A 55,936-nucleotide genomic window follows, 5' to 3' on the forward strand; every position below is an offset into this window, starting at 1 on the left:
CGCCTTACCCGGACACTGCTGCACCTTGGACTTTCCCTGGGGTCCACCCATCTGGGCCTCAACCTCCCAGGTCGTGCCGTCGGTGCGGACGTAAACATCCCGGCGCGATAGCCGGACGTCACCATTCCACCAGTGCTGCTCAACTCTCACACGTCGACTTTATGACAGATATCGAAGCTTCTGCGGGAGGCCGATCTGTGAAAGTTTTTCGACGGCAGGTCTAACCGGGATGTCCGATCCGGTGGTTTTCGGCCCCATGACTTGCGTCACGCCGACATTTTAGGGCGGCTAACTATTCGACACTCTGCGTAATTGCCGCAGGTGGGAGCCGCATTTTCAGGACGACGAAACGGTGCCGACACGCAGCCGTCATCTGGTCAGCCTATTTGATCATGGCAGGGTCGTGGTCGGCGGCGGGGGTCCGGGCCATACCAGGAGCACTGTGCACGGAGCGTGATCGACGACAAAGCGTGTGCGGTGTCCCAGGCTCTTCGGACCGAGTCGTCGTCGATCTCCGTCACGCGCCAGGACCAGCACATCCGCGTCCGCGCAGGCGGCAACGACGACCCGTTCGGGGCGGCCACGCAACGTGAGCTTCCGCGCCGATCGACCCAATCGCGCCTCCGCCTTCGCCAGCAAAAGATTTTCCGCCCCAGTGAGCAACCCCACTGGATCCGCGCCCGCGACACGCCCAAGAAGACCCGCCGAACCGCTCAGCGCGGCCTCGGTATCAACATCAAGAACGTGCAGCAGGGTCACTTCGCCGTCTTGTTCACGCGCCGCATCGACACACGCCTCCCACGTGCCCTCCGCGAGCCACACCAGAACGCTCACAGGCCTGACACTCTCAGACTTACCCATAGCGACGCTACCCCTACAATCAGACACGCCGGTACGGTGAGCGCGCCGAGTCGCAGAAACTCCCCGGTCACCGGCGGTTGCCCGCGACCGTGCAGGATCCGCCGCCACAGCAAAGTCGCGAGCGAACCCACGTACGTCAGATTCGGACCGATGTTGGCACCCAGCAGCACGGCCAGCACCAGCCCCGGCGAATGTGCGGCCAGCGGCAGCAACATCAGCGTCGCCGGCAGATTGTTCAGCACGTTCGCGAGCACGGCGGCCAGCCCGGCCATCGCCAGCAACCCGAGCAGATCCGCATGGTGCGGCGCCACCCGGTCCACGAGCGTGCCGAACCCGCTCCGGCTCACCGCCAGCACCACCACCCCGAGTGCCAGGACAAAAAGACAGAACCCGAGATTCGCTTTGCGTACGAGCGTTGTCACCGGCTTTTTCATCCGTACGCCCAGAGCGATCGCACCCGCCAGGGCGACCCACGCCGGATGCACCCCCACCGGCCCCGCAACCGCGAACCCCGCCAGCGTCAGCCCGAGAACAACCAGCGCGAACTTCGGCGCACGCTCCTGCTCGACCTGCGCCGAGTGCTCCGGCGTGCCCAGATCCTGGGCGAAGAACCGCCGCAGAATCAGATACTCGACGCCGATCACCGCCAGCCACGGCAACGCCATCAACCCGGCGAAGCTCACGAACGAGAGCCCCGCCGCGGACAGCGCCAACAGGTTCGTCAGATTCGAGACCGGCAACAACAGCGACGCGGAATTGGCCAGGTGGTTGCATGCATAGACATGCGGCTTCGGGCGTACGCCCAGAGTGGAAGCGGTCGCGAACACCACCGGCGTCAGCAGCACCACCGTGGCATCGAGACTCAACGCCGCCGTCACCACCGAGGCGATGACGAACACGATCCCCAGCAGCCGCTGCGGTGACCCCCGGCTCCAACGCGCCGCGACCGCCCCGGCGTACTTGAAGACCCCGGCCTCATCCGCGAGGTACGACAGCAGCAGAACCGCCGCGAGGAACCCCACGGTCGGCCCCAGCTCGACCAGCTCGTCCACGGCATCCCGCCACGAGACGAGCCCGAACACCACCACGATCACCGCCGCCGGCACCGCGGCCACAGCCTCCGGCAGACCCCGCGGCCGCGCGACGGCAAAGCCGAGCACACCCACGAGCAGCAGGAGAGAAACAACGGTGATCATCAGTCGCGAAGCATGCCCCTACCCCGTACGGTCGAAACCATGGCGCGCCGATGGCTCCTCACGATAATTCTGCTGGCAATCGGCATCGTAGCGGCAGTCACCGGGCGCACCCTCGTACTGGTGATCATGCTGCTTTTCGCGCTGGCCGCCTCACCCCTGATCTTCCCTGCGTCCATCTCGGCGGCCGAGGCCCAGGCCCGCAGCGCCGCCGACGGAAAGCCCATCGTCTACTGGCGCCCGGGCTGCCCCTTCTGCCTGCGCCTGCGAGCCACCCTGGCCTTCCAGAGCCGCCGCCTCCACTGGGTCGACATCTGGAAGGACCCCGCCGCAGCCGCCGCCGTCCGGGCAGTCGCCAACGGCAACGAAACGGTCCCCACAGTCATCCTGCGCGGCGAACCCCACGTAAACCCGAACCCCACCTGGCTACGCGCCGCCATCCGAGCGCGATAACCACCACCGGCACGACACCCACCGGATACCAGGCCATATCCGCCCAGTCGAAGGACGACCCCAGCACCAGCCTCGCGAGGACGCTTCGCGCGCTCAGCTCCGCGGGCAGCGAGGTCAGCTGCAGAAGCTCGATCGCCCAGCAAAAAGCAACCGCCAAAGCACCGGCAACGCCCGGATGAACCCGCGGCCACACAACGTAGACACCGGCAAACACCATGGTCGCGTAAAGCACCGTCCCAGCATTCGCCGCGAACGCCCCACCACCCACAGCCCGGACCACAAGCCCCACGGCGATGACCGTCCCCACCCCACCCAGAGCCACCAGCCGCCGCATGCCCCACATCGAGCTGCAGCTCTTGACGTCAAGCATCTCGGAGCATGGTGAGGGCTTGCCTGACCTCCGTGACGACCCGCGTATACGGCCAGCGGGCCAGCTCTGCAAGCGGGTGGTATCGGTGCAGTTCGCGAACCACGTTCAAACCGACGTAGTACCCGCAACGGCGAGGCAGGTCTCCTCGCTCAGGTGAGTCACGCATCTGGAAGTACGCGGCGTACGTGTCGGGGTTGTCGCCGTCCAGGGCAGCCAGCAAGCGGTCGAGAACGGTGCGCTGGTGGGTTCGGCAGGCTTGGTGCCAGTCTTCGAAGCCTTCCGCGAACCACAGGCACTGCGCGTCCGATAGTCCCGGCTCCGCCAACGATGAGACCAGGGTTGCGAGACCTTCGCTCATCAGGGCTGCCGCTATTCCGTGTTCGGGCCAGGATGCGTGGTCGCCGGCTCGGTCATGGACGACGTGGGATGCTTCGTGGATGAGGAGAAGCCGTCCATAGCGCTCGTCGTTCGGGTACCGCTCGACGGCTACAAAGAGCTCTGCGCGGCCGTTCAGCGGAGCTACCCAACCGTTGGCAGTGAACAGGCCTACCAGCACGACTACCTGGACGTCGACGTTCATTACTCCCATGAGGCCTGCTGCTGACGATAAGGCAGTCGATGCTGTGCGGCGGATCACGTCGGCACGGGCAGTCAGGCGACCCGAGTCGGTGAAGAGTTCCGCGAGGCGGCGCTCGTCGAGGCCAGGGTCATGATATTTACTGATTCGTTCGCGGTAGCGCTGCCAACTCGCGGGGCGCTCCGCCCCGGTGGCCGGGGTTTGGGCCAGGAACTCGGGCACCAGGTCTCGCACCACGATAGGCATGCGCTCGATCCTGACAGGGCCCCGTTCAATCGCGGTAGCGGCGGGATTCGGCGTGCGGTCCTCACCAGGATCGCTGCGTGATCAAGCAGGGACAGCACGTGTCGTGCAGGCGACTTGGGGCTTGTGACGGGCTCGGTGGGCAAAGAGAGTGACCCAGCACGCACCTGGTCTTTGTCTCCTTCGGGGCGTGGCGCTGCGTTTGGGCCGATGCAGCCGCTACCGTCACTCGCTGAGAACAGATGTTCGTGGGGGGATTCGTGTCGACTTTCGCTGCCGGCGTCGCTCGGGGCAAGAACGGCTGGACGGCATCCGAGGTGGAGCTCACCGGGGTGGCCGATATCGACGAGGTTGTCGACCGGCTGCGCGATGCCGAGCCCGATGCCGAGTTGTCGTTGCTGTTCGTCGAGGCCGACGATCAGTATTTGGTGATCATGCGCTTGGATGAGGGCGATGACCTGCGGGTCTTCGGGTCTGATTCGGCCTTCGCGGACGAGTCGCGCCTCGGTGCGCTGCTGCTCGCGGATGTGGAGGCGCCGGCCCTGGAGATCGATGAGCTGGCCGCGCCACAGGGTGATGACGACGAGGACGAGCGGCCCGCCGCCGACCCCGACGCCGACCCCGTGGGCGATGTCGAGCTGCTCGCGGATCTGGGGATCAGTTCGCACCGGCTGCTCACCCTCTGTGGTCTCGAGGGGATGCTGCCGGCGGACGTGACCGCTGAGATCTGCCAGAAGCTGGGCGCCGGGGACGAGCTCGAGGAGCTGCGCGACGCATGATGGCCCGTCCTCTGCACGAGACATGGATGCGTCGGGCGCTCTCCGTCGCCACCACGTCGGCGGAGGACGTGCCGGTCGGTGCGGTGATCTACGACGCGGCCGGGAACGAGCTGGCCACAGCCGGGAACGAGCGTGAGGCGGCCGGGGATCCGACCGCCCACGCCGAGGTGCTCGCGCTGCGTCGCGCCGCTGCGGTCACCGGCAGTTGGCGCCTGGACGGCTGCACGCTCGTGGTGACGCTGGAGCCGTGCACGATGTGTGCCGGCGCGCTGGTGCTGGCCCGGATCGGCACGCTCGTCTTCGGCGCCTGGGAGCCGAAGACGGGCGCGGTCGGGTCCCTCTGGGACGTGGTCCGGGATCGGCGCCTGAACCACCGCCCAGAGGTCTACACAGGCATCCTGGAAGCCGAATGCGCGGCCCTGATGCGCGGATTCTTCAGGCGATAGCCGTGTCGAGGCCGATCTGCACCATGTCGGAGAAGCCCTGCTCGCGCTGCGCGGCATCCATCTTGTCGCCACGCTTGATGTGGTCGCTGACGGTCAGAATCGTCAGCGCCTTCACGCCGAACTTGGCCGCGATCGTGTAGATGGCAGCCGACTCCATCTCGACCGCGAGCACGCCGTAGTCGGCGAGCCGGTCGTAAAGGTCGGGCCGGTCCGTGTAGAACTCGTCAGCGGCCAGAATCGGACCCACCCGCAACGGAACGTTCCGCCGCTCAGCGACCTCGGCCGCGGTCCGCAGCAGCCCGAAATCAGCCACGGGCGCGTAATCCACCAGCCCGTCGAACCGCAACCGGTTCATGTTCGAGTCGGTGGCCGACCCGATCGCCGCGATGACATCCCCGAGCTGCAGATCCATCGCCAACGCGCCGCACGACCCAATCCGGATGATGGACTTCGCGCCGTACTCGTTGATGAGCTCATGCGTGTAGATCGAGGCCGACGGCATCCCCATGCCCGACCCCTGCACCGAAACAGGCACACCCTGCCACGTGCCGGTGAACCCCAGCATCCCCCGGACCTGCGTGTAACAGACCGGGTCCTTCAGAAACGTCTCAGCGATCCACTTCGCCCGCATCGGATCCCCGGGAAGCAGAACCCGCTCAGCGATATCGCCCGGCTTCGCGCCGATGTGAACACTCATGAAAGCTGATCCTGCCAGGCGCCCGCCGCCCGGACGCCAGGACCTGGCACTTCGAGCCCTGATCCGGTTTGGGGTCACCCGCCTACAGACGCCCCAGCCGGTCAGTTATTCTACTTCACGGTGGTGTGTCCGAGCGGCCTAAGGAGCACGCCTCGAAAGCGTGTGAGGGTGCAAGCCCTCCAAGGGTTCAAATCCCTTCACCACCGCCAGCAAGCAGGTCAAACGCCCGGCACCTCGGAGACGAGGAGCCGGGCGTTTCTCTGTCTGGTCTCAGTTTTGGTCTCACCGGAGAGGTCCGGACGCCCAGACAGGCCCGACCCTGGACACCGAACACTCCGGGCGGCACACACTCGCCGATGGTTCCGTCAGATCTCGTACGACGCGACGAGGACTCGAGAGCGCACAGCCCGCCGTCACCCGCCAGGGTGAACATCGCCGGGGCTGCACCTCTCAGCCCGCCCACGCTTACGCGTGGCAATGCGCCACTTCCCGTCGACCATTCACCGAGGTAATCGTGGGTCTATGCCATCGGGATGCCCTCTCACCACGGCCGGCGGCATTGTCACAATGTCACTCTTGCGTGGGACTGAACGGACAATCCTCACCATCTACGGGGATGACCGTCCGACCTACACTGGCGTGACCACGGCCGAGTAGATCAATTGGACCCGTACGGTATGCAGCGCGCCAATTCCGCCGATAGCAGCAGGGCGTGGATGATTCGGGGTGGTACGGATGAAGACAGTGTTTGTGCTGATGCCGTTCGATGAGAACTTTGACGATGTCTTCCACATCATCAAAGACTCCGGCCGACAGTCCAACGAGGAAACCGGCTTGGAGATCAAGGTCTACCGGGCCGACGAAATCGCCGAACCGGGACGGATCTCGTTCCAGGTTTTGGAGGCGATTCGAGAGGCAGACCTTATTATCGCTGATCTCACCGGGAGCAATCCGAATGTGATGTACGAGCTCGGCTATGCTCACGCGGCCGAGAAAGACGTGGTGATCCTGAACCAGGAAGTTAACGACTCGCCGTTCGACGTCAAGGACTTTCGTCAGATCACGTACGACCGGACCAAGATGCTCCGCGATTGCCGCCCTCGGTTGGTCACAGCCATCAACTCGGTCATCGGCAAGGCGGGCGACGCCAAAACCTTCATCGCGGACAACGACGGGCAGGTCGAACGATTCACTGAATTCTCGGTGGTGCGTCGCCCCGGCTCGGTTCTCGTCGCGGACATTCAGGCGATACACGTCAAGCTGCAGGTTTCCAGAAAGATCTCACACGATAAGGCGGAGATCCGCAGCCTGGGTATCACCCTGCGAAAACTGATCGACACCGTAACCATCGTCGGTCGGGTCGATGAGGGCGACTCCCGGAACACCGCAGGGTCGATCGGCAATTGCGCCGTGGAACTCGAGCAGGCGGGCGAGGAGGAACTTGCTCACGAAATTTTCACCCGGGCGATCAATCTGTTCCCTGACTTCGAGGGCCTGCGGATCCAGTACAGCGACTTCCTGAGCGACCAGGGAAAGGATGAAGAGGCGTGGAAGGAACTGGAGCGGGCAAAATCGATCAATCCTGCGGATAGGCGTATCTCGAGACTTGCTATGAAGATACGAAGTCGCTCAGCGGGCAATCGAGAGCAGGACGCTGAGATTCTCCATGATTTACGAGACGGGTTTGAGGCAGACCCTTCCGATCAGGCCACACTGGTAGCCTATCTTGTCGCCCTCGATGCCGCCGGCATCGTCCAGTCCGAGGAGTTCGAGCGGGTCTGCAAGATATGGAGTGAGAGGCCCGGACAGGATGGCTACATGGCAGATCGGGCCCTTGCCGACTTCCTTGCCAAGCACGATCCGCTTCGCGCTCAGAAAATCTACGAAGGCCTCCTGGCCCGGACTCCGGCTTTGCCGGACAGTGATCGCCACGCTGTATTGCACAATCTCGCGACGATCCTTTCCGACACCGACCAGGATCAGGCAATCCGTTACTGGACGCTGGCGTACAAGATGAACCGGACCGACGCCGTCGTCACCGCGAGTTTCTCCCAGCGGCTCGCTCAATGGGGAAAGCTTGATCTGGCCAGCCGTGTGGTGAACGGTGAGCAGATCTAGTTCATCGTGATCGGAGACCCGTCTATACCCTGGGGCATAGCCGGGTCTCCGGCTGCAGCCAGATCCGCACGAAGCCTGTGGCTGCCACGCTGTTGGGTATGAAGAGTTCGAGCACCGAGTCCCCCGCCCGCATCTGGCTTCGCCGCCTGGTCATCGCCGTGTCCTGCGCGCCGCTCGCTGCGCTCAGTGTTCTGCACACGATGGGACGCTCGGAGGACTTCGGCGTGCTGGGGCGCTGGTATGTGATGGTTCCGCTGGCTGTCGGGTGCTACTTCGCGTGGAACCTCATCGAGAAGGCGATCTCGTGGACCACGCCGGTCGAAACGCGCGAGGAAGCTTAGGCATCCAGCTCGCCAAAGAACGCCAGGACCGACGCGATCACCAGGTCGGGATCGGTCACCGGGGTGAGGTGGCCGGCGCCGGGGAGTTCCAGTTAGCGGCTGTGCGTGATCGCCGCCGCCACCTCGCGCGCACGGGCCGCGAAGGTGTCAGTTGGGCCGAAGGTTTCGTAGCGTCCGGCGTCCGCCGGATTCAGGGTTTCCAGGGCTTCATCCAGGGGGATTCGGGCCAGCCTTCGGCTGCTGCCATCAATGGGTACGCCGTGGCGCCGTCGACTGATTCGCGGATGATGTCGGCGTGGCCTGCGTGGCGGGCGGTTTCTTGGATCAGGTGGAGCAGGACCCAGCGTACGGACCAGTTGTCGATGTCTTTCGGGTTCCAGGGGACCGTGTGGTCGACCGGGACGGGGTGGTCGAGGTCGTCGATTTCCGCGATCGTTTTCTCGGTTCGCGCGGCGATGCGGTCGTAGTTGGCGAACACGTCGTCGATCGTTTCACCGTCGGCCAGCCGGAAATTGTTCTCGTAGGCGGCGTAGTCGACCGGGCGGGACTCACGGCGTACGGTGTCGATCCAGTTTTCCTCGGTTGAGGCGCAATGCTTGATCAGACCGCCCACCGTGAGCGGGCTGGCCGATGCGGCGGTTCTGAGCTGGTCCTCGGTGAGGCCGAAGGCCGTCAGGCGCACGACGTAACGCATCTGGGTGAGGTAGGCGAGCAGTCCCTCACGTTCGTTGCTGATGGCGCCGACCTGACCGGGCATGAGCTTTCTCCTGTCCTTTTAGCGAGGCTTCCCGCTCAGGTTAGGAGGATTTCAGGTCAGTTTCCGGCCGCATTCCGATCGCCGTGTCACCCACCCGGGTCACCCATCCGCCGGAGCGCCCGAGCGCGAGCAGAGAATCCCGATCAAGGCCGATTTCCACGGGTACGCCCGGAGCGGCCGGCCACCCCCGCCGAAGCTCACCGGGCCGGCGCAGAAGCCCCGTCAACTCGTCGACGGAGTCGAGCGATTCCGCGAAAATCGACAGGTCGGAAAGAACGAGTTCCATTGCTTCGCGTACGGCGTCCGCGTTGCCGCCGCACATTGCCGCAATGAGTTCGGGGCGGGTGGCGGCTACTCGCGTACCGTCGCGGAAAGAGCCGGCGGCGAGCGTACCCGCCAAGGGGTTGTCCTCGATCAGGTTGCTGAGCGCCGCGGCCAGCAGGTGTGGAACGTGGCTGATCCGGGCTACGGCCCGGTCGTGTTCGTCGGCGGTCGCGGGCACGACCCGGGCACCGATGGACGTGTAGAGGCCGGCCAGTGTGAGCCAGTCGTCCAGGCCGGTGCTGCCGGGCTCCAGGCAGAGCACCCACGCACACTCGTCGAACAGGTGCGGGTCGGACGCGAGGAAACTCGACGACTCCTTGCCGGCCATGGGATGCCCGCCGACGTAGCGCAGGCCGCCCATCAGGTCACGGACCGGGCCTTTCACCGAGGTGACGTCGGTGATCAGGCCGAGGAAGCCGCTCAGCTCGGCGAGTACGGCGGGCACCGCGGGCAATGGGACGGCGAGCACCACCACCTCGGCGTCCGCAACCGCGTCGGCGACGCTGTCGGTGACGTGCCAGGCGCCCTTGATCTCGACCGGGCGGATCGAGGGGTCGGCGAAGTGGTGAGCACCCGCGGCCTTGGCCATCGCGGTCGCCTCCACCCGGGTCGAGGGCGCCAGGTCATAACCGGTGACGTTATGCCCGTGGGCGGCTAAGGCGCGCAGCAGCGAGCCGCCGATGAGTCCGAGACCGATGACCGCGACATTCACGGGCCGACTCTCGCACACCCGGCCGTCAGGCCTTGCAGTTGTTGGCCTTCGCCCAGGAGTTCACCTTCGCGACGGGGCTCTTGTTGCCGCCCTTGCGCCACGAGTCCAGGAACGTCGCCGGCCAGATCACACCGCGCCGCACCTTCCAGTCGCCCGTCTTCGCGCACGCCGGCGAGATGCCGTAGTGCAGGTGGCAGACGCCGTTCGCGTTACCGGTGTGCCCGACCTTGCCGACCTGCTGGCCCGCCGTGACCCGGACGCCGGCCTTGATCCCCGACAGCACCTTGCTCAGGTGCGAGCCGTAGTAACGCACCCCGTCATCGCCCAGGATCGACACGGAGAGGCCGCCGTTGAGCGGACCGTCCGGCTGACCCTTCACGTACTCGTCCTTGAGGCTCACCTCCAGCACGACACCGCTGGTCGTGGCGACCGCCGGCTCACCGCAGTCAGCGAAGATGTCCGTCGCCGGATACTTGCTGTGCGTCGGGTGATAGTCGACGTTCGAGGCCTTCACCGGGAATGCGTACTTCACGGTCGTCGCGGTCTTGCTCGGGCTTTTGCTCGGAGTCGGGCTCGGGCTCGTGGACGGCGGCGCGCTGGCTTTACCAGCGGCTGACGGCGGGTCCGCGGACTCCGTCGCCGCCGTCGAGGGCGGATCCACGAACTGCGGTGTCGCCGAGCCCGACGAGTCGTCACTCGGCGAGCCGCAAGCGGCGAGCGAGAACACGGCAACGGTCAGGACCGAGAACGTACGCAGAGAAACCACGGCGCCATCCTGGCAGAAGTCATCCATCCCCGCTGACCTGCCGACCGTGGATAAGGTGAGTGACATGACGGAACAGCACGGCGGCTGGGGCTCCTCGACACCGCCGCCCGGCTGGCTGCCCACGTCCGGGCAGCCGACGATGGTCTCCTCGGCGCCCCCTGCCCACCCGCAGGCCCTTCAGCCGAGCCGGCCTCCCGCAATGCCGCCTTACGCGACTGCGCCATACGCAAACGCGCCCCACCCGACTGCGCCATATGCGAATGCGCCCTACTCGATGCCGCCCGGCATGGCACCGATGGGCCGCCCGCCCGCGTTCCCGCCGAGCCTGCCGCCCCGCCCTGTCTACCGCGAACCTCACACCATCTCAGCGGGCCCGCTCCTGGCCGGCATCGGCGCGACGGCACTCTGGTTCGCCCTCTTCGGAGCCCTCGGCCGCGACCTCATGTCGTACGCCTGGTGGACGCTCGCCGCCGCCGTCTCCGCCTGGCTGGCAGCCGCCCTCCTCACCCTCATCGGCAACCGCGGCGTCGCCGTGGGAGTCGCGGTCAGCAGCGCCCTCGGCCTGTCCATCGCAGCCGGCTTCGTAGCCGCCCGATGGATCACCACCAACGACTGGCCCCTGTGGTGATTGCCCCACTCTGCCCATCCCTGTGAGCCACAATGGGTACGCTCCCAGTCGCACAACGCACTCACCCTTGACGAACGCCGACAGCCCAGGAAGTCTCGGCTCATGGCCCACGTACCGCAGCGACTCGACCCCGAGCGTCGCCGTCGCCGGCTCGAGCTCCTGGCAGCCCTCGCCGACGCCAAATCAGCCCGGGACCACGCCCAGCCGTCCCGCCTCCGCGGCGCCCGCCTCCGCGAACTGATCGCCAACCGCCGCCGCCTCGCCAACTGACCCGGCCGGCATTGCGCGCTGTCTGGCCAGACCCGAGAGGCGCGCTTACCCGCACGTAGGTGTCGGCGTCCGCGACGCGGTTCGTCAGCCTTCGCTATGAGCCCGAGGACCCCGCCGCCGCCGGACTCGACGACGTATCTGACCTCGCTCGCCGCCGTTGGTGCGCTGATGTCGTGTGAAGACCTGCTCACGAAGGTCCCCCACAGTTCCAACTGACGCCCGGATCCCGCCGAGGCCAAGACGGTCGAGCCATGAATGGCGAGCTTCGTGAATGTGATCCGCATGACTCAAGCGGCGCTCGCGCCGACAGGCTGTGCCGGCGACACCGCAGGTCGGCAGCGAACGACCTGAGTCCGCCTTCACCGTGGATCGGTCCGCCGTAGCGGGTCATCACGGCAACTGAAGCTACAACAAGAAATGCACGGTGCCTTCACACGCTTTCGGGACGCGAGATCTCGTGGTCCTTGGACCGGATGGCTGCGTGATCAGGCCGGGACGGCAGCGCGCTGGGCGGTGGACTCAGGGCTGGGGGGTTGGGCGTACTTGGAGGGGGAGAGCCCTACAGGCGCGCCAAGGCCTTGCGAAGCGGGTCGAGGCCCAGGGAGCCGAGGTTAAGGGCGTCGCGGTGGAAGTCTTTGAGGTTGAAGGTGGGGCCTTTTCGGGCTTTGGCGTCGTCTCGGGCTTGGAGCCAGATGCGTTCGCCGACCTTGTAGGAGGGGGCTTGGCCGGGCCAGCCGAGGTAGCGCTTCCATTCGAAGCGGAGGACGTCTTCCTGCATGCGGCAGTGCTGGCGGAGGAAGTCCCAGCCGAGTTGGGGGGTCCAGCGGGCGCCGGGGTGGAAGGCGAAGGGGTTGTCGCGGGGGATTTCCAGCTCAAGGTGCATGCCGATGTCGACGATGACGCGGGTGGCTCGGAGGGCTTGGGCGTCGAGCATGCCGAGGCGGTCGCCGGGGTCGGCGAGGTAGCCGAGGTCGTCCATGAGGCGTTCGGCGTAGAGGGCCCAGCCTTCGCCGTGGCCGGAGGACCAGCAAAGAAGACGTTGCCAGCGGTTGAGGGTGTCGGCTTCGTGGATGGTCTGGCCGATCTGGAGGTGATGGCCGGGGACGCCCTCGTGGTAGACCGTGGAGGTTTCGCGCCAGGTGGAGAATTCGGTCTGGCCTTCGGGGACGGCCCACCACATGCGGCCGGGGCGGCTGAAGTCCTCGCTGGGTGCGGTGTAGTAGATGCCGCCGTCGCTGGTGGGGGCGAGGCAGGCTTCGACCGTGCGGACGGCCGGCGGGATGTCGAAGTGGGTGCCGTTGAGCTCGGAGATGGCCTTGTCGGCGGTGGCCTGCATCCAGTCGCGGAAGGCTTCCTTGCTGGGGATGCGGCGGGCCGGGTCGGCGTCGAGGAGGGCGACGGCTTCGTCCACTGTGGCGCCGGGGCCGGCGATCTGGGCGGCCGTCGCGCGCATCTCGCGCTCGAGGCGGGCCAGCTCCTCGAAGCCCCAGGCGTAGGTTTCGTGCTGGTCGATGCGGGCGCCGAGGAAGTATTGCGAGGCGCGGTCATAGCGCTCCGGGCCGGCGGCTTCCTTGTCGCGGCCGTAGGGGGACAGCTCGGTGAGCAGGAACTGGCCGAACTCCGCGACGGCGGCCGTGGCCGCGGCGGCGTTGCGGGTGAGCTCGGTCTGCAGCAAGCCGGTCGCCTCGAGGCCGTCGGCGAGGCCGTGGAAGAAGTTGTCGCGGGCCGGGTCGGTCCAGGTGGCGCATTGTTCGGCGACCTCGATCATCTGGATCCGCGCGCTGGCGTTGCCCTTGGCGGCCTCGTCGAGCAGCGTGCGCCGGTATTGCCGCAGGGCGTGCGGGAAGCCGCCGAGGCGGGCCGAGATGTTGGCGACCGCCTCCTCGCCCTGGACCGGCATGAGGTCGAAGGTCATCCGCATGCCGTGGACCGCGCTGGTGATGACGTTGATCTCGCTGGCGATGTCGCCGGCGTCGTAGCGGGTCAGGTCGAGACCGAGCCGCTCCTGCATGGCGTCCTTGGCGACGTTCTCACGCTCGGTCGCGGGCTCGATCAGGTCGAGCTCGGTCAGCGTGCGGCGGGCCAGCTCGGCCTGGGCCTCGAAGCCCTCCGGCGACAGGTCGTCGAGCTGGGCGTCGAAGCCGGGCACGCCGATGAAGGTGGCGCCGGTCGGGTTGAGCGGGGCCCACTCGTCGACGTAGCGGTTCGCAAGGTCATCAATCTGTCCCACGCGACGACCCTACGGGAGGGGGCTGACATTTTCCCTCCCGTTATCCGGGGGTGCTGTGGCTCACTGTCCAGTCGAGCAGGCGATCCATGGACCAGGAATTGACCACCCGATCCACGGGTACGCCGCACAGCGCGGCCCGCTCGCACCCGTACCTCTGCCAATCGAGCTGTCCCGGGGCGTGCGCATCGGTGTCGATGCTGAACAGGCACCCGGCCTCGACGGCGACGGTGAGCATCCGTTTCGGGGGGTCTAGCCGGTCCGGGCGCGAGTTGATCTCGATGGCCTTGCCGTGCTCGGCGACCGCGGCGACCACTCTGTGCAGGTCGAAGTCGCTCGGCGGCCGGGTGTGCCCGCGCCGATGCCCCTTGTCACCTTCCCCAGAGGCTGACACCTTCCGCCCGGTCATGTGCCCGAGGATGTCGAGGTGCGGGTTCTCGATGGCCGCCAGCATCCGGCGGGTCATCTTGGCCGAGTCGTCCCGCAGCCCGCTGTGCACCGAGCCGACCACCACGTCGAGCCGTTCGAGCAGCTCGTCCTCCTGGTCGAGCGAGCCGTCGGCGAGGATGTCGACCTCGATGCCGGTGAGGATGCGGAACCCCTCGGGCAGCGCCTCGTTGACCTTCGCCACGTGATCGAGTTGTTTGCGCAGCCGGGCGGCGGTCAGGCCGTGCGCCACGGTGAGTCGTGGCGAGTGGTCGGTGAGCACCATGTATTCGTGGCCGAGCTCGACGGCGGCCAGTGCCATCTCCTCGATGGGCGAGCCGCCGTCGGACCAGTCGGAGTGGCAGTGACAGTCGCCGCGCAGCGCCGAGCGCAGGACCGCGGCCGCACCCTTGAGGTCGGTGCCCTCGGTCGACTCGATGCGGCGCAGGTAGACGGGCTCCTCGCCGGCGAGCGACTCGGTGATGCAGCGGGCGGTCACGTCGCCGATCCCGGTGAGGTCGGCGAGGGTGCCGTCCGCTGCCCGCCGGGCGAGCTCGTCGGCGGGCAGCGCCGCGACTGTCGCAGCCGCTGACCGGAACGCTTTGACCCGGTAGGTCGCCTCATTGGCGCGTTCCAGCAGAAAAGCGATGCGTCGCAGGTCAGCGATCGGATCTCGGGAGGTCACCAGGTCACGATAGGGCCTGGCGGACGTTCTCGCGGCTGGTGAGAAAGACCGTGGCGGGGTCGCCGAGATACGACCACGGCTGCTCGCTCGGGTAGTCGCCGATGGCGTCGAAGCAGGACTGGGCGGCCCGGGCCTCCCCGCCGCCCCCGAAGGCGATCGCGAAGATCCCGAAACTGCTCTGGAAGCCGGGCGTACGCGGGAACGCCGGGTGGAAGATGGACCTGTTCGCGGCGGCGTGCACCTCAGCCACCACCTCCGGGCGGGCCAGGTAGTCCTCGCCGGAGATCTGCGCCGCGATCTCGAAGTGGGCCCACGCGATCAGCGTGCCGAGCGGGTTACCGTCCGGCATCGCCGCGACCGTCCGGCGGGCGAAGTCCAGGGCCAGCTCGTCACTGCCGCCCCACTTGGCGCACTTCTGCTGCAGCAGGACGTGGTACGCGCCACGGTGCCAGCGGTTCCGCGCGATGACCTGCTCGAAGCGGCGCTCAGCTTCCTCGAGACCGAGCTGGCGCCCGACAGCCGTGTGGATCAGCTCCGTCCAGGCGATCGGGTTGTCCGGGTCACGGGCGATGGCGTCATCGAGGGCGTCCTCGGCGACCTTGAGCCGGCGGAAGAAGACCGCGAACTGCTCCTGCGAGACGGTGTCCGCACCCCCGTTGCCGCGCGCCTGCCAGGCCCATCCAGCGGCATGCGAGCCCTTCACCAGGAAAGGCAGCGCCGAGTGCGGCTCGGCGGCGACCCATTGGTCGATCCACGGCTGGGGGCCCTGCCGATCGCAGAGCACGCCGAGAAGGAACGCGCGGATGTTCGAGTCCGTGGTCGCGGTGAGCACGTCGCGGGCGTACTTCCAGTCGCCGTTGTCGGCCGCCGCGATCAGCGATCGGGCGGTCGGATCGCCGAAGGTCGGGTCGAACACGATCGTCGGCGCCGCCGGTTTGTCCCGTTTGAAAGGCCACATGTAAGTCTGAATCTCCCCTGGTCAGAACAGGGATGGTAGAGGTCGGCGGCCGACCCGGGAGTAGACCTCCCGGCGGAAACCGCGGTACGACCGGACGCTGTCCCACGGGTCCTGCGCGGGCAGGTCGCCGATCGCGTCGAGGTGGGTGGCCGCCGCCTGGAACTCCCCGGCGAACACGAACGCGAGGGCGAAATACCCCTCGGCGGCCTGGTAGCCGGGTCGGCGCTGGAAAGCGGGGTGCCGCACGGACCTGCCGCCGGCGGCGTAGAGCTCGGCGATCACTCCCGTACGCCGCAGGTAGTCGATTCCCTCGTCGTGCCGGCCGGCGTGCTGCAGGTACGCCTCCGGAACGAGCATGCCCAGCTCGGACCCGTCCGGCATGTCCTCGACCGTCTGCCGGGCGAAATCCACGCCGATGCCTTCCTGCCCGCTCCACTTCTCGTGCAGCTGGTTCAGCAGGTTGCGATGCGCGCCCCGGTTCCAGCGGTCCCGGGCGATCGCCTCGCTGAAGCGGTGCCGTGCCTCCCCGATCCCGAGCTGGCGGCCCATCGCCGTGACGACCCGCTGGGACCAGGCGATCGGGCTGTCCCGGTCCCGGGTGGCCGCCTCGTCGAGAGCGTCCTCGGCCAGCTTGAGCCGGCGGAAGAACACGGCGAACTGGTCCTGCGACACGTCCTTGGCCAGTTTCGTGCTGCGCGCCTCCCAGGCGTACACGATCTGCTGGCGGCCCTTGGCGAGGTAGGGGAGTGCGGATCTCGGCTCAGCCTTGATCCATTCGTCGATCCAGGGCTGCGGTCCTTCCCGCTCCACGGCGAGGCACAGATAGAACTCGCGCTGGTCCCAGTCGGTGACCGCGGTGAGCCCGTCGCGGACCGTGGCCCAGTCGCCACGCTCCCCGGCGGCGGCCAGCGCACGCGCGGCCGGATCGCCGAAAGTGGGGTCGAAAGCGAGCTTCTCGAACGGCCACATGAGATCTGTCCCCCCGGCTGCGGAGACAGGATCTTAAGGGGTTGCCCGGTAAAGATCGAGATCGGTATCTTCCCCGGACCGTCGGGCCGACCGGGCTCTCAGACGGGAAATCGGGGAAGGAAGCACGGGGGATGTTTCGCGCTGCCGCATCGCTGGCGATGCTGCTGGGTTTCTATGTCGTCGCTCTGATCCAGCTCGTGGTCGTGATCGCGTTCGCCATCTGGGTGGGCGTCGAGACCACGGCCTTCATCGGTGCCAAGATCGCTATTCCGCTGGTCATCGCCGTGGGTGCCACGTTCGTCGGGGTGTTCAAGGCGATGCGCACCCGCTCCGGGGCGGAGCACGGGCTGCTCGTCACGCCGCAGGCCGCGCCGGAGCTGTGGAACACCGTGCACGCGCTGGCCACCGAGGTCGGCACCCGGATGCCGGACGAGATCCGGCTCGTGCCCGACGTCAACGCCGCGGTCAGCGAGGACGCCAAGCTGCTCGGCCTGATCGGGGGACGGCGGCGGCTCTACCTGGGCATGCCGCTCATCCAGGCATACTCGGTCGACCAGATGCGCTCGATCATCGCCCACGAACTCGGCCACTACTCGGGCCGGCACACCGGTCTCGGCGTGGCCGCCTACCGGGGCCGGCTCGCGGTCGAGGAGACCGTGGAGCAGCTCGGCAGGTTCAACCCCGTCGGCATCGTCTTCCGCGGCTACTCCCGGCTCTATCTGCTCGTCGACAACGCGGCCTCGCGCAGTCAGGAGCGGGAGGCCGACCGGGCATCGGTCCGGGTCGCCGGTCCGGCCGCCGCGATCGAGGCGCTCAAGGACCTGCCCGCCGTCAGCGCGGCCTGGGGTTTCTACTTCAGCCGGTACGTCGCTCCGGGCTGGGAGGCAGGCTACGCGCCGGACGACCTCTTCGGCGGTTTCGGGCAGCTCGTCACCGCCCGCCAGGAGGAGCTGGCCGAGCTGCGCCAGCAGGAGCCGGAGCGGGCGACGTCACGGTGGGACACGCACCCGTCGCTCGCCGACCGGATCGCCATCATGCGCGCGGCACCGCAGCAGGCGCACCCGGTCGACGGCCGGCCCGCCACGGTGCTGCTGCCCTCGATCCAGCAGGCGGGCGTCGCCCTGCAGCGTGAGGTCGTCGAGGTCGGCTCGCGCCAGGTGCTGCCCTGGCCTCAGTTCATCGCGGCCGCGACGACGGCCGGGCTGCAACGCACGTCGGACCGGATCTTCCGGTCGCTGACCCGGCTCACCGGCACGTCGGAGCCGAGCCTGGGTGCCCTGTTCGACCTCGTCGAGGCGGGGCGGCTCGGTGAGCTGGCGGAGGAGTTCTTCAGCAACGCGACCCGCAAGGAGGCCGCGGTCAAGTTCTCCGGCCCGATGGACACGATGCTCACGCTGGCGGCGATCCGCTCCGGCAAGGCGTTCTGGCAGATGTCCTGGACCGAGCCCGTGAAGTTGATCGACGCGGACGGCGCCGACCTGGACCTCGAGGAGATCGCCAAACTCGCCGTCAACCCGGAGAGCATCGGCGAGGCGCGGGCCCGGCTGGCCGAGATGGGCGTACGCGTGGAAGCCGCCACCGTCATCGAAGCGAAGGCAACCGGCCGGGGTGCGGAGGTCATCGGTGCGCTGGCCAACGTCAAGGTGGACGGCGTCGAGTCCGACCTGGTGCTGCTGAACCGCGGTTTTGTCGTGGCCCCGGCACCCAGGAAGTCGGACAAGGGCGAGAAGCGGCTCGAGGAACTGGTCCAGATGTACACCGCCGAGGAGCTGGCGGCGCGGTTCCGTTTCATGCCGTTCGAGGAGGTCAGCGGCGCCGCGATCACCAAGCGGACGCCGATCCGGGCCGAGCTGCGCCTGCACGGCGGCACGGTGGTCACGATGGAGGAGCGCTGGTCGGGCGAGCAGCTCGGCAAGAGCCGCGACACGTTCGTCGAAATCCTCGAACGGATCATCCGGGACGCAGAAGAGTAGTCAACTGACTACGCTACGCAAGGTTATTTTTACGAACAAGTAACACGCGTAGGGCCGGAACACATTACTCCACTGTGGAAGGCTGCGCCTAATCGGGCACCCCGTCGGCCAGGCCGCCGCGCGGGCATTCGCGCACGGCCCCCGACGGTGCCCGATCGCAGGCCGCACCACGTTTCCTGCCCGCGTAGAACCAGGCAACCCCTGCGGTCCATCCCCCGATCAGACGAGTCAACTCTGACCTGGGGAAAGGGGTCACCCGCTTTTTTCTCGGCTAGATTGTCCCCGATCGGTGCGCCCACGCGACTACGGAGTGTAGTCACCAAACGGTGTAAAGCGGGCGCATGGCGGAGGAATTGACGATGTCAGACTCGGTGAATCACCGGCGAACCCGGACGCGCTCCGTACTAGCGGCCGTCATGACGGTCCTGATCCTCGTTCCGGCGGGGGTTTTGTTCACCCGGGTCTGGAGTGACGTTTCCGACCGGCGGGCCAGCACCAAGCTCGAACAGATGGGCGTCGAGTACCTCGCGGCCCTCGCCCCGCTGGTCAGCTCGCTGGCCGAGGCACAGTCGTCCGCGCTCTCCGGCGTCTCCGACCCGCCCGTCTCGCTGACCACCGCGGTCAACGGCGTCGCGGCGGTGGACCAGCGGCTCGGCGGCGATCTGCGCACCCGTGACCGCTGGACGGGGCTGCGGCAGAAGATCGAGCTGCTGCCCAAGACCACCGGCGATCCGCTCACCGTCCTGCAGGCCCACGTCGAGGTCGCCGATCTGACGCTCGCCCTCTACGAAGCCGTACGCGACAACTCCGAGCTGGCCCGCGACCCCGACAACGACCTCGCGCACCTGCAGGAAGCGGTCGGCGTCGACCTGCCCACCACGGTCGTCGAGGTGAGCCGGATGGGCGACTACAGCCAGCTCGTCGCCAAGGCCACCGCCACGCAACTCGCCCAGCTCAGCCCGCAGTTCGGGGCCGCGGTGCTGGCCGTCAACACATACGTCAACAGCCTCACCGACAACCTGCAGGCCGCCGTCGACAACACCACGAGCGGCACCCTGAGCGGCAGCCTGGTCAGCGGGCTCGATTCGTTCCGGCGCGGCGTCGAGTCGCTGACCCGGGGCGCGAACCCGGGCGGCGTACCGAATGCGGCGACCATGGCCACCGCGCAGAGCCAGCTCCAGGTCTCCCTGTCGAACCTGTCGACCATCACCGTCCGGGAGATGGCGACCCTGCTGCAGGACCGGCTCGACCGGCTGGCGTACCGCGAGGCGGAGACGCTCGCCGCCGGCGTGCTGATCGCGCTGCTGATCATCGGCGCGGTTGTTCTGCCCCTGACCGGGCGGCGCCGGCGGGGCCGGCCGATTCACAGCGAAGCCGCCCGGGACGTGACCGTAGGACCGGGCGATGTGGACACCACACGACGGGAGCACGCCGGTGCTCTTCGGTAAACTCCGCATTCTGGGCAAACTGATCCTGCTGATGCTCGTGCCGCTGGTCGGCGTCGTCGCCCTGGCAGTGCCGATCGTCGTCAACCGCATCGAGGTGGGCCGCGACGCGCAGCGCATCTCCGACTCCGTTCAGCTGGCCACCCAGGTCGGCTCGGCCGTGCAGGAGCTCCAGGAGGAGCGGCTGTTGTCGGTGGGCTATCTCTTCGGCCTCATCCAGCAGCCCGAGCTCGTGGTGCAGAGCGCCAAGGCGACTGACCGCATCGAGGGCCTCAAGAGCCTGGACCAGCCGTTGTCCGCCGAGCTGCGGCACGCGGTCAACAACATCTCGCGGCTCACCAGCACCCGCGCCAACGTGATCAACCGGACCATCCGGCCCGACCAGATCGTCACCGAGTTCACCGACGTGATCACCCCGATCATCAACGGGCTCGCGCTCTCCACGAACGCCGACCTGACCACGTCCGCCGGACGCCAGGTCTACGCGCTCGACCAGGCTCTGCGCAGTGACGACCTGATCAGCCAGGCGGCCGGCCACCTGACCGGAGCCGTGGTCACCAAGAATTCCGGGCTGGTCGGGCTCTTCTCCTCGACGCTCCTGCAGCTCCAGCTGATCATCGGTAACGGCGAGCCGTACTTCACCGCGAGCCAGTACAAGCTCTACCTCGGTGCCCAGTCGGCGTTCGGTGCCCGGGTCGGCAACCAGTTCCTGACCCAGGCGCAGACCGACCCGGCCGGCGCGGTGAAGCTGCTGAACATCCAGACGCTGTTCCCGTCGCTGCGCTCGGTCATCGTGCTCGGCGGTTTCGTGGAGAAGCGCGTGGCCGCCGACGTGGATGCCGCGGTTACCGAAAGCCGCAACGGCGCGCTGCGTACGGCCGGCGTGGTCGGCGGCGGTGCGCTCCTGCTCGTCTTCGCGGTTGTCGCGCTGTCGCTGCTGATGGCGCGCGCGGTTGCCCAGCCGTTGCGCCGCTTGACGACCTCGGCCGACCGGATCGCCCGGGCCGCCGAGGCGGAGCTGGAGCGGGTCGCGGACGATGACGCGGAGACCGTACGCCCGATCCGGCTCGACCCTGTCGAAGTGGCCGGCCGGGACGAGATCGGCGACCTGGCCCGCGCGTTCGACCGCGTGCAGAGCACCGCCGTCCGGCTGGTGGAGCGTCAGGTGCTCGGACGGCGCAACGTCGCCCAGATGTTCGGGCACGTCGGGCGGCGTACCCAGAACCTGGTCGGCCGTCAGCTCGCTCTGATCGACAACCTGGAGCGCCGCGAGACCGACACCGACCGGCTGGGCGAGCTGTACCGCCTCGACCACATGTCCAGCCGCCTGCGCCGCAACGCCAGCTCGCTGGTCGTGCTCTCCGGTGGGGCCGGCGCCAACGACCACATGGCCCCGCTGGCGCTCTCCGACGTCGTACGGCTCGCCCTCGGCGAGATCGAGGACTACACGCGTGTCGACGTCGAGGTACCCGAGGAGATCGTGGTCGTGCCGGCCGTCCTGGCCGACCTGACCCTGCTGCTCGCGGAGCTGATGGAGAACGCGACCTCGTTCTCGCCGCCGCACACCCGCGTCACGATCACCGCCGCCGAGCTGCGCGGGGGTGCCCGGCTCGGGGTTGTCGACCACGGTCTCGGCCTGACCCCGGAGCGCATCGCCGAGGAGAACGCGCGGCTGACCCGCCGCGAGCGCCTCGACCTCGCCCCCTCCGAGGTGCTCGGCCTCTTCGTGGTCGGCCGGCTGGCCCGCCGCCACGGCATGGAGGTCACGCTCGCCGACACCCCCGACGGTGGCGTCACGGCCTGGCTCGACCTGCGGCCCGATCACCTGGTGCCGCGGGTCGACACCGTGGTCACGCCGCACGGCCCGATCCAGGCGACCGTGCCGAGCCAGCACAGCGAGTTCTCGCCGCTGGTCGCCGGCGGTTCGGTGCGCTCGGTTCCGGGCAGCGCCCTGCCGTTCGACTCGAACATGCTGGGACGGGCCACCCGTACGCTCGAAGTGGCGAAGTCCTGGAACGCGTTCGCCCTGCGGCCACAGCTGGAGGCCACGCCGGTCGCCGGTCGTTTCCCGGCCGGCCTGCCGCAGCTACCCGCCGGTGGACAGGTCCGCGCGGAACTCGAGGCCCCGGCGATCCCCCGCCAGCGCCAGACCCCTGAAAGCGAGCCGCTGCGCCGCCGCGTACCGGGCAATCAGCTGCCGGCCGAGACCGCCCCCAGGATCCACGCGACCGTCCCCACCACGGACGACGCGCTGGCCGCCCGTGCCGCCTTCGACGCATTCGAGGCCGGGGTCTCCCAGGCCCAGTGGGACGTCGCCGAGCAGGAGATGTCCGCACCCCCGGCCGTGGGGCACGCCCCGCTCTCGCGCCGGGTGCCGGGCGCGACCCTGCCGGTCGGCGAGCCCAGCACCCCGACCCCGCCGGCGTCGCCGGCCCAGCCACTCGATCCCGACGCCGCCCGGGCGTTGATGGAGCAGTTCGAGTACGGCGTTGCCCGAGCCCTGAGCGAAACCCAGCCACAACCCGAGGGACAACCGCGATGACATCCCCCTACTCCACTGACACCGGCAACGGCACCGCGCAGTCGCAGCTCAGCGCCGAGGCCAAGACCTTCAACTGGCTGCTGGACTCGTTCACGTCCGGCACCGCCGGCGTGGTCGAGGCGATCGCCGTCTCCTCCGACGGCCTGCTCATGGCGATGTCCGCGATCAAGGACCGCCCGAACGCCGAGCGGCTCGCGGCTGTCGTCTCCGGCCTGACCAGCCTCGCCGGCGGCGCGGCCAGCTGGTACAAGCTCGGCAGCCTCAACCGGGTCATCATCGACATGGCCGACGGCTACCTGCTGGTGACCGCGATCAGTGCCGGCTCGGTGCTCGGCGTCGTCGCCGACCGGTCCGCCAACCTGGGCACGCTCGCCTATGAGATGACCCTCTTCGCCACCCGCGCGGGCGGCGCCCTCAGCCCGCGGCTCATCGCTGAATTGAAGAACGCCGTCCAGCAATGAGATATCCGGCCGGACCCGACGACCCGGAACACCCGGCGACTCCCGGGGTCCGGCCGTTCCTGCGCGGCAAAGAGGCTCCCCCGGCCCCGCAGGAAGTGGCGCCCGCACTGCGGCCCTTTGTCATCACCTCGGGGCGGGTGGCCGCGATCGACCCGGACATCGGGCTGGAAACCCAGGTCAGCGCGCTGCCGAGCGCGTACTACGCGCGGCTCTCCCCCGAGCAGCGGGCAATCGTCCAGCTGTGCCGCGACCCGCTGTCCCTGGCGGAGATCTCGGCTCAGCTCCGGATGCACTTCGGCGTGACCCGGATCCTCGTCTGCGATCTGCGGGCAGCGGGGCATCTGGACGTGCACGTCCTGCAGAGCGACTTCCCCGACCCCGACACCATCATGCGAGTGATCCGTGGCCTTCGATCCATACCCTGACAGCCGCGTCGTAGGCAGCGCTCGTGTGCCTGAGACGCCGCCGCGGCGCAAGGCCCCCGTACCAGTCAAGATCATCGTGGCCGGCGGCTTCGGCGTCGGCAAGACCACGACGGTCGGCGCGATCTCGGAGATCTCGCCGCTCACCACCGAGGCCGAGATGACGATGGAGTCCGTCGGCGTCGACGTCCCGGGGCAGGCGACCGCCAAGACCACCACCACGATCGCCATGGACTTCGGCTGCGTCACCATCGACCAGACCCTGAAGCTCTACCTCTTCGGTACGCCGGGCCAGTCGCGCTTCTCGTTCATGTGGGACGACCTCGTGCGCGGAGCCCTCGGCGCCCTGGTAGTGGTCGATACGTCCAGGATTGACGACTGTTATCCCGCGGTGGACTATTTCGAGCGTGCTGGGCTTCCCTTCGTGGTCGGCGTGAACACCTTCAACGGGCAGCTCGGCTACAACCTGGACGAGGTTCGCTGGGCGCTCGCTGTGCGTGACGAAGTACCTGTAGTGCAGTTCGATGCCCGGTTCCGTGGTTCCGTACGCGACGCTCTGCTGGTGGTTCTGGATCAGGCCCTCAACAAAGCATTGCGGATGCGGCAGTAAGGTTTGCGCCGAGTCGCGTAGTACCGGTTTCCAATCTGACCCGCGAGCGGGCACAGTTGTACCGGCCACTGCGGGTAACGGAGGGACGGTGTCGTGCGAGGCGGACTGGACGACGCACTCGACAAGCTGGCACGCCGCGATGAGTTGCGGCGGCGGGCCAACGGCGAGTCGGCAAGCAGCACCCCACCGGCGGTGAACGAGCTGGTCGAGGCGATCGCGGCGGTGGTGGGCCGCAATCCCGAGCTGGCCGTGACCGTCGGCGTCGAGGGATCGGGCGATCCGCTCCTGCTGCATTTCGCGGTCGAGGGCGGCATAGTCCAGGTCAGCGCGGACAACACCGTGGTGCAGCGTGGTCCGGAGCCGGGCCACCAGGACGACGTCATCGACGCCGACCTGGTGGAGGACCCCTATCCGCAGCCGCATCCCTTCGCGGCCGCCCCGCCGCCGGACGTTCCCCCGCAGGACGACCAGCGCGGTTTCCTGCCGCCACTGCCCGAGCCCATCCCGTTGCACGTCGACGAGCAGGAGACCGAGCAGGCGGCGAAGCGGCTCGCCGCACTGCTCCGCGCGGACCCCTCCCTACTGCGGTCGCAGGACTAGGATCGCTCGTTCCACGGCGCTGACCTTGTCGGCGAGCAGGCCCACCGCGCCGACAGCCCGGTTGAGCGGGTCGTCACCGGCCCCGCCCAGCGACTGCTCGCGCAGGAATGCCGCCTTGACCTCGGCCCACCGCTGGGCCTGCTCCGGGGTGAGGCGGCCGCGCAGCTCCGCGAGCTTGAGCAGGTTCGCCTCGGCGCCCGTGGTCAGCGTCTGCGCCTCACCGACGTAGTGGTCGTCGATGATCGACTCCAGCTCGGCGTCGTTCAGGGCCGGCACGATCCGCTCAGCGATCTTGTTCATGTTGCGGTAGGAGCCCTGCAGCTTGAACGGCGGCTCGGTACGCGACGAGTCCGCCTGACCCGCCGACGCGATGTACGCCTGGTTGTTGCGCAACACCGTCCGCTGCACCCAGCGCATCTTGCGCAGCACCGACAGCACCTGCTCCAGCTCCGTGGCGGAATACGCGTAGCTCAGCCGGTCCGGCCGCACCGAGTCGTCGCCCTCCGCGAGCCGCACCAGCAGCGTGAGGTCCGCCCGGTCGCGAGCGGCGAGCGGTGCCAGCACGGCGTTGGAGGTCAGCGCGTTCTCCAGATACGACATCTCGAACGCGTCCTCGCGCCCGGAGAGCACATCGCCCAGGTTCCACACATCGGCCCGGTTGGCGAGCATGTCCGGGATCCGGAACCGCTGCCCGCTCTCGGTGTACGGGTTGCCCGCCATACAGACAGCGAACCGCTTGCCACGCAGGTCGTAGGTCCGCGTCTTACCGTTCCAGACGCCCTCCATCCGGCGCTGGGCGTCGCAGAGCGAGATGAACTTCTGCAGCAGCTCCGGTGAGGTGTGCTGGATGTCGTCCAGGTAGAGCAGGACGTTGTTGCCCATCTCCAGGGCGAACGAGATCTTCTCGACCTCCTGGCGTGCGGTCGCGTCGGGTGCGTCCGCGGGGTCGAGCGAGGTGACCGCGTGCCCCAGGGCCGGCCCGTTGACCTTCACGAAGACCACGCCGAGGCGGTTGGCGACGTACTCCATCAGGGTGGTCTTGCCGTAACCGGGCGGCGAGATCAGCAGCAGCAGGCCGGACTGGTCGGTGCGTTTGCTGTCGCCGGCCGCGCCGAGCTGCCGGGCCAGGTTGTCACCGATCAGCGGCAGGTAGACCTCGTCGAGCAGCCGGTTGCGGACGAATGCGCTCATCACGCCGGCCTTGTACTCGTCGAGCCGCAGCCGGTCCCGCTCTGCCGCGGCCACGGCGGTCCGCTTCCGCTGATATTCACGGTACGCAGGAATGCGCTGTTCCCGGAACCTCCTGGTCCGCACCAGGAACTCGTCCAGCCGCAGCGTCAACCGCCCGTCTGTGATCGCCGGGTGGACCCCGAGCAGCCCCTCAACGGTCTCGGTGAGCGCTGCCGCCGAGTCGTAGCGGGTCAGCGTCGAACCGGTCAGCTCGATGGCGACCGCCTCGACCTGATCCTGCTGCGAGCCGCTGTCCGGCTGTGCCGCCCGGAACGCCTGCAGCCACGCCGCCACGAGCTGCCGGCGAGCGGCGGGATCGTGCTCCAGCGCGCGCAGATCGTCGGCGAAGCTGCGGTCACCGGCACTGAGCGCACGATGGAAACGGTCGAGGAACCGGCGAGCGCCCGCGCTGGTCACGAACCCCGCCGGCGCGGTGGCGAGCTCCTCGATGAGGTATTCGCCGATCTCCGTACCCGCTGCGAGATCCAGTTCCGCCCGCAACTCGTCCATGGCACTGCCCGCGGAACCGAACATGTCGCGTGCCCGGACCAGCGACGATGCCCGCAACGTCCACAACGCCTGCTGTTCCGACGTGGTGCCGGCCCAGAACAGCTGCGCAGCGGCACGGACCTGGGGTTCGTAGCGCAGGAGCCCGGCCGCGGCGTGCAGGCGGATCAGCGCGCCGAGGATCAGGGTCGCGTCGCTGTCGTGTACGCCCCGCTCGTACCCCTCGTCGAAGCGTGCCTCGGCACCACGCCGCACCACGTCCCGCAGCGACCCGTCCGCCAGGGCCGTGGCCGTTCCCGCGGGGTCCGCGGCGAAGAGCGCGGCAGCCAGATGCGCACCTCGATAGACGTGGCGGTCCTCGGAGATCAGCGACTGCGTCCAGAAATCCTGGGTGGCGGCGAACGCCGGGTCGGTGACCGGCGCGCGGTAGTCGGTGCCGGTGACCGTGAACGCCAGCTCGTCGCCGTTCGGCACCACGGTCAGATCGATGGCCTGGGTGTTCACCGCGAACGAGTGCCGCCCGAGGCGGATCGTGGCACCCCCGTCGGAGAACAGGTCGAGCCGGTCACGCAAAGATCGGCCGGCCTCCTGCCGCGCGGCCTTGACCCGCCCGTCCAGCTCCTCGGCCCGCACGGAGTCGCCGAGGGTACGCAGCTCAGCGGCCACCGACCGCAGCTTCGCGACCATCTGATCGGTGGCGAAGTACGTGTTGACCTCGTCCACGGTTGTCAGACCCGCGGCCCGGCGCTGCACGCTGGTCAACGTGCGCTGCGCGGACGAGAACAGCCGGTCGGCCCGGCGTGACCGGTCGTCGAGCAGCTGCTGGCGCCGTCCGGCGAAAGCCTCGTAGATCTCCGAGCGTTTCGCGGCGAGCTGGTCCGCGAAGTCGTCGAAGTCACCGAACCGGGACTCCAGCGCCTCGACCTGCAGCATCAGCTTGGCGGACTGCTCGTCGCCGTGCTCGGGGGTGTCCGCGGCGGCCAGCCCGGCCGTCACCGACTGGGCGAGCAGCGCGAACTCGGCGGCGAACGCGGCCCGGCCCTCGACCGCGGCGAGGTCGCGGCGGCGGGCGTCGAGCGTCGCCCGGGCCCGGTTGACGCCACCGAGCACTTCGCCGATGCGTTCCAGGATGCCGACCCGCACGGTCGCGTCGGCGATGTCCAGACCGCCGACCACCTCGGTGACCACCTGGAGTCCGTCGGCCTGCTCACCGAGCTTCGCGGCGACGGGTTCCGCCTCGGCGACCGTCTTGATGCCGGCCGCGTCGGTGACGAGCTGCTCCACGGAATCCTGGTAGCCGGCGAACGCGTCCTCGCGCTGCAGGAACTCCACAGCACGGCGTGCGGCCGCGTCCACCTCGGACTCGAGTTCGGCACCGAGGCGGTCGAGCCGGTCGGTGTCGACGTAGCGCAGTTCGCGCAGGGTGACCGTGTGGCCCTGGGCCGTACGCAGCGTCGCCAGCTGCCGCACCCAGCCGTCCGTGGTCGCGGGCACCTCGCTGCGCGACAGCCGGACCAGCGTCCGGGTGGAAGCCTCCGCCTCGTCGACCGCCGTGGCCGCCTGCGCGGTGAGCTCCTGCACCGACTCGAACTCGTCGAGCACCTGCTCGGCGGTGGTCCGCAGCTCGGAAACCGGGGCCGCGAGATCGCCCAGCTCCGGGTCGGTGAGCCAGTGGTAGTGGTCGAACAGCCGGTTCGCGGCCGCGATGATCGCCTCGAAGACCGGGCCGGAGGGGCTCATGTCGTCGACCATGCGGGCCACCGACAGCGCATCCGCGATACCCCGGACCAGGTCGGCGTTGCCGATGCGTTCGAGCGGGCCGGTGCCGATCTCCTGCGCCGCGGCGTACGTGTCCGAGACGTACGGCGTCTGCCACACCTGCATCGGGTGCACGCGCGCCGGCTCGTCCATCGCCCGGAACGCGATCAGCGTCCCGTCGTCGAACAGCGAATACCCGTGGCACGTGATCGGGGTCGCGACCTCTTTACGGATCACGTTGTACGGCAGCAGCAGGTAACGCCCGGAGGCCCGCGCGTGGAACACGTAGAGCGTGTCCTCGCCGTTGACCGAGCGCACCACCCGCTCGAACTCCAGCTCGGCGGTCTCCGCGTCGAACGTCTTCGCCAGACCGGTCGCCAGGTAGTAGCCGCCCGGGAAGATGATGCCCTGGTCCTCGGGGAGCCGCTGGCACGCCTGCCCGATGCCGTCGAGCCGGCGTACGTCCCGGGTCCGGGTGTTGAAGACCAGATACCGGTGCGTGGTTTCCTTGTACGGCAGGATGCGCAGCAGGATCAGCGGGCCGACCCTCGCGTACGCGATCTCCCCGTCGGCAAGACTCTGCAGCGGCTCGTCCACCGGCTCGGAGAAGATGCCCTCGCCGTCCTCGGTGTTGTTCTCCACCTTGACGGTGAGCGTGCCGCCGACCGTCTCGACGAACACCTCGTCGTCGATGGACACGTGCGGGTGCCGGCCGAGCACGTGCTGGTCCCGGGTGGCCAGCGTCCACTCGAAGTCGTGCGACGGCGGGAAGACGTGATCCCGTTCGCCACGGTTGTCGACGTACGTGACCGACCCGTCGACGCCGAGCCGCCACCGCAGCACCTTGAGGTCGTCGGCGCGCGCACCGGTCTGGAAGACGGCCAGCAGCAACGAGTCGAGCCGGCGCAGCTGCAGCAGATGCGTCTCCCGGTAGTACCGGTAGAGCTCCGCGAAGTCCCGCTGGAAACCGGGATCGTCGAGCAGCCCCGGCACGGTGGCCGTCTCGAAGCCACCGTCCTGGGTGAACGCGTGCACGGCGAACACGTCCGCCACCGACGTCTCCGAGCGCAGCCCGATGAAGACGTTGTAGCCGAACAGCATGGCGCCGCCGACCTGCACGATGTCGCGCGGCACGCAGTTGTTCTCCGTGCGCACCCGCTGCGAGCCCAGCTGGCGCATCTGCTGCCCGCCGAACGTCTCCGTCCGGCGGGCGTTCAGCTGCTCGGCACGCTCACCCAGCTCCTTGGCCTGCACGCCCAGCCGGGCGCGGAGAACCTCGTAGGTACCTGCGTCGAGTTCACTCACCGGGCTGCGGGAACCTTGGCGTCGCCCAGACCCATCTTTTCGGCGGCGGCCAGCAGCTCCTTGAGCTTGCCGGTGTCGTTGCCGCCCGACCGGATCTGCTGGGTGAGGAACGCCGACAGGGTCAGGTTGGCGACGTCACCGGAGTTCACCGAGCCGAGCACGCGGCCCAGGTCCTCGGTGAAGTTCGTGGAGCCGTCGAGGTAGCGGGCGCCGAGACTCTGGGCGACGTTCGAGTGCTCGACGAAACCGTCGACGCTCTTGCCCATCGAGATCGCACCGACCAGCTTGTCGAAGAAGATCGAGTCGCCGCCGACGATGTCGATGTCGGCCCGCTCCAGCCCGGTCGCGATGAGGGTCGCCTGGGACTCGGCGATGTCCTTCTGCACGGTGATGCCGGCGAGGCGGATCTCCTTCTCCATCTCGAGCCGCAGCCGGTATTCCTCGTGCTCACGGGTGGCGGCATCCATCGCCGCCATCGCGCCGGCCTTCTCCTGCAGACCCGCGGCCTCACCGAGCAGCTTCTCGCGGATCGCCTCGGCGACGACCAGCGCCTTCGCCTGCTCGACGGCGGCCTCGGCGCGGCCCGTCTTCTCGATGACCTCGGCGTTGGCCCGGCCGGTCTTCTCGATCACCTCGGCGTTGCGTTCGCGCACCTGCACGTCGGCGAGTCCGGCGGCTGCGGCCTCGGCCTGCGTACCTTCCGCCATCCGGATCTTCGCCCTGGCGTCGAGCTCCGCGGTCTGCTGGCGGGCCTCCGCCAGCACCAGCTCCTCGCGGGCCTTGAACTTCGCGGCGGTCTCGGCAGCCTCGGCGGCCTTGATGTCCTTGACCAGGGCCTCCTGCGCCTCGGCCTCGGCGTTGATGATCACGGCCTGCCGGGTGCGCTCGGCCTCCTCGACGACGCGGAGGCGCTTGATGTTCTCCTCCTGCTCGGCGACGGTCTTCTCCACCGCGATGCGCTCGCGGATGAGGTCGGCGATCGAGCGCTTCTCGGTCTCGATCTCCTTGTTCTTGGAGATCGTGGAGAGCTCGGTCTCCCGTTCGCGACCGATCACCTCGAGCATCCGGTCCTTCTCGATGCGCTCGGTCTCGATCGCGATGACCCGCTCGCGGTTCTTCTCGGCGACCGCGATCTCCCGGTCCTTGTTCTGCGTCTGGATGCCGAGCTGCTGTTCGGTACGCAGGTGCGCGCCCTCGGCCCGCAGCCGCTCCTCAGCATGCGCGAGCGCGATCTCGGCCTCCTCGCGGGCCCGCATCGTCTCGATCTCCCGGCGCTGCTTGATCTCCGCGTCGGCCTGCCGGCGCTCCAGCTCGAGGATCGCCTCCTTGGCGTCCACGTTCTGGCGGGTGAGTTCCTTCTCCTCGTTGCGCCGGAAATCGTTGGTGAGCACCGACTCGATCGCGGTCAGCTCGGTGATCTTCCGGATGCCCTGGGCGTCGAGGATGTTCTTCGGGTCGAGCGACGACATCGGGGTCTGCTCGAGGAAGTCGATCGCGGCGTCCTCGAGGCTGTAACCGTTGAGGTCGGTCCCGATCACCTCGATGATCTGGTCCCGGAACTCGTTGCGCTTGGTGTAGAGATCGACGAAGTCCAGCTGCTTGCCGACGGTCTTGAGCGCCTCGGAGAACTTCGCGCTGAACAGCTCCTGCAGCGTCAGCTCGTTGCTGGCCCGGGCCGTGCCGATCGCCTGGGCGACCTTGATGACGTCCTCGACGGTCTTGTTGACCCGCACGAAGAACGTGATCCGGATGTCCGCCCGGATGTTGTCCCGGCAGATCAGACCCTCACGACCGGTCCGGGCGATCTCGATGGTCTTCACCGAGATGTCCATGATCTCGGACTTGTGCAGAACGGGCAGCACGACGGCGCCCGTGAAGGTGACGTCCACGCGGCGCACCTTGGAGACGATGAGCGCTTTGCCCTGCTCCACCTTGCGGAACAGCCGGCTGACGAACAGCACGACACCGATCGCGATGAGCAGTACGACGGCGATGAGCACGCCGAATCCAGTGGTGACCACGTCCATGGGGGTCCTTAAACGTTGGCGATGTCGGACGGAATGACCCAGAAGAACTCGCCTTCGGGGTCGACGTCGTACAGAAGTGCGGTTGTTCCCGCGCGCAGGTCGTCGTCGCCGGCCTGGCGAACCTGCACGATCGCGGAGGAACCGTCGGGTGAGTGCACCTCGGCCTGGCCGAACGTGCGGGTCACCCGCCCGGTGCGGATGACGCACGTGAGCCCGATGAAGTCGGCCCGGGAGGGTTCCGGGCCGGTCGGCAGGAAGCGCTTGACCGCCATGACGGCGACCTTGGTGAGAATCCAGGCCGCGGCGACGGCACCCGCCAGCACCAGCGCGACCGGGATCATGTCGAGCAGCTCGGCGCCGGCCAGACTGCCGAACCACGCGAAGACGACGAGCAGGGAGAGCACCACCGAGGCAGGCACACCGCCGAGCCCCAGGAAACCCAGGAACCCGCCGCCGTCGTCAGCCGCGCCGTCGCCATCGGGATCGGCGCCACCGACGATGACGACCAGCCAATACCCGATGACCACCACGAGCAGCGGAGTGAAAACAACGGTGGGGAAGCTGAGCACAGCCTCGAAGAACCCACCCATGACTCAGCCCGCCCCCGTGTGCCGCCGCCGTCGCTCCCCGTGTGCCAAGCGATCCTTGCGGTGATGTCGATGATGACAGGGGTAGGCAAGAACGGCCCTCGTCCATCAGGACGAGGGCCGGTCACAAGTGGGAGTCAGTCGTCTGTCAGAGCCAGGGCGTCGGGCAGGTCCTGCAGCACCTCACGACGGTCGCGATCGCGGGTCGCCGCGGCGAGTTCCTCGATGTAGTCGATGAGCTCGTCGCGCTCCGCCTCGCTCAGATCCTCGAGCGACGCGGCCAGCTCGTCGATCAGGGTTGTCGCCGTTTCCGGCTCGATGTCGTCGTCGCTGGTGAGTTCGATCGACACGGCCAGGTCGATCAGGGCGCGCATCAGGGTCCGGTTCACGCAGGCAGCATAGACCTCACCGTGAGTGACAGGCAGTGATCCCCGGGCCACTCCGCGCCCGTGACAGCCGACATCACTTTGAGTTATCAAAAGCTCGCGCGAAGGTAGGCGATCGCCCCGCACGCGAGGTTTGTCCTCACGCCACGTCACGCGGCCTTTTGCCGTTTTTAAAGGGTTATGCGACGCCTGAGATGTCTGGCATAGCCCATTTGGCCAGTTCGCCCGAGACCTCCGGTCCACGCTCTTGAATCACGCTCGGTGACACCCTAATGTCCTGATTAGTCCAGCGGCGCGGCAAGAGTGACCGCACTGCTGACACGAACAGTGATGAAGGGAGGGCGGGTCATGACGGCAGCGAACAGTTGGTTCCTCGTGATCACCGGCTACGCGATCCTGCTGGCCTGGCCCGTCTCGACGCTGGCCCTGGTCAGCTTCGCGGTCCGTTACATGGCGTCGCATCGCCGGGTCGTCGTCGACCGGTCGCTGGCGAAGGGCGACGGCACGCCGGAGCACTTCTGGATCATCGTGCCGGCGCTGAACGAAGAGGTCGTCGTCGGCAACACGGTCAACGCGGCACTGGCCCTCGGCGGTCCCGGCGGCACCCTCGCCCGGGTCCTCGTGGTCGACGACGGATCGGACGACCGCACCCCCGACGTGCTCGCCGCCATCAACCACCCGAGGCTGATGGTCCTGCGTCGCGAGCTTCCCGAAGCACGCAAGGGCAAGGGCGAGGCGCTCAACGCCGCCTACCGCTACATAGCGCAGATCACTGCCGAAGCCGGCGTACGCCCGGACAAGGTCGTCATCGGCATCATCGACGGCGACGGCCAGGGCAGCAGCAACATCCTGCTCGAGGTCTCCCGGATGATGCGCGACCCGCAGATCGGCGCGGTGCAGGTGCAGGTCCGCATCCGCAACCGCAACAAGCTCCTCGGCGCGGTCCAGGATCTCGAGTTCGGGGCCATCGTCAACGCCTGCCAGAGCCTGCGCGACACGATCGACACGGTCGGGCTCGGCGGCAACGGGCAGTTCACCAGGCTCTCCGCGCTGCTGGCTCTCGGCGACGCGCCCTGGTCGGCCTGCCTCGTCGAGGATCTCGAGCTCGGCCTGCGGATGCACCTCGACGGGGTCGGCATCCGATACACCCCGCGGGCCACCGTCACCCAGCAGGCCGTCGTCGACCTGCGCCGGCTCACCCGCCAGCGCACCCGCTGGGCCCAGGGCAACCTGCAGTGCGCACGTTACCTGCGCCGGCTGGCCGCCTCGAAGCGGATCGGCGTGACCTCGCTGGTGGAGATGTTCCACTACCTGGTCTCGCCCTGGATCAACGCACTGGTCACCGTCGCCCTGCTCGGCGGGGTCCTGGTCGGCGCCGCCGGTCTGGCGCTCGGCCACCCGATGCCCTACCTGCGCTCCTGGCAGGACCTGGCCACCAGCGGCGAGGTGTGGTTCGCGGTGACGTTCTTCCCCGGCTTCATCTGGGCCCTGGTGCACCGCTACCGGCTGCGGGACGAGAGCCTGCGCCGGCTGCTCACCGCCGCGGTCGCGTACCCGGTCTTCCTTCTCCTCGGTCTGGTCGCCACCTACCGCGCCATCGCCCGCCAGGCGAGCGGCCGGCAGTCCTGGGCCAAGACCGAGCGGCTCGCCGAAGAGCCGATCTCCCCCGCACCGATGCAAGTCGCTCTAGCCGCCTGACTCCCCCTGCTAGCTCCCCTCGTAGCAAAGGCCCAACCATGTCGCTCCCCGAAGTGCACCTGATCGGCGGCACCCGCCCCGAAGCCGTCAAGCTGGCCCCCGTAGTGCTCGCCATGCGCGAAGCCGGCCTGCTCACCCCCGTCCTGGTCGCCAGCGGCCAGCACCCGACCATGGTCAGCCAGGCGCTCGTCGCGTTCGGCCTCGAACCCGACGTCACGCTGGCCGTCGAGCGGGGCACCGGCACCCAGGCCGAGCTGCTCACCGAGATGATCCGGCAGCTCGACGAGCTCTGGGCGCAGCGGACCCCCGCCGCCGTGATCGTGCAGGGCGACACCACCACGAGCCTGGCCGGCGCGCTCGCAGCGTTCTGGCGGCGGATCCCGGTCGTGCACCTCGAGGCGGGGCTGCGCTCCGGTGACCTCGAGTCGCCGTTCCCCGAGGAGGGCAACCGGCGACTGGTCGCGCAGGTCGCGTCGCTGCACCTCGCGCCGACGCCGCTGGCCGCCATGAACCTGCTCGACGAGAACATCGACACCACCGACGTGCTGATCACCGGCAACACCGTCGTCGACGCCACGCTCGCGGTGGCCGGGCGCCGGATGCCGTACGAGACCCCCGCGCTGGCCGCCCGCGCCGAGTCGGAGAACCGGCTGGTCGTCGTCACCGCGCACCGCCGCGAGTCGTGGGGCGCCCCGCTCGACCGCATCCTCGCCGCCGTCCGCGAGCTCGTCGAGCGCTACGACGACATCGACGTGGTCCTGCCGAGCCACCCGAACCCCGCGGTCCGCGCCCAGGTCGAGGCCGGGCTCGGCGGCGTCGAGCGGGTCACGGTCACCGACCCGTTGCCGTACCCCGATCTGTCGCGCCTGCTCTCCGAGGCATACCTGGTGCTCACCGACTCGGGCGGCATCCAGGAGGAGGCCCCGTCGTTCGGCGTGCCCGCGCTGGTGCTGCGCGAGGTCACCGAACGGGTCGAGTCGCTGCACGCCGGTTGCGCCAAGCTCGTCGGCTCCAACCCCGAACTGATCGTGAAGGAGGCGGCTCTGCTGCTCGACAGCCGGGTCCGCCGCGACGCGATGACCGCGGGCGGAAACCCCTACGGCGACGGTCTCGCGGCCGGCCGTACCGCTCAGGCGACCGCGCACCTACTCGGCCTCGCCGAGGCTCCCGCACCGATGCCCGCCTTCGAATCCACCGCCGCTGTCACGTACGGAGCGTCCTTCTGATGCGTACCCCCAAGCTCACCCGCCGCACGATCCTCGGCGCCGGCGTCGCCCTCACCGCCACCGCCGCCCTCGGGGTCGGCGTGATGAATGCCGACGCCGCGACCACCACCACGTCGGCCGCCACCAAGTCGGGCAAGGCCGCGCCGGGCGGCGGCACCGCGAAGACGCTCGTGCTCTACGACACCACCGGCGACTACGGCTGGATGGGCGAGGTCTACGCCACCCAGACCGCGAACCTCGCCTCGCACTTCGGTTCCTGGACCGCGGCGCCGGTCGCGGCCTACAAGGCCGGCGACCTGAACACCTACACGGCCGTGGTCTACGTGGGCTCCACCTACGACGAGCCGCTGCCGGCCGCCTTCCTCGCCGACATCACCGCGACGAAGAAGCCGGTGACCTGGCTCTTCGACAACATCTGGCAGCTGGCCGCCAAGGACGCGAACTTCGCCGCCACCCACGGCTTCACCAGCGGTTCGTTCGACTTCGCCGACGTGACCGAGGTCGACTACAAGGGCAAGAAGCTCACCCGCGACACGACCGACAAGTCCGGCATCATGAACCTCACGGTCTCGGACACCACCAAGTTCAAGACCTTGGCATCGGCCGTACGCCCGGACGGCACCACCTTCCCCTGGGCCGTGCAGTCCGGCAACTTCACCTACGTCGGCGAGATCCCGTTCGCGTACGTGACCCACGACGACCGCTACCTCGCGTTCGCCGACATCCTCTTCGACTCGCTCGGCGACACCGGCGTCTCCCGGGAGCGGCACCGCGCCCTGGCCCGCATCGAGGACGTCGGCCCCGACTCCGACCCGGACGAGCTCAAGGCGATCGCCGACTACCTCTACGCCGAGAAGGTCCCGTTCAGCGTCGCCGTCTACCCGCGGTACCGCGACCCGAAGGGCGTGCAGAACAACGGCAAGGCCCAGGACTACACGCTGGTGAACAAGCCGAAGGTCGTCGCGGCGCTGAAGTACATGCAGCAGCGCGGCGGCACGCTGATCATGCACGGCTACACCCACCAGTACGGCAACGTGGCGAACCCGTACGACGGCGTCAGCGCGAACGACTTCGAGTTCTACATGGCGCACGTCGACGCGAACAACAGCGTCATCTACGACGGCCCGGTCAAGGAGGACTCCGCGTCATACGTGACCAGCCGGGTCACCGCCGCCGGCCTGACCTTCGCGCTCGCCGGCCTGGGCATGCCCACGACGTTCGAGTTCCCGCACTACGCGGCGAGCGGCCTGGACTACCAGACGATCAACACGCTGTTCGGCAAGCGCTACGACCGCGGCCTCTACTTCCCGGGCGTGCTCACCGGGGCGAAGTTCGACTACACCCGTCAGTTCGGGCAGTTCTTCCCGTACGCCGTCCGCGACGTCTACGGCTCGGTCGTCATTCCGGAGAACATCGGCAACGTCGAGCCCGAGCCGTTCAACAACCACCCGGCCCGGCTGCCCGCCGACCTGCTCGCCTCCGCGGACCGCAACCTGGTCGTACGCGACGGCGTGGCCAGCTTCTTCTACCACGCGTACCTCGGCACGGACCACCTGAAGACGCTGGTCACGGGGCTCAAGGCGCAGGGCTACTCGTTCGTCTCCGGCGACTCGATGGTCGCCGGCTGATGTCTGCCACCGGGGAGGTAGCGGCCTTCTACGCCCAGTCGTGGATCCATCAGGACCGCAGCGCCATGCTCCGGGTCATCGCGCCGGACGCCGAGATCGAGTGGAACCTCGACCAGCCTGCCGATGACGAGGAGCTGGCCCAGCTCCTGCAACGGATGGCCGCGTTCGCCGACTCGGTCACGATCGCCTCGACCGTCTGCGCGGACGACCGGGCGGCGCTGGTCTACGACTGTGCCGCTCCCTTCGGCACGGCGCGCTTCGCGGAGTTCCTGACGGTCACCGACGGCCTGATCAGTGAGGTCCGGCAGGTGTACGACGTGACGGCGCTGCGCCGTTACTTCCACGGCCTGCTCGACGAGGAAGACGAGTACGAGTTGTGATCACGTCTCCCTCCATCGGCAGGGCCCGTCCCGGCTTAAGGGAAAACTCGTCCGAGTAGTGCGAGCAAGTTTTCCCAGTGGCGCTTCTCGCCGGCCTCGTCGTACGCGGACGTGTCGGTCATCGTGTAGCCGTGCGAGGCGCCGTCGTAGATCTCCGACGTGTAGGTGACCCCGGCCTCGTCCAGCGCCTGCTCGAGCACGGCGATCTGCTCGGCGGTGATCGAGTGGTCCTTGTCGGCATGACCGAAGTACAGCTCACCCGTGATGGCCCCTACCGCGAGGTGGGGGCTGTCCGGCTGATCGGTCACCAGCCGGCCGCCGTGGAAGCTGGCAACGGCCTTGATCCGGTCCGGGTACGCCGCGATCGCCTTGAACGCGTTCGTCCCGCCCATGCAGTAACCGGTGATCGCGACCGGGCCGGTCTCGTAGGCGCTGAAGAAGTCCAGGTACGCCCTGGTGTCCGACAGGATCTCGGGAGTGTTCAGCGCCATCACGAGCGGCATGATCGTGGCGACGGCGGCTTCCCGGGCCTCCGGGGTCTGCAGGGAGCCCTCGAAGAGCGGGGCGCGCTTGCCTCGGTAGAGCAGGTTCGGGGCGAGGACGGCGTACCCGTGCTCGGCGATCCGGTCTGCCATCTCGAAGATGCGGGGACGCAGGCTGAAGGCATCCGGGTAGAGCAGCACGCCCGGGAACGGCCCGTCGCCGTCGGGCAGCACCAGGTACGCGTCCGCGACGCCGTCCGGGGTCGTGATGTCCACGGTGGTCTTGTTCATACGGGCACGTTATCCCCCTTACCGACCGTGATCGTCGACGCCGGTTGGTGCCACTTAAAACAGACTTAAGGAATTTGGCAGAACGCTTTAAGCCGTACGGGATAACGATCAGTCTCGTTCTCAGCCTTACCTTGATCGGAGTTCTGCCCATGGCACGTCGTCGTCTGCGTTTGGCCATCTACGCGGGAGCCGCCGCAATCGCCATCGGCGGTGGCGCCGTCGCCGCGGTCGCTGCCACCAACCCGTCGACGCAGGCCACCGGCGGGCTCACGGCGAGCTTCACCAAGGACTCCGACTGGGGCAGCGGCTACCAGGGCAAATACACGATCACGAACTCCGGTGGCGCCGCGGTCAACGGCTGGCAGCTCGTCTTCGGCCTGCCGGCGAGCGCGAAGCTCAGCAGCTCGTGGGAGGCCACGGTCACCACCGCGGGGACCACGTCGACGGCGAAGGACAAGGGCTACAACGCCACGATCCCGGCCGGCGCGACCACCACGTTCGGGTTCATCGTGACCGGCGGCGGCGCACCGACCAGCTGCACGATCAACGGCGCGTCCTGCGGTGGCGGCGGCTCGACCCCGACCACGGCACCCACCACCGCGCCGACGACCAAGGCGCCCACCACGGCACCGACCACCAAGGCGCCCACGACCGCGCCCACCACGAAGGCGCCGACGACGGCACCGACCAGCGCACCGGCGACCACCACCCCGCCGTCATCGGGCAGCGGCAACGTGCTCGTCGCGCCGTACGTCGACATGGGCCTGCTCTCCAACGGCAGCACCACGCTGTCGCAGCTGGCATCGAGCGGGAACGTCAAGTCGTACTCGCTGGCGTTCGTCACCAGCGTCGGCTGCAAGGCCAGCTGGTTCAACGCGTTCGACCCGCGGGCCAAGCAGTTCGGTGACCAGATCACGGCGATCCGCGCCGGCGGCGGCGACGTGAAGGTGTCCTTCGGCGGCGCGACCGGCATCGAGCTGGCGCAGGCGTGCACCGACGTGAAGGCGCTGCAGGCCGAGTACCAGGCGGTCGTCTCCGCGTACAACCTGAAGTACATCGACCTCGACATCGAGGGCGCGGCCGTGGCCGACCCCACCACGATCGCCCGCCGCTCGACCGCGCTCGCCGCGCTGCAGAAGGCCAACCCCGGCCTGAAGATCTCGCTGACCCTGCCGGTGCTGCCCGAGGGCCTCACCGCCGACGGTGTGAACGTGGTCAAGTCGGCGAAGAACGCGGGCGTCGACCTCGACCTGGTCAACATCATGGCGATGGACTACGGCCGCTCCGGCCAGGACTACGGCGACCTCGCGATCCAGGCCGTCAAGTCGACCAAGGACCAGATCAAGTCGGTCTACGGCAACAGCGACGCGGCCGCCTTCAAGATGGTCGGCGTGACCCCGATGCTGGGCAAGAACGACGACAACGGCACCTTCACCCAGGACGACGCCCGGGACCTGGTCGCCTTCGCCAACAGCAACCACCTCGGGTTCGTCTCCTTCTGGGAGGTCAACCGCGACAAGAACGCCTGCAACGGCGCGCTCTTCCAGTGCACCAACGTCACCCAGTCGCCGTTCGAGTTCTCCAAGATCTTCGCCGGCTTCAAGGGCTAGACCTCAGATTTCCGTCCCCCAACGGAAGAACCATCCCCAGAGAGAACGCGGTCCCTTACGGGGCCGCGTTTTCTCGTTCAAAACCCTTACCGAGCTCAGCGACCGTACGCCGGGCCAGGTCACGCAGGGGTGTCTCGTCCGGGCTCTCCAGCCAGAAGTGCAGCGCGACCCGCATCGCGGTCATGAACGTGGCGGCCATCAGCCGGGCGGTGACGGGATCGCCGAGCCGATCGGCGACTGCGCCCGCCAGCTCCTGCTCCAGCGCGGCGAACGTGCTGACCTGCTGGACGAGCAATGCCGGCTCGGTACGCAGCAGCCGCGTCTGCGCCACCCACTGCGGGTCGACCACACCGATCTGCTCGTAGTACTCGTCGGACGCTCCGGCCAGCGCGGTCCACGCACTCTCCTGCGCTGGGCGGCCCCGGACCAGGTCGACGAGCGTGGCGATGCGGCGGTGGTCGCCGTACAGCAGCGCCTCTTCCTTGTTGGCGAAGTAGTTGGAGAACGTGCGCCGGGAGACCCCGGCCTCGTCTGCCACCGCCTCCACCGTGAGCCGGTCAGCCCCGTGCGCGATCGCGAGCCGGACCGCGGCCTCATGCAGGGCCTGGCGGGTAGCGGCCTTCTTGCGCTCCCGCAGCCCGGGCTCGGACGTGGCGGTACTCATGGCCGAAGCTTAGCGGCGATCTGCATCACTTCCCAATGGGCAAACTTGCACTTTGAGCAAGTCTGGCAGATAGTTGTATGTGACACCCATCCCGCAGGAGGCTCCCATGCCTGACGACGCCGGCACCGCGGCTCGTCGCGAACTGCTCCATCAGGTCCGCGAGATGTTCACGGCGTTCCGCCTCTTCAAGGGCGAGTTGCCGAGCCAGCACGCGGCCGTGCCCCCGGGCACCCTGATGGTGCTCGCGTCGATCGACCAGATGACCCCCGGCTCCGACGCGGGCTGCCACCTCAAGGACCTCGCCGTCCGCTGCTCGCTCGATCCCTCGACGGTCAGCCGCTCGGTCGCCGCCCTCGTCAAGTCCGGCCTCGTCGACCGCAGCGCCGACCCGGTCGACGGCCGCGCCAGCGTCCTTGCCCTGAGCGCCCACGGCCGCAGCACCCTCGACGAGATCTACGGCTGGATCGACGACCGCCTCGCCATGGCCATGCGGGGATGGGACCTCGACGACATAGCCGTCTTCACCGCGCTCATGCAGCGCTTCTCCGCAGACCTTCTCCCCCGAACCACCACCTCGCCGGAGGCCGCGCGCCTCCCGCAAGCCAACTACCCGCTGGAGGCCGCGCGATGAGCGCACCCACCACCACGCGCGTCGAACCTGATGCGATGAGCCACCGCCAGATCCTGGAGGCCCTCAGCGGCCTCCTGCTGGCCCTGTTCGTCGCCATGTCCAGCGCTACCATCGTCTCGACCGCCCTGCCGACGATCATCGGATCGCTCAACGGCACCCAGAACCAGTACACCTGGGTCGTCACGGCAACGCTGCTCACCAGCACGGCGACGACCCCGATCTGGGGCAAGCTCTCGGACCTCTACAGCAAGAAACTGCTGGTCCAGCTCTCGATCATCATCTACGTCGCCGGCTCGATCGTCGCCGGCTTCTCCCAGACCGCCGGCGAGCTGATCGCCGCCCGCGCCTTCCAGGGCATCGGCCTCGGCGGCGTCCAGGCCCTGGTCCAGGTCGCCATCGCCGCGATGATCGCGCCCCGCGAACGCGGCCGCTACAACGGCTACCTCGGCGGAGTCCTCGCCCTCGCCACGGTCGGTGGCCCGCTGCTGGGCGGCGTCATCGTCGACTCCCCGCTGGGCTGGCGCTGGTGCTTCTTCGCCGGCGCGCCCGTCGCGGTCCTCGCCCTGATCGTCCTGCAGCGCACCCTGCACCTGCCGGTCTTCAAGCGCGACAACGTCAAGATCGACTACGTCGGCGCGAGCCTGATCGCCCTCGGCGTGAGCGTCATCCTGATCTGGATCTCGTTCGTCGACAGCTCCTTCGCCTGGATCTCCTGGCAGACCTTCACCATGGTCATCCCCGGCATCCTGATCCTCGTCGCCGCCGTCTGGGTCGAATCCCGCGTCGCCGAGCCGGTCGTCCCCCTGCCGATCGTCAAGCAGCGCAACACCGCCCTGGCCATCGTCGCCAGCCTCGCGGTCGGCATGGCGATGTTCGGCGGCTCGGTCTTCCTCGGCCAGTACTTCCAGATCGGCCGCGGCTACAGCCCCACCGAAGCCGGCCTGCTCACCATCCCCCTGATGGGCGGCCTCCTGGTCTCCTCAACGGTCTCCGGCCGCATGATCACCAAGACCGGCAAGATCAAGCCCTACATCCTCGCGGGTACGGCAATCCTGGTCGCCGGTTTCGCCATGCTCGCCTTCATGGACCACGAAACCCCGCTCTGGTTCCTCTGGACCGGCATGCTGCTGGTCGGCGTCGGCGTCGGCATGTCGATGCAGAACCTGGTCCTCGCCGTCCAGAACTCGGTCTCCCTCAAGGACATCGGCGCCGCCAGCTCCACGATCGCCTTCTTCCGCTCCCTCGGCGGCACGATCGGCGTCTCCGTCCTCGGCGCGGTCCTCGCCCACCGTGTCACCGACTCGATCACCAGCCAGCTCGCCGCCTCAGGCGCCCCGGCCGGCTCCGGCGGCGGCAGCATCAGCGCCCTGAACCTCACCAGCCTCCCCGCCTCCATCCAGCACATCGTCCGGGCCGCCTACGGTGACGCCACCGGCCACATCTTCATGATCTCCGCCTTCATCGCGGTCATCGGCGTCGTCGCCTCGCTCTTCTTCAAGAACATCACTCTGCGCACCTCGCTCGACATGACCAAGGCCGCCGCAGAAACCAAGCCCGCCGCGGACGAAGCCACCGTCCCCGCCGAAGCCATCACCCGCTGACCCACCCACCACGATCAGTTGTGCACAATTTAATTGTGCACAACTGAAATCACCGCAGCGCCCGGGCGAACCGCCCGGGCGCTGCTTCGTGCGCGGCCAGCTTTCCGCCGGGCCAACATCTCTTGCGGTTGGCTTTCGCCGAGCCGACGTTCGCGCGGCCGGCTTCCACAGCGCCGGCGTTTCGCGCGGCCCGCTTCCACAGGGCCGGCGTTTCGTGCGGTCAGGCCGCGACTGCGGCTTCGGCCATCTGCTCCTCGGTGGGGCGCAGGCGGGGTGCGGCGAGGGCGGCCAGGATGTTCGCGGCAGCGAAGACAGCAGCGATCAGCAGACCCCGCTCGAACCCGCCGACCAGCGCCTCCTGCGGCTGAGCGCCATCGCCGAGCAGGCTCTCCACGTGCGAGGTGGAGAACGTCGTGATGATCGCCAGGCCGAGGGCGCCGCCGATCTGGTAGCCCGCGTTGACCACGCCGGAGGCCGCGCCGGCCTGTTCGTGGGTGACGTCGGCGACGGCGGAGATCGAGGCGGGGGTGCCGACGGCGATGATGCCGATGCCGAAGAGGACCAGGCCGGGCAGCACCGTGGCGGCGTAGGACGAGGTGGCGTCGGCCTGGGAGAGCAGGAGCAGGCCGGCGATGCTCAGGACGCCGCCGCCGATCTGGACGGGCTTGGTGCCGAAGCGGGTGACGAGCTGCGCGGAGACCACGGCGCTGGCGATCGCGGCGAAGCCCATCGGGAGGAATTCCAGGCCGGTTTCGAGGGCGGTGAGACCGCGGACCTGCTGGAGGAAGATCGCGGTGAGGAAGAACATGGCCAGGAACGCCGCGCCGTTGAGTGCCAGCGCCAGCGTCGACGTGGTCATGCTTCGAACCCGGAAAAGCGTGAGGGGTACGAGTGGAGCAGCCGAACGGGCCTCTACGCGTACGAAGGCGAACAGCAGAGCCGCACCACCGATGAGCAGGGCGATCACCTCGAAGGACGACCACCCGAGGGGTTCAGCCCGGATCACGCCGAGCACGATGGCCAGCAGGCCGGCGGTGCTCAACAGCGCACCGGCGACGTCGAACGTGCGCGGGCCGGTCCGGGATGCCCGGCTCTCCGCCACGATCGACGGCGCCAGCAGTGCCAGCACGATGGCGAAGGGCACGTTGACCAGGAAGATCCAACGCCAGGAGAGCGAGTCCACGAGTACGCCGCCCGCGATCACACCCAGCGTGCCGCCCAGTCCGGCCAGGCCGCCCCAGATGCCCATCGCGATGTTGCGCTCACGACCGTGGGCGAACGTGACGGTGAGGATGGCGAACGCCGCCGGGGAGAGCAGTGCGCCACCGAGCCCCTGAACGGCTCGCAGCACGATGAGCTGGTCCGGCGATTGGGCCAGCCCGGCGAGCAGCGACGTCAGGCCGAACAGCAGCAGGCCGATCACGAACATCCGGCGTCGCCCGACGAGGTCGGCAACCCGGCCGCCGAGCAACAGGAAACCACCGAAGAGCAGGGTGTACGCGCTGATCACCCACTGCAGCGCGGAGGCACTGAACCCGAGATCCTGCTGTATGTCGGGCAGCGCCACGTTCACGATCGTCACGTCCAGCACGACCATGAACTGCGCGACTGCCACTACGGCCAGGGTCGGCCATGGATTACGGGACACCGCTTCACCCCCACGCTCAAGCCGCCCTATGCGGCGTACATGTACACCGTATATGTACGGCGTACAGGAGCGTCAAGGGATGTGACGTTGCTCTACCGGATGCCTCGCACGCCCTGGACCAGCAGGTCGAGGTTGAGATCGAAGAAGTCGTCCTGACCGAAACAGCTGACCAGACCCGGGGCGGCTGCGATCAGGTGCGGGAACCGGGTCGGGGGCAGCGCTGTGAGCGTCGCGGTCTTGAGCCGGAGCCGGCCTTCCAGATCCTCGGGCGTGACGACCTCGCGCTGCCCCGGATCGCCGGCGACCAGCGCGACGACCGAGCAGAACAGGAACGTGGCGACCTCCGCGGCCCGGTGCGGCTCCAGCCCGGCCTCGGCCAGGAGCGCGAGCACCCGCTCGGTCAGCTCCAGGCCGGCGTCGGCAACGAGAACCTGACGTGCCGCCATTCCGGCCACGGTCGGATGCGGGCGCAGGGCAACGGCGATGGCTTCGAGTACGTCGCGAAGCTGGGCGTCCCAGGGGGCCTCCGACGGCGGCGGCAGCTTGACGGCCTCGACAAGATGCGCGGCCAACGCGTCGAGCAGGGCTTCCTTGTCGTTGAAATGCCAGTACATGGCCATCGGCGTGACGCCGTTCTCCTGGGCCAGGCGCCGGATCGTCACGGCCTCCAGACCCTCGGCATCGGCGAGCGCCATCGCGCAGTCGACGATCACATCCCTGCTGAGACGCTGATTCCGCTTGGCCATGCGCCAACTGTACGACGTACATCGGCCGCTTCCCGCCGGCGGCCGCGAGATGGATCACGTCTGCGACTGTGGGATCAAGTGTTCACTCACGGCTAACCTTCGGAAACAGAGCGCATTGGTGATTGTTCTTCAGCGGGAGCCCGAGTTGTCGATGAATCGTGGTGACACCGAGAGGAGCAGGCCGATGCAGGGGCGCTTGACCGACGCCGACCAGCTGTCCGCTGCCCTTACCGAGCTCGAGGACCAGTACGTCTGGGCCGCGGATTCGTCGTACGACACCGCGACCGCGTACGAGCGCCAGGCCCGTGCCCTCGGCGACGAGCGGCTGATCACCCGCGCCCGGCTCTGCCAGGCGAACATGCTGATGCGCATGGGAGACGTCGCCGGCGCCGCCCGCCAGATCTGGGCTCTGCACCGCTGGGCCGCCGATCACGACGACCGCGTCCTGCAGGCCCGGACCCACCTCGTCTGGTCCAACATCCATCGCCACCTCGGCGACGCCGCGCAGTGCCTGGAACACGCCGTGCTCGCGGTTGAGCTGCTGGACGAGAGCGCGACGGCGTACATGCACGTCTGGCACCGCACCAAGCTCGCCGACGCGCTCGGGCTGGCCGGTTCGATGGACGCCGCCCGTGCCCGTTACGAACAGACCGAGGTGCTCGCCGCCGAACTCGGCGAACCGAAGCTGCTTCTCGGAGTGCTCAACAACTACGCGTACACCGAGCACGCCGCCGGCGAACACGAACGAGCCCAGGCCGTGACCAACCAACTCCAGCTGATCGCCCTGGAACACGGGCTCGAGCTGGACCCGGCCGGCCTGGACACGATCGGCGCCATCGAGATCGAGAACGGCAACTACTCAGAAGCCGAGCAACTGCTGCTGGAAGCCGTACGCAGGCACGAGCTCGGTAAGTACGAAGACGCCGACGCTCTCGCCGAGTACAAGCTCACGCTCGCCCGTGCACAGCGGTTCCTCGGCGTCACCGATCGTGCGCAGGACAGCCTCGACAGATCCCGGGAGCTGTGCGTCTCGCGGGGACTCGGCGATGTGCTGGTCCGCGTACATCAGGAACAGGCCGAGCTGCACGCGGCGCGAGGCGATTTCGCCGAGGCCTTCGCCGTCCACAAGATCTTCTTCGCCGCCCACCACGCCCTGCACTCTTCGCAGCGTGAGGCCCAGGCCCGCACCCGGCAGGCGATGTTCGAGACGACCGAGGCACGCCAGGAGGCCGAACGCTTCCGCGAGCAGGCCCGCCGCGACCCGCTGACCGGCCTGCGCAACCGCCGCTACCTCGACGAACAGCTGCCCGAAATGATCGAGCAGTGCATCGGCCTCACCGTGGCCATCGTCGACCTCGACCACTTCAAACGGGTGAACGACCAGCTCTCCCACAACATCGGCGACCAGGTGCTGATCCAGGTAGCCAAAATCCTCGAAACGGAGCTGGCAGCCGTCTCACCGGACGGCTTCGTCGCCCGAATGGGTGGCGAGGAATTCCTGCTCGCCCTCCCCGGAATCACCGGCCCCGCCGCCGGCACCCACCTCGACGGCATCCGCGTCGCAATCTCCTCCTACGACTGGTCCGAACTGACCCACGGCATGCCGATCACCGTGAGCATCGGGGTCGCGGGGCTGACCGACACGAACACCGCGTCGCAGGCCGCCCTGCTGTCCATCGCGGACCGCAACCTCTACGTCGCCAAACACGCAGGCCGCGACCGGGTCGTCGCCGGCAAACACCTCGACGGCCGCCACCGCTCCTACCGCAACAGCGCCAACGCCGCCTAACGCCGCCTGCTTTCTCTGCGCCGGCCCGATTCGCTGGGCCAGGCCGTTCCGCTGTGCCGGGCCGTTCCGCTGGGCCGGGCCGATTCGCTGCGCCGGGCCGTTTGGTCGGCTCGGCTCCGCTGGGGGCAGGCTTGGGCGGGTGCGTGCATCCGATATGCGGGGATGCGTCCGTGGCCCTCGTCCGGGTGGGCGACACGGCTGAAATTGATCATCTTCGAGCGCTACGCTGACCCCCTTGCTTCGGGGCGTAGTCTCGATTTCCGGGCCGGCCCCTCATGATGTCGAGCTGATCAGCATGTCGAGCAGATCAGCCAATTCGAGCAGATCAGCATGTCGAGCAGATCAGCACGTCCAGCAGATCAGCGGAGGCGGTCGGTATGACGAGTGACAGCGAGACGGCGCCGCCCGGGGTCAACCCGAACGTGCCGCATTCGGCCCGCATCTACGACTACTGGCTCGGCGGCAAGGACAATTTCGCCGCGGACAGACAGGTCGGCGACGCGATGCTGCAGGCGATCCCCGGCCTGCGTGCGATGGCCGCCGAGAACCGCAAGTTCGTGCACCGGGCAGCCCGCGACCTGGTCACCGGGGAAGGCCTGCGCCAGTTCCTCGACATCGGCACCGGCATCCCGACCCGCCCCAACCTCCACGAGATCGCCCAGCGCCTCGCCCCCGAGACCCGAGTGATCTATGTGGACAACGACCCGATCGTGCTCGTGCACGCCCGCGCGCTCATGGTCAGTAGCGAACAGGGACGATCCGAGTACATCTCGGCGGATATCCGCGACCCTGATTCGATTTTGACCGAAAAGGTTCTCCAGGAAACCCTCGACCTCAAGCAGCCCGTCGGCCTGACCCTCATCGCCATCCTGATGCTGCTCTCCGACGACGACGACCCGTGGGCCCTGGTCGCCCGGCTCCGCGACGCCCTCCCCTCGGGCAGCGTCCTAGCGATCACCCACCCCACCGCCGACTTCAACCCGGCAGCGGTCGGCGAAGCGGTCGCCTCAGCACGCGGCGCAGGCATGACCCTGGTCGCGCGCACCAAGGACGAAGTAGCACGCTTCTTCGGCGACTGGGAACTACTCCCGCCCGGCATCGTCCCGACCTCCGCCTGGCGCCCGGACGCCCCGGTCGACAACCCCGAAGCCACCTACTACTGGGCCGGCGTCGCCCGCAAACCCTGAAGCCCCCGGGCCGGCGTCGCCCGCAAACCCTGAAGCCCCCGGGCCGACATCGCCCGCAAACCCCGATTCCCACGGGTTTACGGTCAACCACAAGCACTGACGTGGCGGCTGGCTCACTGGTCGCAGCGATTGAGCTTCGACTGCTCAGGCGGCTCGTCCTGGGCCGGGCTTCAGCGGCCGGTGACTGCCAGGGACGGAGAGGTCTCCGGTTGGAGGACGGGTTGAGCGTGCCGCGCGGAGCGTGGATGGATGATGCGCAGTGCGTGGAGGCTGCGCTGAGTGCCGTCAGGACGGCGTGTCCGGGTGCGGTGCTCATCTCTGTGTCGACGTCGGACCAGGCGTACCGCGGATTTGTGATCGACGGTGTGTTCAGCGCGTACGGCACGGCCCTCGTCGAAGGCGCCGGCTTGGGTGCGCTGCGGGATGAGACGTCGCCGTGGTTGTCGTCGGTGGCTTGGGACTCAATTCTCGACGAGGACGAGTTCGGGTACGCCTGGCACGACCTCCGGGATGGTGCGTGGCATTCGGGAGGACATTCGGTGGTCGAGGCGGGCCGTGCGGCTCACCAGGAATCCCAGTGGATCACCGAGTTCGGGTCGGGTCGCTCGGCGGGGTGAAATGCGGTGCCTTTTGTGTACGCGAGCGGGGTGAGGACCGCCTGCGCGACGGTTTCGTAGGGGATGCCCAGAATATCGGCCACGTCGCGCTCGCGGGCGCGGTGCATCGAGGTCCAGGCTGTCCCGAGGCCGCGGGCTCTCGCCGCGAGCATGAAGCTCCACATGCCGGGGAGGATGTTGCCCAGGCCGGCCTCGGCTGACGCTCGGTCGGGGCCGATTGTGCACCCGAGGACCAGGGCGGGGGCGTCGCCCATGTGGTCGCCCAGGAAGTCGGCGGAGCTCGCGACCCTGCCCTGAACCCGATCGCGGGCAGCGTCCCCCGTCGAGAGCCCTGGGTAGTAGGGCGAAGCCTTGTAGCCGGCGTACACCTCGCGGTAGACCTGCCCGACTGCCTGGCGCTTCGCCTCGTCGCGGACGACGACGAAGCGCATGGTCACGACGTTCGAGCCCGACGGCGCCTGCAGGGCCATGGCCACGCACTCACGGATCAGCTCGTCGGGGACGGGGCGTTCGAGGTCCAGTCGCTTGCGGACCGCCCGTGTGGTGGAGAGCAGCTGATCGGCGTCCAGTCCGAGAAGGGTCATGCCCATATTCTGCGCGCCAAGATCAGCATGTGCCTGAAGCGGGAGTGGAACGCTCGGGGTGAGGTGGCCAACTCACGCAGAACGAAGGGTGCGGGCGGCTGTTCTGGCGCCCTCGGCGCCTTGGCCGGTCGGGCCCGGCCTCGACGGGAGTTGCGGTCTGCACCCACCACTCAGGCACGACATCCAGATTTTGATCTTCACCCTTTTGTCGCAGATATCCGACTCCCGGGCCGGCCTTTCCACGAAAACGCGGCCCACGAAAACGCGGCCCGCGAATACCTGGCCTACGAAACCGCGGCCTCCGAGACGCAGCTTGTAAAAGACGCAGCTTGCGAAAGACGCGGCCTGTGAAAGACGCAGCTCGTGAAAGACGCGGCCTGTTCATACCCGGCCTGTTCATACCCGGCCGGCCGAGCGATCCAGCACGGGGGAACCGGACCGCCCGGCCGGGATCCGGGCTGCGCACCGCTGGGGCGCGCGTTGAGCGACGCCGCAACCGGCGCCGCTCCTCTTCTATGACGTTGTCAGGGCCGTAAACGTGGACGCTTCCGGGCCGGGGGATTCGGCAGGCGGCTGGCACGCACCAGGACCTGACGGACAGGCCCGGGGCGGCCGGTGCGCGGGTCGACCACGGTGCCCTCGACCTCCAGCCAGACGTCGCCCTCGTGCGGGATCGGCTTACCCCACTCGACGCGCTTGAGACGCATGACGAGCGGGCCGATCCCATAGCAGTAGTCGTGCTCCTCGAAGACGTGGATCGGCCATGCGGCGAGGCTGGCCTGCGGACGGCCGCCGCGGAACGCTGTCGCCGTTATTGACCAGCCACGCAGGCCTGCGACCCCCGAGGGGCGGCGCGTTCGGGCGCAATGGACGTGCTCAGTGACGCGCGTGGGAATCACCGCCATCGTCCGGAAGGGGCGGACCCGGACGGATGCCGTCCTTCCGGGTCAATGCGTAGCGCACCCCTCCGAACCGGTGGGACACTGTGGCCGCGCGGGTGGTAGCCGCTCTCATGCCATCGGTGTGTTGCTCGCCTCGAATGATGAGAGCCGGATTGCAACGTCTCTGCGCGTCAACAGCGTCGTTATCGGTGAGGGTCCAGAGTTCCGGGCCGGTGTTCGGGACAGACATACCTTTCCTCCGCTCGGACGCCCCCGCCAGAGAGCCCCGCGTCAGTGGCCGCACGGGCCGTTCCGCGACCAACCCGTCACGCAAAGATGTCACCCTCCGTGATCCCCATAGGGTGGGGTACGTGCGTTATCATGCTCACAATCATGTGAGAACGCAAGGCCAAATGCACGTGCATCTGCACAGCAGGTAGCCAGCGGGACACACATCGCCGGTCCCCGGACCGGTCTCACCGTTAGGGAGTCAAGTAATGACGCGCATCTTCAACGGCATGCCCGCCGGCCAGCTGCAGGATGTGAGCTGGAAAAAGAGTGGCCGCAGCAACCCCAGCGGCAACTGCGTCGAGTGCGCGACCCTGCCGGACGGCAGCGTGGCGATGCGAAACTCCCGCGACCCGGAGGGCCCGGCCCTGATCTACACGCCTGCCGAGATCGAGGCTTTCCTCGGTGGGGTCCGCGATGGGGACTTCGACCACCTGCTTGGGTGAATCTCTGTAGCCACCCGAGTGACACCTGGGCGAATTAAATACAGAAAGTTACCGAGCCACGACCGAAGATCAATTCGGCCACTCTCAGTTGGGGCGGCCGATCTCGTGCAGCAGCTTGCCGAGGATCTCCTGGGTGTGGTTCGGCGGGTCGGCGTCGATGCATACGCGCTCCATGGCGATCGCGTACTGGTCGACGTCGTCCCGCTTGTCCAGATAGATACCGCTGGTCAGCTGCTCGACGTAGACCACGTCGGGCAGCTCCGGCTCCGGGAAGCGCAGGATCGCGAAGGGCCCGCCCGCGGCGGCGTGCCCGCCGATGTGGAACGGGATGATCTGGAGCCGGACGTTCGGCTTCTTGGACGCCTCGATGAGCGCCTCGATCTGGCCGCGCATCACATCGAAACCGCCGATCGGGCGGCGCAACACGGCCTCGTCGATGACGGCCCACAGCTGCGGCGGGTCGGTGCGCTCCAGCAGCAACTGCCGCTGACGGCGCAACTCGACGCGACGGTCGATCTCGTCCGCGGTCGCGCCCGCGTGACCGAGCATGATCACAGCGCGGGCGTATTCCGGCGTCTGCAACAGGCCGGGTACAAACTGGATCTCGTACGTCCGGATCAGTGACGCGGCGGCTTCGAGGCCCAGATAGGACTGGAACCACGACGGCATGACATCGCCGAAGTGGTGCCACCAGCCGGGGTTGTTCGCCTGCCGGGCCAGACCCAGCAGCGCCTCGCGCTCGGCCGAGTCCTTGACGTCATACATGGTCAGCAGATCGGCGACGTCACGCTCCTTGAAGCTGACACGCCCGAGCTCCATGCGGCTGATCTTCGAGCCGGAGGCACGGATCTCATAGCCGGCGTCCTCACGGCTGATCCCCTTGCCTTCACGAAGCCGGCGAAGCTGCGCACCGAGGAGGATGCGGAGCACGGTGGGGCCACTGTTGGGCGCCTCGTCCTGCGAACCCGCGCTCACCTGGCTCCTTGTCCCGTACTGCCCGCAAACCTGCAAGTTGCAGATCCGTCGCCCAATGCATCCTAAGGGTGAGATCGTCCGACGGAAAACCGAACGTTCGGCCATCCTCTCATTCAGACGCACGTGCCGGATGCACGTGCATCCGACCTTGCGGACGCACTCGATCCCGAGCATGATATCTGACAGGCGGTCGTTGGTGCGCTGACACAGAGTGCTGAAAAGTGTGGCCATTCCGGTGGTCACACGACGCGACCGCTCAGGGCACCGCCCGATGACCGAGTCGATCCCGGAAGCAGGAGGCTCTCGATGTCGACCCCGAGCATGGCCCCACCGCAGCGTGACCCGGCCGAGGTAGCGCCGGCGAACAGCTACCACAAGGCGGACCCCGTCTGGGTCTACCGCAACGGCTGGCGTGCCGGCGTGATCGAGGCGTCCTCGGTCATGGCAGTGACCGTCACCTACCGCCCCGGCAGTCACATGGGCACGGGCGTGGACACGTTCACCGCGCCGTATGTGACCTACCGGGCCGACGAGGACCCCGCCCTCGACCGCCGCCAGGAGAACGCCCTCGCGTTCCGCCGCCCCAAGACCGGTGGCGACGGCGCCGCACTGCTGGGCTTCAGGTGACCGGAGCCATCACGCTGGCCGCGCTCATAGGGTTGGCCAGCCTGCTCGCAGGCGTGGCCCTTGGTTGGTATCTGCGCCGCTCCAACGACTGGTGCGCGCAGTGCGGCGAACAGCTCGGCTGCGACGCGTGCGGGAGTAAAGCCGCCTGGCCCCGAGACCTGGTCGCCGACCGACACTAGTTTCTACGTCTGGTTCAACGTCTGGTTTCAACGTCGCCCGGGTGGGGGTAACGCGAAGCTGTGCCCGCGTCCACACTCGACGCCATGGTCGCCGCCGCCCCACCCTGGAGGAAACCATGACCGACCCGTTCATCGCCGCCACCGTAGGCAGCTCCCCCGAGGGCATCCGCCACGTCAGCAGCGAAGAAGCCGTAGAAAACCTGCGCCGCGACGGCGAGCTGAACGAGGCCAACGCCACCACCACGGTCCCGACGCCGGCCCCGCCGATCTCAGCCCCCATCGACGAGCCCGAGACCCTCTAGCGCCACTTGTCGCCGGTGAGCCGCTCATAAACTTCGACATACCGGTTCCGGGTCGCCTCGACAACCTCGTCAGGAATCTCCGGCCCGGGATCCGTACGGTCCCAATCGGACTGCGAAGACCAGTCCCGCAGGAACTGCTTGTCGAGGTAACGAGGCGGCTTCCCCGGCTGCCACTCGTCAACAGCCCAGAACCGCGCCGAATCCGGCGTCAGCAGCTCATCACCAAGCTTGAGCCGCCCATCCGCGAACCCGACCTCAATCTTCGTGTCGGCAAGAAGGATCCCGCTCCGCTCGGCAACCTCAGCCCCACGCCGGTAGACCTCCAGCGCGATCCGCTTCAGCTCAGCGGCAACATCAGGCCCAACGGCAACTTCCACCTCGGCGTACGTCATGTTCTCGTCATGACCCGCCCCCACCGGCGCCTTGGTCGTCGGGGTGAAAATCGGCTCCGGCAGCTTGGAAGCCTCGGTCAGCCCCGCAGGCAGCGGAACGCCACAGATCGCGCCATCCTTCTCGTAGCTCTTCAACCCCGAGCCGGCAAGATAGCCCCGAACGATGCACTCGACCATGACCATCTCGAGGCGCTCGCAGCGCACGGCCCGGCCCGCCCACTCCTGGGGGACATCGGTCGCCGAGATGATGTGGTTGGGCACCACATCCGACAGCTGGTCGAACCACCACAGCGACAGCTGAGTGAGAATCTTCCCCTTGTCAGGGATCGGCGTCGGCAGAATCACGTCATAGATCGAAATCCGGTCCGAAGCGACGAGAACGATGTCATCCCCGTCCGAGTAGACCTCCCGGACCTTCCCCGAGTGCAACAGCTCCACGTGATCCCCTTAGCCGGCGTCCTACTCCTGTGCAGGTCACGCTATATGACGAGCCCTTGCGCAGCGGGACGTGCCCTACGAACGCCAACGTCATGCGTCACACCGTCTACACAGCACCTTCGTACCTTACGTGTATCCAATCTCGGAAGGCCGGGCCTGCGGCGCCTCTGCTAGTTCGTTCCGCCCATGGACATAGATATCGCGCGATAGCAGCCGAGCCAAAGGTAGGTGCGCCCACGCCGAAACGCTGCGCCGAGCGCGCCCCAGCTGAGGACTTGCCAATGTGACCAGCAGCATCACAGACCAACCTGCACACTCGGCCCGGGCCTAACACTCGGCAACGGTAACGTCGGCTGGCGCCCCGGGTTACAGGCCTCGGCCCTGCCACACGATCGTGCGCTGGTCGGCGTAGCGCAACTCACCAGCCTTGAGTCCTGAACTGGTGAACAAATACGCCGACGTCTAAACAAAAGTCCGGATGATCTGATTTACGTTGACGTTGGGGAACTCGGCACCGGCGGTAAGAATGCCCTGCTCCAAACCTTCCCGCACACCTGCGCTCACCACCGGCGCCACTCCACCGCCGGTGGCCCACTTACTATATGCATCCCAAATAATCTATCGCATAATACGGCTGCAGACTAGATGGCGACCCAGTCGCTAAATAACCCGAAATGCTCCTTTTTCATATATCAGAACCATGTTCCGGGCGCTAGCTGATGCGCGCTTGATATTTTGCAAAGAGCTCATGCCGATCATGGTCCTCCTGGCCAACGAACGCCCGGAAATTACCAAGCCGGTAAGCAGGGAGGGCCTTTTCTTCATTCACTTCAATATTAAAATCACGACTTAGCAAGCTGATGCGGCGCTCAATCTCCGGCGCCTCTATGGGACGACCAACAGCTTTGACGAGTTGATTGAAAGTCACAAAACCTTCAGTCTCTCGCAACACACGATAGACAGGGTCATGTTCGACTGCATCCCGCTGCTGGGGAATACCTACTCGCCGGAAGGCACGCATGATCGAGTTTCCAACCGCCGCCGCCACGGGCGGAGGAAAGGCGTTTCCGATCTGCCTGTATTTAGTTGTTTTGCGACCGGTGAACGACCATTCGTAGTCATCGGACCAACCTTGAATCCTAGCGACCATGTCGCAGGTGAGCTTCGGGCCCACCTCGAACGATGCTCCGGGCATGGGCGCTTCGTCCGCCACTCCAAGCCCATCGACGCCCATCTCAGCCCATGCACGCTTGGCACGGGTTGGCCCCAGGTCAGCACCGCCGTGCTTTTTGGATCCACCTACGATTGTCGGCGCAATCTTGCCGGCGCGCTTAGCCCATGACGTGGCACCCTCCCAGCCGTTCGAGGCCATCAGGTCCACAATGGCTTCGCCAACTGTTGGCGTTACGTCGACATGTTCCGGCCACGCAAAGTAAGCCGCGTCCTCTGGACGCATTGCAACGAGCACAAATCGAGGACGAAGTTGGGGAACCCCAAAATCTGATGCCTGCAGCAGCTGCCAAGATGCTACGTAACCAAGCGACGCGAGCCGGTCAAGCACATGCTGCCGATAACCTGCGAATCTTGGCATGCTTAAGCCGCGGACATTTTCCAGGAGAAGAGCCCTGGGCCGTACAATCGCGGCAAGCTCAACGGCCCAAGCAAACAAGTCACGCTCGTCGGTTGCGCCTAACTGTTTACCCGCAATTGTGAACGGAGGACATGGAACCCCCCCGGCGAGAAGCGAAACGCCTTCGTAGTCGGCGGGCTTCCACACATCGTCGCTGGCGACGTCACCCTGCGCAACTTTCCAGGAAGGGCGATTCTCACGAAGCGTGTTGCAGGCATTCTGATCAAGCTCAACAGCCAATGCGTGCTCAAAGCCGGCCTTCTCTAGGCCAAGTGCTTGACCGCCGGCTCCGGCGCAAATTTCTACTACCTCAAAGCTGGCCATGGGGCCTCCTTCCAGGGCT

The 55,936-nt window shown here is 67.8% G+C and carries 53 protein-coding genes and 1 tRNA gene (1 of these 54 running past the window's edge); 28 read left to right on the plus strand and 26 right to left on the minus strand.

Annotation, left to right across the window (positions count from 1 at the left end; all coding sequences use genetic code 11):
- The 3 genes from Aco04nite_RS15425 to Aco04nite_RS15435 form a co-directional block, all read right to left on the minus strand.
- Positions 1-150, minus strand: the 5' portion of a protein-coding gene (locus tag Aco04nite_RS15425; RefSeq protein ID WP_203837544.1) for a hypothetical protein. It extends 60 nt beyond the left edge of the window; 150 of the gene's 210 nt are visible here — the first part of the coding sequence; the start codon lies at positions 148-150; its stop codon lies off the left edge, out of view.
- A 240-nt stretch (positions 151-390) separates the two neighbouring features.
- Entirely contained in the window at positions 391-834 is a 444-nt protein-coding gene (locus tag Aco04nite_RS15430) for a universal stress protein (RefSeq protein ID WP_212997902.1), read from the minus strand.
- A complete protein-coding gene (locus Aco04nite_RS15435; RefSeq protein ID WP_212997903.1) occupies positions 831-2,057 on the minus strand; it encodes an SLC13 family permease in 1,227 nt (408 codons plus the stop codon). Before Aco04nite_RS15435 ends, Aco04nite_RS15430 begins: the two co-directional genes overlap by 4 nt.
- 39 nt (positions 2,058-2,096) lie before the next feature.
- Here Aco04nite_RS15435 and Aco04nite_RS15440 point away from each other — a divergent pair, with 39 nt between their 5' ends.
- Positions 2,097-2,507 carry a glutaredoxin domain-containing protein gene (locus Aco04nite_RS15440; RefSeq protein WP_212997904.1) on the plus strand — a complete coding sequence of 137 codons (411 nt, stop codon included), beginning with the start codon at positions 2,097-2,099 and terminating at the stop codon, positions 2,505-2,507.
- Here the strand turns inward: Aco04nite_RS15440 and Aco04nite_RS50010 are convergent.
- Together Aco04nite_RS50010 and Aco04nite_RS15450 are read right to left on the minus strand one after the other, a co-directional pair.
- A complete protein-coding gene (locus Aco04nite_RS50010; RefSeq protein ID WP_212997905.1) occupies positions 2,437-2,877 on the minus strand; it encodes a ribosomal maturation YjgA family protein in 441 nt (146 codons plus the stop codon). The two genes, Aco04nite_RS15440 and Aco04nite_RS50010, sit on opposite strands and share 71 nt — an antisense overlap.
- Positions 2,870-3,700: a DUF2268 domain-containing putative Zn-dependent protease gene (locus tag Aco04nite_RS15450; RefSeq protein ID WP_212997906.1), complete on the minus strand. Its 831-nt coding sequence runs from the start codon at positions 3,698-3,700 to the stop codon at positions 2,870-2,872. The genes Aco04nite_RS50010 and Aco04nite_RS15450 overlap by 8 nt, the downstream gene beginning before the upstream one ends.
- Before the next feature lie 257 nt (positions 3,701-3,957).
- On the opposite strand from Aco04nite_RS15450, the gene Aco04nite_RS15455 reads away from it, so the two are divergent.
- Together Aco04nite_RS15455 and Aco04nite_RS15460 are read left to right on the plus strand one after the other, a co-directional pair.
- Entirely contained in the window at positions 3,958-4,476 is a 519-nt protein-coding gene (locus Aco04nite_RS15455; protein WP_212997907.1) for a tRNA adenosine deaminase-associated protein, read from the plus strand.
- Complete coding sequence (locus tag Aco04nite_RS15460; RefSeq protein WP_212997908.1) at positions 4,473-4,922, plus strand: nucleoside deaminase; 450 nt, start codon at positions 4,473-4,475, stop codon at positions 4,920-4,922. Before Aco04nite_RS15455 ends, Aco04nite_RS15460 begins: the two co-directional genes overlap by 4 nt.
- Here the strand turns inward: Aco04nite_RS15460 and deoD are convergent.
- Complete coding sequence (gene deoD, locus Aco04nite_RS15465; protein ID WP_203837538.1) at positions 4,912-5,619, minus strand: purine-nucleoside phosphorylase; 708 nt, start codon at positions 5,617-5,619, stop codon at positions 4,912-4,914. The two genes, Aco04nite_RS15460 and deoD, sit on opposite strands and share 11 nt — an antisense overlap.
- A gap of 119 nt (positions 5,620-5,738) precedes the next feature.
- On the opposite strand from deoD, the gene Aco04nite_RS15470 reads away from it, so the two are divergent.
- The 3 genes from Aco04nite_RS15470 (at position 5,739) to Aco04nite_RS15480 (ending at position 8,078) form a co-directional block, all read left to right on the plus strand.
- Positions 5,739-5,828, plus strand: a tRNA-Ser gene (locus tag Aco04nite_RS15470).
- Between the two features lie 526 nt (positions 5,829-6,354).
- Positions 6,355-7,737 (plus strand): hypothetical protein, encoded by a 1,383-nt coding sequence (locus Aco04nite_RS15475; protein ID WP_212997909.1) that lies wholly within the window; start codon positions 6,355-6,357, stop codon positions 7,735-7,737.
- A gap of 98 nt (positions 7,738-7,835) precedes the next feature.
- Positions 7,836-8,078 carry a hypothetical protein gene (locus Aco04nite_RS15480; protein WP_212997910.1) on the plus strand — a complete coding sequence of 81 codons (243 nt, stop codon included), beginning with the start codon at positions 7,836-7,838 and terminating at the stop codon, positions 8,076-8,078.
- 190 nt (positions 8,079-8,268) lie between these two features.
- Here Aco04nite_RS15480 and Aco04nite_RS15485 read toward each other — a convergent pair whose 3' ends face one another.
- Genes Aco04nite_RS15485 through Aco04nite_RS15495 form a run of 3 tightly spaced genes read right to left on the minus strand, consistent with a single transcriptional unit; the run spans position 8,269 to position 10,664 of the window.
- The gene (locus Aco04nite_RS15485; protein ID WP_212997911.1) at positions 8,269-8,835 is read right to left on the minus strand and encodes a DinB family protein; all 567 of its coding nucleotides are present in this window, start codon (positions 8,833-8,835) and stop codon (positions 8,269-8,271) included.
- Positions 8,836-8,875: 40 nt separating this feature from the next.
- Positions 8,876-9,871: a prephenate dehydrogenase gene (locus tag Aco04nite_RS15490; protein ID WP_212997912.1), complete on the minus strand. Its 996-nt coding sequence runs from the start codon at positions 9,869-9,871 to the stop codon at positions 8,876-8,878.
- A 25-nt stretch (positions 9,872-9,896) separates the two neighbouring features.
- The gene (locus Aco04nite_RS15495) at positions 9,897-10,664 is read right to left on the minus strand and encodes a M23 family metallopeptidase (protein ID WP_212997959.1); all 768 of its coding nucleotides are present in this window, start codon (positions 10,662-10,664) and stop codon (positions 9,897-9,899) included.
- Positions 10,665-10,911: 247 nt separating this feature from the next.
- On the opposite strand from Aco04nite_RS15495, the gene Aco04nite_RS15500 reads away from it, so the two are divergent.
- A complete protein-coding gene (locus tag Aco04nite_RS15500) occupies positions 10,912-11,265 on the plus strand; it encodes a hypothetical protein (protein ID WP_212997960.1) in 354 nt (117 codons plus the stop codon).
- A gap of 102 nt (positions 11,266-11,367) precedes the next feature.
- Positions 11,368-11,535 (plus strand): hypothetical protein, encoded by a 168-nt coding sequence (locus Aco04nite_RS15505; protein WP_203837533.1) that lies wholly within the window; start codon positions 11,368-11,370, stop codon positions 11,533-11,535.
- Positions 11,536-12,094: 559 nt separating this feature from the next.
- Here the strand turns inward: Aco04nite_RS15505 and Aco04nite_RS15510 are convergent.
- The 4 genes from Aco04nite_RS15510 to Aco04nite_RS15525 are packed head-to-tail and all read right to left on the minus strand — an operon-like array spanning position 12,095 to position 16,800.
- Complete coding sequence (locus tag Aco04nite_RS15510; protein WP_212997913.1) at positions 12,095-13,765, minus strand: DUF885 domain-containing protein; 1,671 nt, start codon at positions 13,763-13,765, stop codon at positions 12,095-12,097.
- Positions 13,766-13,805: 40 nt separating this feature from the next.
- The gene (locus tag Aco04nite_RS15515; RefSeq protein ID WP_212997914.1) at positions 13,806-14,873 is read right to left on the minus strand and encodes a PHP domain-containing protein; all 1,068 of its coding nucleotides are present in this window, start codon (positions 14,871-14,873) and stop codon (positions 13,806-13,808) included.
- 4 nt (positions 14,874-14,877) lie between these two features.
- Positions 14,878-15,831: a tetratricopeptide repeat protein gene (locus tag Aco04nite_RS15520; protein ID WP_212997915.1), complete on the minus strand. Its 954-nt coding sequence runs from the start codon at positions 15,829-15,831 to the stop codon at positions 14,878-14,880.
- A 21-nt stretch (positions 15,832-15,852) separates the two neighbouring features.
- On the minus strand, positions 15,853-16,800 hold the full coding sequence (locus Aco04nite_RS15525) for a tetratricopeptide repeat protein (RefSeq protein ID WP_212997916.1): 948 nt from the start codon (positions 16,798-16,800) through the stop codon (positions 15,853-15,855).
- A gap of 131 nt (positions 16,801-16,931) precedes the next feature.
- Here Aco04nite_RS15525 and Aco04nite_RS15530 point away from each other — a divergent pair, with 131 nt between their 5' ends.
- From Aco04nite_RS15530 to Aco04nite_RS15560, 7 genes are all read left to right on the plus strand, one after another.
- Positions 16,932-18,773: a M48 family metallopeptidase gene (locus Aco04nite_RS15530; protein WP_212997917.1), complete on the plus strand. Its 1,842-nt coding sequence runs from the start codon at positions 16,932-16,934 to the stop codon at positions 18,771-18,773.
- A gap of 416 nt (positions 18,774-19,189) precedes the next feature.
- Entirely contained in the window at positions 19,190-20,221 is a 1,032-nt protein-coding gene (locus tag Aco04nite_RS15535) for a hypothetical protein (protein ID WP_212997918.1), read from the plus strand.
- The gene (locus tag Aco04nite_RS15540) at positions 20,178-22,760 is read left to right on the plus strand and encodes a sensor histidine kinase (RefSeq protein ID WP_244876014.1); all 2,583 of its coding nucleotides are present in this window, start codon (positions 20,178-20,180) and stop codon (positions 22,758-22,760) included. Before Aco04nite_RS15535 ends, Aco04nite_RS15540 begins: the two co-directional genes overlap by 44 nt.
- A complete protein-coding gene (locus tag Aco04nite_RS15545; RefSeq protein WP_203837526.1) occupies positions 22,757-23,221 on the plus strand; it encodes a roadblock/LC7 domain-containing protein in 465 nt (154 codons plus the stop codon). The genes Aco04nite_RS15540 and Aco04nite_RS15545 overlap by 4 nt, the downstream gene beginning before the upstream one ends.
- Positions 23,218-23,646 carry a DUF742 domain-containing protein gene (locus Aco04nite_RS15550; protein WP_212997919.1) on the plus strand — a complete coding sequence of 143 codons (429 nt, stop codon included), beginning with the start codon at positions 23,218-23,220 and terminating at the stop codon, positions 23,644-23,646. Before Aco04nite_RS15545 ends, Aco04nite_RS15550 begins: the two co-directional genes overlap by 4 nt.
- A gap of 25 nt (positions 23,647-23,671) precedes the next feature.
- Positions 23,672-24,253, plus strand: coding sequence for a GTP-binding protein (locus Aco04nite_RS15555; protein ID WP_244876015.1), 582 nt, complete (start codon positions 23,672-23,674; stop codon positions 24,251-24,253).
- A gap of 93 nt (positions 24,254-24,346) precedes the next feature.
- On the plus strand, positions 24,347-24,853 hold the full coding sequence (locus Aco04nite_RS15560) for a hypothetical protein (protein ID WP_212997921.1): 507 nt from the start codon (positions 24,347-24,349) through the stop codon (positions 24,851-24,853).
- Here the strand turns inward: Aco04nite_RS15560 and Aco04nite_RS15565 are convergent.
- The 4 genes from Aco04nite_RS15565 to Aco04nite_RS15580 form a co-directional block, all read right to left on the minus strand.
- Positions 24,833-29,653 (minus strand): DNA repair ATPase, encoded by a 4,821-nt coding sequence (locus Aco04nite_RS15565; protein ID WP_212997922.1) that lies wholly within the window; start codon positions 29,651-29,653, stop codon positions 24,833-24,835. The genes Aco04nite_RS15560 and Aco04nite_RS15565 overlap by 21 nt on opposite strands.
- Entirely contained in the window at positions 29,650-31,680 is a 2,031-nt protein-coding gene (locus Aco04nite_RS15570; protein WP_212997923.1) for an SPFH domain-containing protein, read from the minus strand. Before Aco04nite_RS15570 ends, Aco04nite_RS15565 begins: the two co-directional genes overlap by 4 nt.
- An 8-nt stretch (positions 31,681-31,688) precedes the next feature.
- Positions 31,689-32,270 carry a hypothetical protein gene (locus tag Aco04nite_RS15575; protein ID WP_212997924.1) on the minus strand — a complete coding sequence of 194 codons (582 nt, stop codon included), beginning with the start codon at positions 32,268-32,270 and terminating at the stop codon, positions 31,689-31,691.
- A 134-nt stretch (positions 32,271-32,404) separates the two neighbouring features.
- A complete protein-coding gene (locus tag Aco04nite_RS15580; RefSeq protein ID WP_212997925.1) occupies positions 32,405-32,656 on the minus strand; it encodes a hypothetical protein in 252 nt (83 codons plus the stop codon).
- A gap of 345 nt (positions 32,657-33,001) precedes the next feature.
- Here Aco04nite_RS15580 and Aco04nite_RS15585 point away from each other — a divergent pair, with 345 nt between their 5' ends.
- From Aco04nite_RS15585 to Aco04nite_RS15600, 4 genes are read left to right on the plus strand one after another with little or no spacing between them, the layout of a single operon-like run.
- Entirely contained in the window at positions 33,002-34,351 is a 1,350-nt protein-coding gene (locus Aco04nite_RS15585; protein ID WP_212997926.1) for a glycosyltransferase, read from the plus strand.
- A gap of 38 nt (positions 34,352-34,389) precedes the next feature.
- Entirely contained in the window at positions 34,390-35,577 is a 1,188-nt protein-coding gene (gene wecB / locus Aco04nite_RS15590) for a non-hydrolyzing UDP-N-acetylglucosamine 2-epimerase (protein ID WP_212997927.1), read from the plus strand.
- Complete coding sequence (locus Aco04nite_RS15595; RefSeq protein WP_212997928.1) at positions 35,577-37,205, plus strand: DUF2334 domain-containing protein; 1,629 nt, start codon at positions 35,577-35,579, stop codon at positions 37,203-37,205. The genes wecB and Aco04nite_RS15595 overlap by 1 nt, the downstream gene beginning before the upstream one ends.
- Positions 37,205-37,585, plus strand: a complete 381-nt coding sequence (locus tag Aco04nite_RS15600) for a nuclear transport factor 2 family protein (RefSeq protein WP_212997929.1) — start codon at positions 37,205-37,207, stop codon at positions 37,583-37,585. The genes Aco04nite_RS15595 and Aco04nite_RS15600 overlap by 1 nt, the downstream gene beginning before the upstream one ends.
- Before the next feature lie 35 nt (positions 37,586-37,620).
- On the opposite strand, the gene Aco04nite_RS15605 is transcribed toward Aco04nite_RS15600, so the two are convergent.
- A complete protein-coding gene (locus Aco04nite_RS15605) occupies positions 37,621-38,358 on the minus strand; it encodes a dienelactone hydrolase family protein (protein WP_212997930.1) in 738 nt (245 codons plus the stop codon).
- Between the two features lie 149 nt (positions 38,359-38,507).
- On the opposite strand from Aco04nite_RS15605, the gene Aco04nite_RS15610 reads away from it, so the two are divergent.
- Entirely contained in the window at positions 38,508-39,968 is a 1,461-nt protein-coding gene (locus tag Aco04nite_RS15610) for a cellulose binding domain-containing protein (RefSeq protein ID WP_212997931.1), read from the plus strand.
- Positions 39,969-40,023: 55 nt separating this feature from the next.
- On the opposite strand, the gene Aco04nite_RS15615 is transcribed toward Aco04nite_RS15610, so the two are convergent.
- Complete coding sequence (locus tag Aco04nite_RS15615; RefSeq protein WP_212997932.1) at positions 40,024-40,632, minus strand: TetR/AcrR family transcriptional regulator; 609 nt, start codon at positions 40,630-40,632, stop codon at positions 40,024-40,026.
- Positions 40,633-40,738: 106 nt separating this feature from the next.
- Between Aco04nite_RS15615 and Aco04nite_RS15620 the strand changes: the two genes are divergently transcribed.
- Both Aco04nite_RS15620 and Aco04nite_RS15625 read left to right on the plus strand, forming a co-directional pair.
- The gene (locus tag Aco04nite_RS15620; RefSeq protein ID WP_244876016.1) at positions 40,739-41,263 is read left to right on the plus strand and encodes a MarR family winged helix-turn-helix transcriptional regulator; all 525 of its coding nucleotides are present in this window, start codon (positions 40,739-40,741) and stop codon (positions 41,261-41,263) included.
- Complete coding sequence (locus Aco04nite_RS15625; RefSeq protein ID WP_212997933.1) at positions 41,260-42,864, plus strand: MFS transporter; 1,605 nt, start codon at positions 41,260-41,262, stop codon at positions 42,862-42,864. Before Aco04nite_RS15620 ends, Aco04nite_RS15625 begins: the two co-directional genes overlap by 4 nt.
- Positions 42,865-43,084: 220 nt before the next feature.
- Here the strand turns inward: Aco04nite_RS15625 and Aco04nite_RS15630 are convergent, their stop codons facing one another.
- Both Aco04nite_RS15630 and Aco04nite_RS15635 read right to left on the minus strand, forming a co-directional pair.
- On the minus strand, positions 43,085-44,512 hold the full coding sequence (locus Aco04nite_RS15630; RefSeq protein WP_244876017.1) for a DHA2 family efflux MFS transporter permease subunit: 1,428 nt from the start codon (positions 44,510-44,512) through the stop codon (positions 43,085-43,087).
- A 92-nt stretch (positions 44,513-44,604) separates the two neighbouring features.
- Positions 44,605-45,258 carry a TetR/AcrR family transcriptional regulator gene (locus Aco04nite_RS15635; protein WP_212997934.1) on the minus strand — a complete coding sequence of 218 codons (654 nt, stop codon included), beginning with the start codon at positions 45,256-45,258 and terminating at the stop codon, positions 44,605-44,607.
- A gap of 184 nt (positions 45,259-45,442) precedes the next feature.
- On the opposite strand from Aco04nite_RS15635, the gene Aco04nite_RS15640 reads away from it, so the two are divergent.
- The 3 genes from Aco04nite_RS15640 (at position 45,443) to Aco04nite_RS15650 (ending at position 48,851) form a co-directional block, all read left to right on the plus strand.
- Complete coding sequence (locus Aco04nite_RS15640; protein ID WP_212997935.1) at positions 45,443-47,047, plus strand: tetratricopeptide repeat-containing diguanylate cyclase; 1,605 nt, start codon at positions 45,443-45,445, stop codon at positions 47,045-47,047.
- A gap of 377 nt (positions 47,048-47,424) precedes the next feature.
- Positions 47,425-48,234, plus strand: a complete 810-nt coding sequence (locus Aco04nite_RS15645) for an SAM-dependent methyltransferase (protein WP_212997936.1) — start codon at positions 47,425-47,427, stop codon at positions 48,232-48,234.
- 245 nt (positions 48,235-48,479) lie between these two features.
- Positions 48,480-48,851, plus strand: coding sequence for a hypothetical protein (locus Aco04nite_RS15650; RefSeq protein WP_212997937.1), 372 nt, complete (start codon positions 48,480-48,482; stop codon positions 48,849-48,851).
- Here Aco04nite_RS15650 and Aco04nite_RS15655 read toward each other — a convergent pair.
- Positions 48,797-49,435, minus strand: a complete 639-nt coding sequence (locus tag Aco04nite_RS15655) for a nitroreductase family protein (RefSeq protein WP_212997938.1) — start codon at positions 49,433-49,435, stop codon at positions 48,797-48,799. The genes Aco04nite_RS15650 and Aco04nite_RS15655 overlap by 55 nt on opposite strands.
- A gap of 524 nt (positions 49,436-49,959) precedes the next feature.
- Positions 49,960-50,334, minus strand: a complete 375-nt coding sequence (locus Aco04nite_RS15660; protein ID WP_244876018.1) for a hypothetical protein — start codon at positions 50,332-50,334, stop codon at positions 49,960-49,962.
- 479 nt (positions 50,335-50,813) lie between these two features.
- On the opposite strand from Aco04nite_RS15660, the gene Aco04nite_RS15665 reads away from it, so the two are divergent.
- A complete protein-coding gene (locus Aco04nite_RS15665; protein WP_203837505.1) occupies positions 50,814-51,050 on the plus strand; it encodes a DUF397 domain-containing protein in 237 nt (78 codons plus the stop codon).
- 84 nt (positions 51,051-51,134) lie between these two features.
- On the opposite strand, the gene Aco04nite_RS15670 is transcribed toward Aco04nite_RS15665, so the two are convergent.
- Positions 51,135-52,025, minus strand: a complete 891-nt coding sequence (locus tag Aco04nite_RS15670) for a Sco1979 family transcriptional regulator (RefSeq protein WP_212997939.1) — start codon at positions 52,023-52,025, stop codon at positions 51,135-51,137.
- Positions 52,026-52,331: 306 nt separating this feature from the next.
- On the opposite strand from Aco04nite_RS15670, the gene Aco04nite_RS15675 reads away from it, so the two are divergent.
- Complete coding sequence (locus Aco04nite_RS15675; protein WP_203837503.1) at positions 52,332-52,652, plus strand: hypothetical protein; 321 nt, start codon at positions 52,332-52,334, stop codon at positions 52,650-52,652.
- A gap of 295 nt (positions 52,653-52,947) precedes the next feature.
- A complete protein-coding gene (locus Aco04nite_RS15680; protein ID WP_212997940.1) occupies positions 52,948-53,133 on the plus strand; it encodes a hypothetical protein in 186 nt (61 codons plus the stop codon).
- Here the strand turns inward: Aco04nite_RS15680 and Aco04nite_RS15685 are convergent.
- Both Aco04nite_RS15685 and Aco04nite_RS15690 read right to left on the minus strand, forming a co-directional pair.
- A complete protein-coding gene (locus Aco04nite_RS15685; protein ID WP_212997941.1) occupies positions 53,130-53,963 on the minus strand; it encodes a phosphoribosylaminoimidazolesuccinocarboxamide synthase in 834 nt (277 codons plus the stop codon). The genes Aco04nite_RS15680 and Aco04nite_RS15685 overlap by 4 nt on opposite strands.
- Positions 53,964-54,675: 712 nt before the next feature.
- On the minus strand, positions 54,676-55,917 hold the full coding sequence (locus Aco04nite_RS15690; protein ID WP_212997942.1) for a DNA cytosine methyltransferase: 1,242 nt from the start codon (positions 55,915-55,917) through the stop codon (positions 54,676-54,678).
- Positions 55,918-55,936 lie beyond the last annotated feature (19 nt).

Source organism: Winogradskya consettensis, assembly GCF_018332715.1.
GTDB classification, from domain to species: domain Bacteria; phylum Actinomycetota; class Actinomycetes; order Mycobacteriales; family Micromonosporaceae; genus Actinoplanes; species Actinoplanes consettensis.

Bases quoted from the DNA above. Each gene is read 5' to 3' on its own strand.
- Aco04nite_RS15435 (WP_212997903.1), bottom strand. From the start codon at position 2,057: ATGATCACCGTTGTTTCTCTCCTGCTGCTCGTGGGTGTGCTCGGCTTT.
- Aco04nite_RS15440 (WP_212997904.1), top strand. From the start codon at position 2,097: ATGGCGCGCCGATGGCTCCTCACGATAATTCTGCTGGCAATCGGCATC.
- Aco04nite_RS50010 (WP_212997905.1), bottom strand. From the start codon at position 2,877: ATGCTTGACGTCAAGAGCTGCAGCTCGATGTGGGGCATGCGGCGGCTG.
- Aco04nite_RS15450 (WP_212997906.1), bottom strand. From the start codon at position 3,700: ATGCCTATCGTGGTGCGAGACCTGGTGCCCGAGTTCCTGGCCCAAACC.
- Aco04nite_RS15460 (WP_212997908.1), top strand. From the start codon at position 4,473: ATGATGGCCCGTCCTCTGCACGAGACATGGATGCGTCGGGCGCTCTCC.
- deoD (WP_203837538.1), bottom strand. From the start codon at position 5,619: ATGAGTGTTCACATCGGCGCGAAGCCGGGCGATATCGCTGAGCGGGTT.
- Aco04nite_RS15475 (WP_212997909.1), top strand. From the start codon at position 6,355: ATGAAGACAGTGTTTGTGCTGATGCCGTTCGATGAGAACTTTGACGAT.
- Aco04nite_RS15480 (WP_212997910.1), top strand. From the start codon at position 7,836: ATGAAGAGTTCGAGCACCGAGTCCCCCGCCCGCATCTGGCTTCGCCGC.
- Aco04nite_RS15485 (WP_212997911.1), bottom strand. From the start codon at position 8,835: ATGCCCGGTCAGGTCGGCGCCATCAGCAACGAACGTGAGGGACTGCTC.
- Aco04nite_RS15495 (WP_212997959.1), bottom strand. From the start codon at position 10,664: ATGGATGACTTCTGCCAGGATGGCGCCGTGGTTTCTCTGCGTACGTTC.
- Aco04nite_RS15500 (WP_212997960.1), top strand. From the start codon at position 10,912: ATGCCGCCCGGCATGGCACCGATGGGCCGCCCGCCCGCGTTCCCGCCG.
- Aco04nite_RS15505 (WP_203837533.1), top strand. From the start codon at position 11,368: ATGGCCCACGTACCGCAGCGACTCGACCCCGAGCGTCGCCGTCGCCGG.
- Aco04nite_RS15520 (WP_212997915.1), bottom strand. From the start codon at position 15,831: ATGTGGCCTTTCAAACGGGACAAACCGGCGGCGCCGACGATCGTGTTC.
- Aco04nite_RS15525 (WP_212997916.1), bottom strand. From the start codon at position 16,800: ATGTGGCCGTTCGAGAAGCTCGCTTTCGACCCCACTTTCGGCGATCCG.
- Aco04nite_RS15530 (WP_212997917.1), top strand. From the start codon at position 16,932: ATGTTTCGCGCTGCCGCATCGCTGGCGATGCTGCTGGGTTTCTATGTC.
- Aco04nite_RS15535 (WP_212997918.1), top strand. From the start codon at position 19,190: ATGACGGTCCTGATCCTCGTTCCGGCGGGGGTTTTGTTCACCCGGGTC.
- Aco04nite_RS15540 (WP_244876014.1), top strand. From the start codon at position 20,178: ATGTGGACACCACACGACGGGAGCACGCCGGTGCTCTTCGGTAAACTC.
- Aco04nite_RS15545 (WP_203837526.1), top strand. From the start codon at position 22,757: ATGACATCCCCCTACTCCACTGACACCGGCAACGGCACCGCGCAGTCG.
- Aco04nite_RS15550 (WP_212997919.1), top strand. From the start codon at position 23,218: ATGAGATATCCGGCCGGACCCGACGACCCGGAACACCCGGCGACTCCC.
- Aco04nite_RS15570 (WP_212997923.1), bottom strand. From the start codon at position 31,680: ATGGACGTGGTCACCACTGGATTCGGCGTGCTCATCGCCGTCGTACTG.
- Aco04nite_RS15575 (WP_212997924.1), bottom strand. From the start codon at position 32,270: ATGGGTGGGTTCTTCGAGGCTGTGCTCAGCTTCCCCACCGTTGTTTTC.
- Aco04nite_RS15585 (WP_212997926.1), top strand. From the start codon at position 33,002: ATGACGGCAGCGAACAGTTGGTTCCTCGTGATCACCGGCTACGCGATC.
- wecB (WP_212997927.1), top strand. From the start codon at position 34,390: ATGTCGCTCCCCGAAGTGCACCTGATCGGCGGCACCCGCCCCGAAGCC.
- Aco04nite_RS15595 (WP_212997928.1), top strand. From the start codon at position 35,577: ATGCGTACCCCCAAGCTCACCCGCCGCACGATCCTCGGCGCCGGCGTC.
- Aco04nite_RS15600 (WP_212997929.1), top strand. From the start codon at position 37,205: ATGTCTGCCACCGGGGAGGTAGCGGCCTTCTACGCCCAGTCGTGGATC.
- Aco04nite_RS15605 (WP_212997930.1), bottom strand. From the start codon at position 38,358: ATGAACAAGACCACCGTGGACATCACGACCCCGGACGGCGTCGCGGAC.
- Aco04nite_RS15610 (WP_212997931.1), top strand. From the start codon at position 38,508: ATGGCACGTCGTCGTCTGCGTTTGGCCATCTACGCGGGAGCCGCCGCA.
- Aco04nite_RS15615 (WP_212997932.1), bottom strand. From the start codon at position 40,632: ATGAGTACCGCCACGTCCGAGCCCGGGCTGCGGGAGCGCAAGAAGGCC.
- Aco04nite_RS15620 (WP_244876016.1), top strand. From the start codon at position 40,739: ATGCCTGACGACGCCGGCACCGCGGCTCGTCGCGAACTGCTCCATCAG.
- Aco04nite_RS15625 (WP_212997933.1), top strand. From the start codon at position 41,260: ATGAGCGCACCCACCACCACGCGCGTCGAACCTGATGCGATGAGCCAC.
- Aco04nite_RS15635 (WP_212997934.1), bottom strand. From the start codon at position 45,258: ATGGCCAAGCGGAATCAGCGTCTCAGCAGGGATGTGATCGTCGACTGC.
- Aco04nite_RS15640 (WP_212997935.1), top strand. From the start codon at position 45,443: ATGCAGGGGCGCTTGACCGACGCCGACCAGCTGTCCGCTGCCCTTACC.
- Aco04nite_RS15645 (WP_212997936.1), top strand. From the start codon at position 47,425: ATGACGAGTGACAGCGAGACGGCGCCGCCCGGGGTCAACCCGAACGTG.
- Aco04nite_RS15650 (WP_212997937.1), top strand. From the start codon at position 48,480: ATGGATGATGCGCAGTGCGTGGAGGCTGCGCTGAGTGCCGTCAGGACG.
- Aco04nite_RS15655 (WP_212997938.1), bottom strand. From the start codon at position 49,435: ATGACCCTTCTCGGACTGGACGCCGATCAGCTGCTCTCCACCACACGG.
- Aco04nite_RS15665 (WP_203837505.1), top strand. From the start codon at position 50,814: ATGACGCGCATCTTCAACGGCATGCCCGCCGGCCAGCTGCAGGATGTG.
- Aco04nite_RS15675 (WP_203837503.1), top strand. From the start codon at position 52,332: ATGTCGACCCCGAGCATGGCCCCACCGCAGCGTGACCCGGCCGAGGTA.
- Aco04nite_RS15680 (WP_212997940.1), top strand. From the start codon at position 52,948: ATGACCGACCCGTTCATCGCCGCCACCGTAGGCAGCTCCCCCGAGGGC.
- Aco04nite_RS15690 (WP_212997942.1), bottom strand. From the start codon at position 55,917: ATGGCCAGCTTTGAGGTAGTAGAAATTTGCGCCGGAGCCGGCGGTCAA.